The following is a 56,159-nucleotide window of genomic DNA, read 5'->3' on the forward strand; positions in this document are numbered from 1 at the left end:
ATCATATCACGATTCTTTCTCGCTGAAGCAGACCGACTGGAAGTCGGTGGGTTTGCTCCAGAGCGTGGATACTAAAGTCAGGGGCTGGCCGTCACCGCAAGGCCCACGCGGTTCCGGCGATACCCGAAAGGATACCGGAGCGCTCCTCAAGAGGGCGCGACTGTCCTTCGGCGCCAATGAACGCGCCCGCCCCATGCGGTAGCCCTTCTTCGAGAAACGAACCGCCGGTGACCCGGGGGCCCATGACCGGGCCCCGGTCCGTCTGACCATCGGCCAGCAATCGAAGAAAGCGAAGACCGGAATGGAAAACCTCCTTCAGGACGTCGATGAAAAGCTCACGTTCGAGCAATATGCCGTGTCGGACAATTGGGTCGGCGAGGTGGACGAGAACGGCGATCCCGTTCTGGCGACGTCGGTCGAGACTGTCCTGGACGTGCCCTACGAGCTGGAATTCAACCTGGCCGCCAACCTGTCGGCCGATGTCCAAAGCGTCACCATCGAGGTCTACTTCGACGGCGCGCTTGTCGGCACGCTGTCCCATGACGGGGCCGTTTTCGAAACCTACACATTGGGGCTGACTGGCACCGGCGATCTGGCCGAGCTGGAATTTCGCATCACCGACGTCACCCTGACGTCGGACAGCACGATCGACACCACGGGCGTCATCCCGTCCTATTCCACGACCATGACGTTTCTCGGCAACGAGGTCACCGTCGACGCCTTCGCGCCCGGGCAGAACTTCATCTATCAGGTGCTGAACGGCCAGCTCGTCAAGTTCGACCTGGAGACCAACAGCTATACCGAGACCGAGACTTCGGCGGCGGTGAACGTCAACGCCATCGGCTATTCGGCCGAGGATGATCTGATCTACGGCATCGCACGGTCTGACGGTGTGGATGCCGTCGGGCAGACGATCGCCCGGAACGACGTTATCGCCATCGACGCCACCGGCGCCACCTATGCCGTTTCACCCGGCGTGATGGGGTCGTACATCGGCGATATCGACGATCAGGGAAATCTCTGGACCTTCAATGGCGCTCTGACCACCGCCGTCGTCTATGACCTGTCCGAAACCAACCCCGACGGGACGCTGGTGTCGCAGACGGTGTCGATGCCATCGCTCGGCATCCCCACAAGCGGGCTGGCCGATCTGGCCTATCACGCCGAAACGCAGACCTTCTTTGGCGTGGCGCATGGCGGGGCGACGGGGCTGCCCGGTACTCTGGTAGCGATCGACGTGTCCGAGGTCGCGCTAGGCGGGGAGCCTATCGTCACTACCCAGACCATCGCAGGCGTCATCGTCGACGGCGTGACAAAGGACGGCATCCCGGCGGGCGCCTTCGGGGCCACCATCGTGGACGGCGACGGCAAAGTCTATATCGGCGCGAACAACACCGACCACGATCTGGACCCCGACACGGCGAAATCCGGCGGGTTCTACAGGATCACGACGGGAACGGATGGCGCGCTTTACATGGAGCTGCTGGCGGATGCGCCGCGGGTGTCCAGCAACGACGGCGCGATGGACACGCGCGGCGTGGATCCGTTCCTGGGGATCGACGGCTCTTCGGCGGTGCTCTTGCGGATGCCCGAACTGTCCGTCGCCATCGCCGAAGACGACGCCGTGCAACTGGCCGCGCGGGGCAGCGCGGTTACGGTCGATCTGCTGGCCAATGACAGCGTGAACAACGGCGAGACGCTGACGCTGACGCATCTCAACGGCATCGAGGTCGCACCGGGCGCAGAGATCACCCTGTCGAACGGAGAGCGGGTCAGCTATCTGGGCAACGGTCTGCTGTCGCTCACGCCCGGAAGCCTGACAAGCGATGTGACCGAGACCCTCACCTACACGATCCGCAACACCAGCGGTGTGACCGATACGGCAACGTTGACCATCGGCTCCTCGCCCGTTCAGGGCGGCGCGGGCAACGATCACATGGTCGGCTTCACCGACGCGGACGGCACGCAGATCGACGGGGCGGACGGAGCGAACGACGTCATCCTCGGCTACGGCGGCAACGACAAGATCTACGCAGGGCTCGGCAATGACGAGATCTTCGGCGGCGCAGGCGCGGATTTCATGCGCGGGCAAGCCGGCGACGATGTGATCCACGGCGGCGCGGACAACGACGTGCTCGACGGCGGAAGCGGGGCCGATGCGATGTTCGGAGGCACGGGGAACGACATCTATTTCGTCGACGATGCGGGCGATGTCGTGTCCGAAGCCGATGGCGGCGGCACCGACACCGTCAAGTCGCGGATCGGGCTTACGCTTGGCGAGGGTTTGGAAAACCTCTGGCTCGCCAAGGGGTCGGAGGCCGTCGAAGGCACGGGCAACGCCCTGAACAACATGATCGTGGGCAACGAGGGCGACAACCGGCTCGACGGCGCGGCAGGCAACGACAAGCTGATCGCCGCCGACGGGGACGACAGCGTTACGGGCGGCGACGGTCACGACACGCTGCACGGCGACGGCGGCGCGGACACCCTCTTTGGCGACACGGGCAACGACAAGCTGCACGGCGGCGCGGGCGGGGATATCGTCCATGGCGGCGACGGCAACGATACTCTTTGTCCCGGCGACGACGATGACGTCATGTACGGCGGCGCGGGCAGCGATCTTCTGTCAGGAAACGCAGGTGCCGACACGGCCTATGGCGGCCTCGGCGACGACATCTACAAGCTTTCCGACGCGCTCGACACGATTGTCGAATATGCTGGAGAGGGCCACGACGCGGTGCACGCCTGGGTCGATGTCGCCCTTTCGGAGCATGTCGAGGACCTCGTGTTTTTTGGGACCGCCAATCTCTCGGGGGTGGGTAACGCTGGGGCAAACCGTCTGACCGGAAACGCCGGCGGCAACCAGATTTTCGGCGCAGGGGGTGACGACACCATCACCGGCGCCGGGGGCGACGACGCCCTGTCCGGCGAAACCGGCGCGGACAAGCTGCTCGGCGGGATGGGCAACGACACGCTGCAAGGTGGCGCAGGCGCCGATACCCTGGGCGGCAGCGATGGCGCCGACGTGCTGATCGGCGGTACAGGGGACGATTTTCTCAGCGGGGATGCGGGTACCGATGTCTTTGTTTTCCAAGCCGGCGATGGAGCGGACCTGATCAAGGGGTTCGACGTGGCGGAGGACACGCTGCAGCTCGTAGGCCTTAGCGTGAGCGAGGTGCGCTGGGCCGAAGACAGTCGGGGCCTGCGCTTGGACATGGGGTCCGGTGATACGATCCTGTTGAGCGGGGTTTCGGCCGATCTGATCCAGAACGTGGACCTGTGGTTTGTATGACGGTCAGTTCAGGTTCGATTCAAACAAGGGTCCGCGCGCCTCTGGGCTTGCGCCAAGGCTGTGTACTCGACCGGCCGCCGGTGCCGGCGCTGCACGGCGAGCCGTGCGCCAGGGGCACCGGGCTCGGCCTGGCGAGTCTGACGGGAGTAATCCAGTGAGCGCCCCGGGTTTACCGGAAAATCGAACACTCAAAGGATGAGCCCTATGACGTCGAGACGATCAAGTTCAAGACCCGCCGTGAGTGTCAGCGTAGCAGACACCGTTTCTGAGGAAGCTACCTCGATCCAAAAGCTATCTTGCGGGCCGAGGCTCTCCACCAAGCTCCATAGCGCCGAAGACGAAGGCAGAGCCGAGCAGGCTGAGCGGCGCAACGGACGGAGAGCAAATGCGCTGGAGGCGGTGTCTGCACGGCCCTGCTTACCACGCGTCGTCGCTTTGTCTGTTTGGTTTTCTTGGGTGAAATTTTTCAAATTGGCCTCCTTCGCCGAGCGACACCACAGACGACGCTCAGCCTGACGACCTCGCAGTAACGACGAGGCAGGGCAGTGCTGGCACCGTTCAAGGTGCGTCACTCGGAACGAAAACAGGATAGGCGCTGACGTCAGACAGGCTCGCCTTTGACAGGTTGGTTGAGTAGTAATTGCAGAAAACGTGGCTCGCTGGCTACGCGCAGCAGCCAAGCCAAATCGCTAGCTACCGGAGTACCACCGTCTTCAGCGAAGCCGACTTTACTATTTCTAGCTGTCGGGGGCGTCCGTCCGTACAGCGGCGCTAGGGCTTGCCGAGTGGCTACCCCATCAGAGACACCAAAGGCCGAAAAAACGCACTACGGCCCCAAGCGCTGGGGCTATTGCGAGCCGGACCAGAGTACCACTCCCGCCAGCTTGATGATGGATGATCAAATCATCATAGCACATCTGCGTCCTTGAATGCTCCGGCGACGGCTTCGATGAAGCCTCGCCTGTCCTTGACGTGCTTCAATCGCCGCCTCAAGGAATAGAGCAGAAGGCCGTAAAAATCTTCATGACTGTCCAATAGTCTATTTGCTATCGGCTTTTCCCAAGATTCACTCATGTCAGCGTCCTGTGATTTTGTTGATGGTAGATTGGCGCGATCAGCGGCGATGCGCACTCAGGTGCACCACGCTTCTTTCGGTCTGGCCTTCATCGGCATGTGCCTTGGCCAATTTCTCTGGATCAGACGCAATTTTGTCAGCCCATGCTTGTATTTCGGCAGATCGGTCATCGTCCTTGCGCGCGTAAAGCGAGTCATAGCGACTGCTTTCATTCTCAGCAAATCTCTGAGGTTCCACTTTCGGTTCATTAAGGATAGGGAGGCTCTCATTACCGTGGGGGGTGGCTCTCAATACCCCGGGGGGTTGGTTCTCAGTACCCGGTGCCTTCCCGTCTGACTCAGCCTTGATCTTGTCGATCAGGTCAGTGCGATTCCGACCAGCGCGGGCTGGTGGTAGCGCGAATATGGCTTCAAGGTTGACGGTCCAGACCAACACATTGCTGCCGTTTATAACCCGCTCGCCGACGGGTTGGATGAGGCCAGCTGCCTCCAGCTTGGCCAGATGACGGCTCACAACCTTTTTGTCAGTGCCCATGCGTGCAGCTAATTCCATTTTTGATCGCCAGCAAACGTATTCCGGCGCCCGCGCAGGATCGGCCATTTCCTTGAAAAGCGCCTTTGTCATGGCATCACATGACCCCGGTAGCTTGGACTGTGCGATGAGTTCTCGAAGACGATGGCTCATGCTTTACTGCTTCCAGGGTGCGGCTTGTACTTCCGGAAGCGTGCGGACTGAGTTGGCGTCTCTTCAACCGTTAGGTTCGCCCACTTGCTGACGGCCATTGGCTCGAAGCATAGGGTAGAACCCCGGAAAACCTCCAGCGGGCGTCCAGCCTCAGCGGCCCCTAGCGTCGCGACTATTTTCCGGGCCAGCTTTGTCAGTGCGTTGCGCCGGTCGATCACCTCGAGTTCCAACTCAGGGCAATAGGCCCGATCCAAGACGCCATTGGTTGATCCGTCTGACCGGAGGGGCCTGACTTCCGACAACTCGACACGCAAAGGTTTTTCTTCGGAGGGCCTGCGAGGGGCCCTACGGTGCTCGACAGGGGCAACCAATCCCTCCGCAACAGAATCCTTTGTCGCAGTGGCCTTTTTCTGTGCCCGTGGCACAGCCTCACCCGTTTCTTTGGTCATGACTCAGGCCTCGCCTTTCTGGGCACGCGTTGTTTCCCAGTGGATCAACTCGGAGAGTTTCCAGCGTGTGCACCGCTCCGAAAGCCTATAGGCGCGCGGAAACGTCTCGTCCTCGCGATGCCAGCGCCAGACCGTCAGTCGATGAACGCCAAAGCGTTCAGCTATTTGCGTATCGGTGAGAAAGGTATCGACCATGTTGCACTCCGTAGTTTGGAGCGAATATGGCGATCACATGAGCCAGCGTCGAAGTGCGTTAATGTTCGGGTTCGATATCAAGATTTTGCAAAATCTCGGTTTGCACGAATGAGCGTGCTCGCCTTCTGGCACTTCCCTTGATCCCCAACGCTGCAAAGACGCGTTCAACGAATTCAGGCCATTCTCCCGAAATTTTACTGCTTTGTGGATCAGTCGTAAATGTAGGTGTGCGCCCGGTAACGACTCGAAATGCCTCATCTGCAGCAGCGACCACAACTATGGCTCGAAGGTCTCGCAACCGCCCACTGCTGCGATACTCACCAAGAAGTACTTCCTCGAGCTCCTTCGCTTTCGCCGAGAGCAGATTGAGAGTGTTCTTCAGGTCATCGAGATCCGGAGCGCTGCAAACCCATAGATCTTCACGTGTTGCATCGTGGAGCGCGTCGAGCACTTTGGAGAGGCTCTCACATGCGCCTCTCAATCTATCTAGCTCGGCCTTCACTTGACCTTGGGAGGGTCGTTTCAGGACTTGGTCATGCAAATGCTGACCTCCCCACGCCATGTTCCCAAGCAGTTCTGCATAGAAGTCGATGTCTTCTAGCGAAGCTGTCGGCTGACGTCTGAGCGCCATGAGCGCATCCACCAGCAGTGATTTCTTGTCGGCAGGCGCATTTCCCGTCAGCGGCTCATTGTCGTCCGGTGGCAGACTCATTTCACCACCTCTAGCGAAATGACCTTCCCGCGACCCTCGCCCTTCAAAAAGCGGCCCCACGATGCAAGCACAATGCGACGGCGCTCAATCATGTCCGTTCTACGGTATGCGCGCTCTACATCAGAACCAACAACATGAGCCAAAGTCAGTTCAGCAAGGTCGCGATCGACTCCTTGCTCAGCAGCCCAGTCTCTGAACGTCGATCTAAGACCGTGCGGGACTGCAGGTCGACCAGTACGAGCGTCAAGATACCCACGCTCTTTTGCTGCATTGATACGCCTCATTGCATCGGACATTGCCGCGTCGGTCAACATTCCTCCGCGCGCCGCCGGGAATATGTAGGGGGATCCCTCATAGCGAGGTTGGGCATCTAGGAGGACGAGCATGTCGTCAGTGAGCGGAACTCGATGCTCATGGCGCAAACCCCTCTCACCGGGTTTCATGCGTTCCGCCGGAATGATCCAAAGCTTCGCAACTTGATCAATCTCATCCCACGTGGCGCCACGGACTTCACCCGATCGAACTGCAGACAAGGCGAGAAACTCTAGAGCCCTTGTTGCGACACCACCGCGTTTTTTGAGGTCAGCAAACCATTGTGGGGCATCAGATAGCGACAGCGCTGGACGATGCTCCTGTTTCGCCCGGATCAGCTTGCTCGCACTCGCCAGGTCATGTTCGAGGTTTCCCTTCCAAGCTGCCGGATTAAGCCCTTCTCGAAACCCATTCACCTTAGCCCAGTCGAGGACACCCTCGATCTTGCCCCTGAGCTTCTTCGCCGTAGCCGTCTTTTCTTGCCAGATGGGCCCTAGGACCCTGAGCACGTCCCTTCGGTCGATTTCATCCACTGGGGTGTCGCCTATCTCTGGCACCGCGTATCGCTCCAATTCTGAACGGTACAGTTTCGCATATTTCTCTGACGAAAATTCTGGCTCTTTCTTTTCGATGAAGCGTCCCATGGCCTCCGAGAAACTCGGGACTGCCCTCTTTGATTGCTTGGCTCTAAGGGGGTTTTCACCTCTCCAAACGGCATCCGCAGCGTCGCGCGCCCGTTCACGAGCCAAGCTTAGCGATACGGTTGGATAGCTGCCCAGCCCCATCGCATGCCGCTTGCCATTCATAGTGTAGCGAAACAGCCAGCTTTTGGCTTCGGTTGGTGTTATCTGTAGAATGAGACCAGTGACACCGCCGACAGCAACGAAGCGTGTATTCTTGCCACCATGATGCTTGAGCCGCTTCACCTCGACAGCGCTCATTTCTTCTACTCGTCGCGGCAAAGTTTGGCTCTCCCCGCTGACTGATGGGAAGCCTGAGTCGGATTCCCTTTTATTGTCAGCGCCGTCTAAAGACGTTCTACTAGCCTACCACGAGGATAAATGTACGCAACACAACGAAACGCCTCACATACCGAAGTTCGGTTAAAGTATTGGTTAAGTTCAACAAAAGTATCTATTGGCAACATAACGCAACATGCGCTCGGCATTCCATCGGGCTGCCCCTCACCGTTTCCATGCCCCGCCCCGCGCCGCCGCACCGGCCGCTGGCGGGCCGCCACGTCGCTCTGCACCCTTTGCGCGCCGGTCACGGCCCCGGTCTTTTCGCCGCCTTCACCGCCGACACAGAGGGCCGCAACTGGACCTACCTGCCGATCGAGCCTTTCGCGGATGTTCATGAGGCCACCGACTGGGCCGCGCAGGCCGCCGCCAGCCGCGATCCTCTGTTCTACACGATCCTCACCCCGGGCGACGTCCCTGCCGGCTTCTGCTCGCCCCTGCGCATCGCGCCCGAACAGGGCAGCATCGAGGTCGGCTACATCAACTTCGCCCCCGCCCTGCAAGGCACCACCGCCGCGACCGAGGCGATGGCGCTCTTGATGGCGCATGTCTTCGACGACCTGGGATACCGCCGCTACGAGTGGAAATGCGACGCGCTCAACGCGCCGTCGCGCCGCGCCGCCGAGCGGCTGGGCTTTACCTACGAAGGCACCTTCCGCCAGGCCACCCATTACAAGGGGCGCAATCGCGACACCGCGTGGTTCTCGATCCTCGACAGCGAATGGCCAGCGCTCAAGACCCGGTTCGACACCTGGCTCGATCCATCGAACTTCGACGCGGACGGGCTGCAACGCCGCCCCCTCACCAACATCTGAGGCCTGCGGGATGGCGGGTGGGGCGATGCTCTTCAGAGCGAGCGTCACCCGTCAGCCCGCAAAGAAAAAGGGCCGCCGAAGCGACCCTTCCGTAAACTCAGGCGTCGAAAGCCTCAGCCGTTGACGCTGTCCTTGAGCGCCTTGGCGATGGTCATCTTGACCACCTTGTCGGCCTCTTTCTTGAACTGCTCGCCGGTGGCGGGGTTGCGCACCATGCGCTCGGGCCGCTCGCGGCAATAGATCTTGCCCACACCCGGCAGGGTCACGGCGCCGCCGCCGGACACTTCCTTGGTGATGATCCCGGTGATCGCATCGAGCGCGCCGCCGGCGGTTTTCTTGTCGGTGCCCATTTCCTCGGCCAGAGCGGCCACCAGCTGGGTCTTGGTCATCGGTTTCGCCATTTCATGGTCTCCTTCACTGCCCCTTTGTCTAGGGCCCCATCGACGTCAGTAAACTGTATATAGAGATCAAACACAACGATTAGTGGCCCATTGCAAGGGGAAATCATGCATTTTGGGTCATTTTCGTGGGATCAGAGAAAGGCTGTCTCTTCGAAAGAGCGCAGCTTTCGGCTGTGGATGCGCTCCAGCGGCATGTTTCGGATATGCTCCATCGCCCTGATTCCAATCATCAGATGCCGCGCGACCTGGGTCTTGTAGAAATCAGACGCCATGCCCGGCAGCTTCAATTCGCCGTGCAGCGGCTTGTCCGACACGCACAGCAGCGTGCCGTAAGGCACCCGGAAGCGAAAGCCGTTGGCGGCGATGGTGGCGCTTTCCATGTCCAGCGCGACGGCGCGCGATTGCGACAGCCGCTGCACCGGGCCGCGCTGGTCGCGCAGTTCCCAGTTGCGGTTGTCGACGCTGGCCACGGTGCCGGTGCGCATCACCCGTTTCAGGTCGAAGCCTTCCAGCTGGGTTTCATGCGCCACCGCCTGTTCCAGCGCGATCTGGATTTCGGCCAGCGCCGGGATCGGCACCCAGACCGGCAGGTCGTCGTCCAGCACCCGGTCCTCGCGCAGATAGGCGTGCGCCAGCACGAAATCGCCCAGGCTTTGCGAATTGCGCAGGCCCGCGCAATGGCCAACCATGATCCAGGCGTGCGGACGCAGCACCGCGATGTGGTCGGTCGCCGTCTTGGCGTTCGACGGTCCCACCCCGATATTGACCAGCGTGATCCCGCCCCCGCCCGGCCGCTTCAGGTGATAGGTCGGCATCTGCGGCATCTTGGGGCTGTCGGGGATCGGCGCGTCGGGCTCTGTGATCTCGACATTCCCGGTGCTGACGAAACTGGTGTAGCCGCTGGCCGGATCGGCCAGCTGCGCGCGGGCATAGGCCTCGAATTCGCTGACGTAGAACTGGTAGTTGGTGAAGAGAACGTGGTTCTGGAAATGCTCGGGATCGGTCGCGGTGTAATGCGCCAGCCGGGCCAGCGAATAATCCACCCGCTGCGCGGTGAAGGGGCCCAGCGCCTCGGCCCCGTCGGGCGCGGGCTTGGCCAGGCCGTTGACGATGTCGTCGTTGGTGGTCGACAGATCCGGCACGTCGAAGACGTCGCGCAGGATGAATTCCGACGCGCCCTCTTGCGGGACCGAGATGTCGGGGAAATTGGCCACCGCGAAATGCACCGGCATCGGCGTGTCCGACGGCCCGATGCGCACCGGCACGTCGTGATTGGCCAGCAAGAGCCCGATCTGCTGCTGCAGGTAATGCCGGAAGAGATCGGGCCGCGTCACGGTGATCGCATGGGTGCCGGGCTGCGACACATGGCCGAAACTGAGCCGGCTGTCGATCTTGGCGAAGGTCTGCGTGGTGATCCGGATCTCGGGGTAGAACGCGCGATACCGCACGCCCGGATGGCCCGAGGCGATCGCCTGGGCAAAGCGATCGCGCAGGAACCGCGCCGACAGATCGTAAAGCTGGCAAAGCCGGTCCACCGCCGCGGCGGCATCGGTGAAATATTCCGCCGGCGTGCCCTCGGGCATCACGATTTCTGCTGGCTGCATCTGCCCCTCTTCGGTCGTTGCCGCGCAGGTTGACAGCTTGTCCTGACAGGTGCAACCTGCCAAAAAGGTCAGAGGTGCTGACATGGATTACGAAACCGTCCCGCCCGAGGATTTCGGCGCCTCGTTGCGCGGGATCGGGCTTAACCTGCTGGTCCGTGACGTGCGCGCGCAGGCGCGGATGCTGGCGGCTGTCTTCGACATGACCGCGCATCGGGTCTCGGCCGATTTCGCAATATTGCGCTATGGCGATGCGGTGTTCCAGCTGCATTCCGACGGCACTTACGGCGCCAACCCCTACCTTGCCCTGCTGCCCGAGAACCCGCCGCGCGGCGCGGGGGCCGAGCTGCGGCTTTACGACACCGATCCCGACATCGCCGCGGCACGCGGCGAGGCGGCGGGCATGACCCTCTTGCAGCCGCCTACAGACAAGCCGCACGGGCTGCGCGAATGCTACCTGCTCTGCCCCGACGGCTATGCCTGGGTGCCCTCGCGACCGCTCTGACGGCGCTGGACGCGCGGGCGCGGGCTTTCTACACTCGCGCGCAACAAGCCACGAAGGAGACGCGCCATGAACGCACCGCACAGCATCGCCAATATCGACCACTGGCAGGAACGCGTCGATCTGGCCGCCGCCTTTCGCTGGACCGTGCGGCTGAACATGCACGAGGCCGTGGCCAACCATTTCAGCCTGTCGGTCAACGACGACGGCACGCAGTTCCTGATGAACCCCAACCAGATGCATTTTGCCCGCATCCGCGCGTCGGACCTTATCCTGGTGGACGCCAACGACCCCGACACGCTGAAGAAGCCTGGCGCGCCCGATCCGACCGCCTGGGGCCTGCACGGCGGGCTGCACCGGCACTGCCCGCATGCACGTTGCGCGATGCATGTGCATTCGATCTACGCCACCGTTCTGGCCACTCTCAAGGACAAGCGCCTGCCGCCCATCGACCAGAACTGCGCGATGTTCTTCAACCGCGTGGTCATTGACGACCAATACGGCGGGCTGGCCTTCGAGGACGAGGGCGAACGCTGCGCGCAGCTTTTCGACGACCCGAAGAAGAAGGTCATGGTGATGGGCAACCACGGCGTCATGGTGATCGGCGACACCGTGGCCGAGACCTTTAACCGGATGTTCTATTTCGAACGTGCGGCGCAGACCTATATCAACGCGCTGCAAACCGGGATGGAGCTGGACGTGCTGTCCGACGAGATCGCGGAAAAGACCGCGTCCGAGATCGAGCAATATCCCGAACAGGACATCCGCCACCTGGCCGAGGTCAAGGCGCTGCTGGATGCCGAGGGCGCGGATTACGCCAGCTGAGGCTCAGCCCGGGCGCAAACCGGTTTCCTGCAAGAGCCCCTTGCGCTTGGCCTCGTAGTAATAGCCGCGGGCGTACCACTTGATCGCGCCGTCGGGGTTGCCCCCGGCCACCAGATAGGCCCCGCGCAGGTACTTGCCGGCGTATTTCAGATTAGTTTCGGGATCGAGCAGATCGGACGGTTTGCCGCGAAAGCCCATGGACCGCGCGGTCGCGGGCAGGATCTGCAGCAACCCCCAATAGGGGCCGTTGCGCGCCCAGGACCGGTGGGTGCTTTCGCGGATCGCCAGCCGGTGGATCAGCGACGGCGGAAGATCGTAGATCGCGGCATATTTGTTGATCAGCGCCCGCAGTTCGGGCGTCTCATTGGGATAAAGCGGCGGCTCGGCGAAACCCTCGCCCGGCTGGGCGAAGTTGAGGCGCGGCGCGTCGGGGTCGACGCGGCCGCCGCCGCAGCCTGCAAGGGTGGCGGCAAAGCCCAAAAGCAGGGCACGGCGGGACAGATGTGTCATGGGTGGACCGAAAATTGTCAGCGACTGAGCCCAGATTGTCGATCCGCGCGCCACAATCCAGAGCGCGAATGTCGCATCGGCGGAAGCCTGCCGCTCACGCCCGCCGGAAAAGCGCGATCAGGGCACGGTCCTGCGCGTGATCGCCTTCGGCACCCGCGCCATAGATCGCCACGTCCTTGAGCCGCAGATCGGTGATGGCCTGCACCGAAAGCGCGTCGAATTTCGCGGCGAAGCCCGCGCTGTCGTAATGCCCGGCATTGATCGACAGCGCCGCCAGCCCGCCGGGGGCCAGGATGCGCACCACCTCGTCCATCGCCTCGGGGCCGACATGGCCGTGGGTGAAGGTCCCCGAACTGACCGCCCCGGCGTAATGGCCGTATGCCACGTCCAGCCGTCTCAGCAGATCGCCCTCGAAGAGCCTTTGATAAATTCCCTTGGCCTCGGCCACCCGCAGCATGTCCGGCGACAGGTCCGTCGCATCCACCGGCCCCGCCCCCAGCCGTACCAGCGCCTCGCCGCAAAGCCCCGTCCCCGCCCCGAGGTCGAGCACGTGGCCGCGCCCTCCGGCATCGGCAAAGGCCTCGGCCACGCGCAGCGGCAACACATAGGCCATGTCGCTGGCAAAGCCGCTGTCGTAGGTGCCGGCCCAGGCGGCATAGAGCCTGCGATTGTCTTCGGGCGTTTCCAGCCCGTAGGCGGCGTCGAGATCGGGGCGCGGGTCGGTCATGGAGTCAGGCTAGTCCTTGGGCATGGGCCCGAGAAGCCCCCGAAGCGAAAAACCGCCGCAGAGTTCGCCATAACACGCTTGTAAAAATCAGGGGCAGCGTCCAACTCTTGCGGCATGACCACGTTGCTTTCCCTCGGCCATGGATATTCGGCCCGCGCGCTGGCGCGGCGGCTTTTGCCGCTGGGCTGGACCGTTCTGGGCACCACGCGCGATCCGGCCAAGGCGCAAGCCTTGCGCGACGAGGGCGTCGTGCCTGTGCCCTGGTCGCGGGACGAGGTCGGCGCGGCGCTGGCGCGCGCCAACCATGTGTTGACCAGCGTCAGCCCGCAGAACGGCACCGATCCGGCGCTGGACTTGGTGGGCGACCTGATCGCAGAGCGCGCCACGACGCTCGACTGGGTCGGCTATCTGTCGACCACCGGGGTCTACGGCGACCACGACGGCGGCTGGGTGGACGAGGACACGGCCCTGACCCCCTCGACCGCGCGCGGCAAGGCGCGCGTCGCCGCCGAGTCGCAATGGGCCGCGATCCCCGGCCTGCCGCTGCACATCTTCCGGCTGGCGGGCATCTACGGCCCCGGGCGCGGCCCGTTCCAGAAGGTGATGGAGGGGCGCGCGCAGCGGATCTTCAAGCCCGGCCAGGTCTTCAGCCGCACCCATGTGGACGATATCGCGCAGGTGCTGCACGCATCGATCGACCGGCCCGACCCGGGCGCAATCTACAACGTCTGCGACGACGACCCGGCCCCGCCGCAGGACGTGATCGCCGAGGCCGCGCGCCTGCTGGGCCTGCCGGTGCCACCCGAAGTGCCCTTCGACGAGGCCGATCTGTCGCCCATGGCCCGCAGTTTCTATGCCGAGAGCAAGCGCGTGCGGAACGACCGGATCAAGCGCGATCTGGGCGTGACGCTGCTTTATCCCGATTACCGCAGCGGCCTGCGGGCCGTGCTCGCCGAGGAGCGCGCATGACGGCCGCCGCCAAAGCCGAAACTCTCTCGGCCGGGCCTCCGAACGGGCTCGCGGCCGTTCTGGCGCAGGTGCGCGCCGCTGCGACGGGAGAGAGCGTCAGCCTGGCCACGCTGCTGGAAAGCATCGGGCGGCAGTCGTTTTCGGCCACGCTGATGCTGATCGGCCTGCTGATGGTGTCGCCGCTTTCGGGCATTCCGGGCCTGCCGGCGATCTTTGCGATCATCGTGCTGATCATCGGCGTGCAGGCTCTGATGAGCCGCGACACGCTCTGGCTGCCGCGCCGCCTGACCAACCGGAAGGTGCGCACCGAGCGGCTGCTGCGCGCGCTCGATACGCTGGAGAGGCCCGCGCGCTGGCTCGACCGGCGGGCGAGTGGGCGCTTTTCGCTGCTGGCGCGGCGTCCGCTGTCGGGCTTTGCCTATCTCGCGATCGTCGTGGTCGCGCTAAGCTGGCCGCCGCTGTCGCTTATCCCGTTCTCGGCCACGACCACGGCGCTCGGCATGACGCTGATCGCCGCCGGGCTGATGCTGCGCGACGGGGTCTTCGTGATCGGCGGCTATATCTACCTGGGGCTGCTTTATGGCGGCGGCGCGATGGTGATTGCGGGGGTGATCTGACCGGCCGCGCCTCAGGCGCGTTTTTCCAGCACGTCGACGCCCAGCACCTTGAGCACCCTGGCCTCGATATCCGAGGCGTTCAGCCCGGCCACCGCGTACATGTCGCGCGGGCTGGCCTGATCGATGAAGATATCGGGCAGCACCATAGAGCGGAACTTCAGCCCGTCGTCGAAGACACCTTCGTCCGACAACAGCTGCGACACATGGCTGCCGAAGCCGCCGACCGCGCCCTCTTCGATGGTGATCAGCGCCTCGTGGTCGCGGGCCAGCGACAGGATCAGATCGCGGTCGAGCGGCTTGGCGAAGCGCGCGTCGGCCACCGTCGGGCGGATGCCCCGCGCCTCGAGCGCCTCGCTCGCGCGCATGACCTCGCCCAAACGGGTGCCGAACGAAAGGATCGCCACACGGCTGCCCTGCTGGATCATCCGGCCTTTTCCGATCGTCAGAACCTTGCCGCGCTCGGGCATCTCGACGCCCTCGCCCTCGCCGCGCGGATAGCGGAAGGCGATGGGCCCCTCGTCATGCGCGGCGGCGGTGGCAACCATGTGTTTCAGCTCGGCCTCGTCGGCGGCGGCCATGACCACCATGCCCGGCAGGTTGGCCAGATAGGCGATGTCGTAGCTGCCCGCATGGGTGGCCCCGTCGGCCCCCACCAGCCCCGCGCGGTCGATGGCAAAGCGCACCGGCAGGCGCTGGATGGCCACGTCGTGCACCACCTGGTCATAGCCGCGCTGCAGGAAGGTCGAATACATAGCGCAGAACGGCTTCATCCCGCCGGCGGCCAGACCGGCGCTGAACGTCACGCCGTGCTGTTCGGCGATGCCCACGTCGAAGCAGCGGCTGGGATAGCGTTCGGCAAAAAGATCAAGCCCGGTGCCGTCGGGCATCGCCGCCGTCACGGCGCAGATCTGCGGATCGTCGGCGGCCAGCTGGATCAGCGACTGCGCAAAGACCTTGGTGTAGCTCGGCGCGTTCGACGGGGCCTTTTTCTGCTCGCCGGTCAGAACGTCGAACCGCGCGCGCGCATGGCCCCGGTCGGCGGCGCCCTCGGCGGGGCCGTACCCCTTGCCCTTGCGGGTCAGCGCATGGATCAGGATCGGCCCGGTCGCGCGGTCGCGCACGGTGCGCAGCACCGGCAGAAGCTGCCCCAGATCGTGCCCGTCGATGGGGCCGACGTAGCTGAAACCCAGCTCTTCGAAGAGCGTACCGCCCACGGTCATGCCCTTGAGCATTTCCTTGGCCCGCTTGGCCCCTTCGCGGAAGGGTTCAGGCAGCAGCGACACCGCCCCCTTGGCCGCGGCCTTGAGATCCTGGAACGGCGCTTCGGCGTAAAGGCGGCTGAGGTAGGACGACATCGCGCCGGTGGGCGGGGCGATGGACATCTCGTTGTCGTTCAGGATGACGATCAGACGCTTTTTCAGATGGCCCGCGTTGTTGAGCGCCTCATAGGCCATGCCCGCGCTCATCGCGCCGTCGCCGATCACCGCGATGGCGTCGCCGTGGCCGGTGTCACAGGACCCGCCCAGATCGCGCGCCACGGCAAAGCCCAACGCAGCGCTGATCGAGGTCGAGCTGTGCGCCGCGCCGAAGGGGTCGTAGAGTGACTCGCTGCGCTTGGTGAAACCGCTGAGCCCGTCCTTTTGCCGCAAGGTGCGGATGCGGTCGCGGCGGCCCGTCAGGATCTTGTGCGGATAACACTGGTGGCTGACGTCCCAGACGATCTTGTCGCGCGGCGCGTCGAAGACCGCGTGCAGCGCCAGCGTCAGCTCGACCACGCCCAGCCCCGCGCCCAGATGGCCGCCGGTTTCCGACACCGCCGAAATCGTCTCTTCGCGCAGCTCGCGGGCCAGGCGCACCAGCTCGGCATCGCTGAACGATTTCAGATCGGCCGGGCTGTGGACCCGGTCAAGAAGCGGAGTTGCGGGCCTGTCGGGCATGGCGGCATCTTTCGTCAGTTCCGGCGCGAGATAACGAAGCGGGCGGCCTGCCGCAAGGTCTCGGCACTGTCACCGTAACAAGATAAGGCGTCGCAGGCCTCGGTCACGAGCGTCTCGGCGCGGCGTTTCGCCCCGTCGAGCCCCAGATGCGACACGAAGGTCGCCTTGCCCCGGCCCGCGTCCTTGCCCACTGCCTTGCCCATCGCCTCGGCGTCGCCTTCGACATCCAGCACGTCGTCGGCGATCTGGAAGGCCAGCCCCAGCCGCGTGGCGTAATCCGTCAGCGGGGCGGTGTCGGCCTGCGCCAGAGCCGCGCCCGCCTGTGCCGACCAGACGATCAGCGCGCCGGTCTTGCCGGCCTGCAGATCGGTGATCTGATCGAGGCTTAGCGGCGTCTCGGCGGCCTCCGCCGCCATGTCGAGCGCCTGGCCCATCACCATGCCCTGCGCGCCGCTGGCCCGCGCCAGACCCAGCGCCAGGTCGGCGCGCACGGCGGGGTCGGGGTGGCATTCGGGGCGGCTGACCAGCTCGAACCCCAAGGTTTGCAGCGCATCGCCCGCCAGAACCGCCGTCGCGTCGTCCCATTTGCGGTGCACCGTGGGCTGACCACGGCGCAGGTCGTCGTCGTCCATGCAGGGCAGATCGTCATGCACGAGGCTGTAGGCATGCACCGCCTCGATGGCGCAGGCGGGCCAGATCGCCCGCTCTTGCGCCACGTCATGCAGCCGCGCGCCTTCGAGCACCAGAAAGCCGCGCAGCCGCTTGCCGCCATGTGCTGCATAGGCCATGGCCAGCGTCACCGGCAGATCGGGCAGATCGGCGAACACCCGGTCGAACCGGGCCTGAATCGCGACGCCTGCCGCTTTCAGATCGTCCTGGAACAAAGGGTCAGAGCCCCTCGACCGGCTGGGTGCCCTTGGGGTTGCCCTCGGCGTCCAGCGTGATCGCCGCGACCTTTTCCTCGGCTTCCTTCAGCTTGGCGTCGCAGCGCTTGCGCAGAGCCGCGCCGCGTTCGTAAAGCGCGATGGATTCCTCCAGCGCGACGTCGCCCCGCTCCAGCTGGGTCACGACCTTTTCAAGCTCGGCCATCGCGGCCTCGAACGTCATTTCGTCGACGGGCGTGTCGCTCATGCCCCTGCCTCCATCAATGCCTCTACATGGGCCTTCGTCGCCTCGGCCAATGCGCCCAGATCATAGCCCCCTTCCAGGGTCGAGACCACCCGGCCCTCGCAGACCTCCGCCGCGATGGCGCACAATTCACGGGTCAGCCAGGCGAAATCGCCGGTCGCCCAGTTGAGGTTCGCCAGAGGGTCGTCCTGATGCGCGTCGAACCCGGCCGACAGGATGATCAGCTCGGGCCGGAACGCGCGCAGGCGCGGGAAGACCTGGGCCTCGTAGGCCGCGCGCATCTTGGCACCGCCGCTGCCGGGCGGCAGGGGCACGTTCAGGATGTTGTCATGCGCTCCGCGCTCGGACGGGTCGCCCGAACCGGGCCAGAGCGGCATCTGCTGGCTGGTCACCACCAGCGCGCGCGCCTCGTCCCAAAGAAGGTCCTGCGTGCCGTTGCCGTGATGCACGTCGAAATCCACCACCGCCACGCGGGCCAGCCCATGCGCGTCCAGCGCGTGTTTCGCCGCCAGCGCCGCGTTGCCGAAAAGGCAGAACCCCATCGGCGTCTGCCGCTCGGCGTGGTGCCCCGGGGGACGGATGGCGCAAAAGGCGTTCTGCGCCTCGCCGGCCAGCACCGCATCCACCGCCCTGAGCACCGCCCCCGCCCCGCGCAGCGCCGCCGAGAGCGAGCCCGGCGACAGCCAGGTATCGCCGTCGATCTGGTGTAACCCCTTGGCGGGCAGCGCGGCCCTGATCGCATCGATATGCGCCTGCGGATGCACGCGCCGCAGATCGTCGTCCGTCGCCTCGGGCGCGGTCAGGCGCATCAGGTCGAGCGGCGCCAGCGCGTGCAGCACATGTTCCAGCCGCGCCACGCGTTCGGGGTGACCGTCCGGTGTGACATGCTCCAGACACTCGGCATGCGTGATCAAAGCAGTGGTCATCTTGGCCCTTCTTCTGTTCGAAATCCCGTTTCGCGACACCTGCCAGCCCGCGCCGCGGGCTTCAAGCCGCTAGTCCGGCGCCAGCATATAGCCCGCGCCGCGCACGGTCTGAAGATAGCGCGGCTGCTTGGGGTCGGCCTCCAGCTTGCGCCGAAGCCGGGTGATCTGCACATCCACCGCGCGTTCCTGCGCCTGGCCCTTGTCGCGGCCCAGATCCTCGACCAGTTTGGCGCGGCTGATCGGCTCGCCCGGTTTCGCAGAAAAGATCTTCATCAGCTGGCTTTCCGTGGCGGTCAGCCGCACCGGATCGTCGCCCTTCCACATCTCGCCGCGCTCGATGTCATAGCGGATCGGGCCCAGCGTGATCAGCTTGGGCGCGCTGTCCTCGGCGCTGGTGTCGGGCATGCGCCGCAGGATCGCGTTGATCCGCAGCAGCAGCTCTTTTGGTTCGAACGGCTTGGCCAGGTAATCGTCCGCCCCCGCCTCGAGCCCCTTGATCCGGTCGCTGGTTTCCGCCCGTGCGGTCAGCAGCAGGATCGGCGTGGTCGAGTTTTCGCGGATGCCGCGGGTCAGGCTGACCCCGTCCTCGCCGGGCATCATCACGTCAAGCACGATCATGTCGAAGTCGAGCCCGCTGAGGATCCGCCGCGCATGGGCGGCATCTCGCGCGGCGCTGACCAGAAAGCCGTGCCGGATCAGGAATTTCTGCAACAGGCCGCGAATGCGCTCGTCGTCGTCGACGATCAGCAGATGCGCATCGGGATCGGCCATCAGCGCGGCTCCCGCAGCTTTTGGTAATGGCGCTGCAGATCGGTATCCATCATCGCCTCAAGCACGCGTTTGAACCCGGCCACGGCCTCGGGCCCGGCCTGTCGGTAGGCCGCGCGCATCCGTTCGCGCTGCGCGTCGGACAATTTCCGTTCCAGCGCCTCTCCGGCCTCGGTCAGAAACAGGTGACGCTCGCGCTTGTCGACCCTGCCCACCCGGCTTTCCACCAGCCCGTCGGCCATCAGCGTGCGCAGCACGCGGTTCAGCGATTGCTTGGTCACGCCGAGGATCGACAGCAGGTTGTTGACCGTCGTGCCGGGCGCGCCGTTGATGAAATGGATCGCCCGGTGATGCGCGCGGCCATAGCCCATGTCCTGCAGGATGCGGTCGGGATCGGCGGTAAAGCCGCGATAGGCAAAGAACATCGCCTCGATGCCCTGTCTCAGCTGATCGTCTGTCAGGAAGAGAAGCGATTCGCCGCTTCGGGGCTGCGTGGATTGAACCTCGGCCATCGTCGCCTCCGGCGTTTTATTGTTGCCGGCCAGTTTATGTCAGCCTTGTTGACATTCCAACCCTTAACTGGTAGCGAATCGCAGTTTTTGCGCAAGATTATGTCCGCTGCGGACGTATCCTGCGCAACAAATGCAAATCGCTTGAAAGGGAGAACGGCGATGTCAGCAGCATATGACGACCGCGACGGAAAGATCTGGATGGATGGCCAGCTGGTGGACTGGCGGGCGGCGAATGTGCATGTGCTGACACATGCCATGCATTACGCCAGCTCGGTTTTCGAGGGCGAGCGCGCCTACGGCGGCACTATCTTCCTGTCGCGCAAACATTCCGAGCGGCTGCATTTTTCGGCCCGCCAGCTGGATTTCGAGATCCCCTACACCGTGGACGAAATCGAGGCCGCCAAGGTCGCGGTTCTGGCCGCGAATGGCTTTACCGACGCCTATGTTCGCGCGGTCGCCTGGCGCGGGGCCGGTGAGGACATGGGCGTCGCGTCCAAGCGCAACCCGGTGCGGCTGGCCATCGCCGCCTGGGAATGGGGCAATTACTATGGCGATGCCAAGATGAAGGGCGCCAAGCTCGACATCGCCAAATGGAAGCGCCCCTCGCCAGAAACCGCGCCCAGCCATGCCAAGGCGGCCGGGCTTTACATGATCTGCACCATGTCCAAGCACGAGGCCGAGGCCAAGGGCTGTTCGGATGCGATGATGTTCGACTACCGCGGCTATGTGGCCGAGGCGACGGGGGCCAACATCTTTTTCGTCAAGGATGGCGAGGTGCACACGCCCAAGCCCGATTGCTTCCTCAACGGTCTGACGCGGCAGACGGTGATCGGGATGCTGAAGGACCGTCAGATCAAGGTGATCGAGCGGCACATCATGCCCGAAGAGCTGGAAGGCTTCGAGCAATGCTGGCTGACCGGCACCGCGGCCGAGGTGACCCCGGTGGGTCAGATCGGTGATTACAATTTCGAAGTGGGCGCCGTGACGCGCGAGATTTCGGAAAGCTACGAAAAGCTGGTCCGCGCCTGATCGCCGCCAAGCGGGTTTTCGGCCGGGCCTCTGCCCGGCCGTTTGCGTTCAGGTCAGCGCGCGCAGCATCGAAGTATTGCTCTGGATGACGGTGTTGCGCTCGACGATCTTGGACAGCCTGCTCTCGATCTCGTCCTGACAAGCATCCAGCTGTTCCACGATCCCGGCCAGCGAGTCGCCGGATCCGGACAGCGACGCGCTTTCGATCTTGCACATCATCCGGGTAGAGCTGAGCCCGGTGACATAGCGCTTCATGTCCAGCACGCTGCGCGACAGGCGCCCCGCCCCCGTCTCGACCACCTTGAGCGCCTGGGCGGCGTTGGCTTTGTATTTCTCGGCCTCCTGGGTCAGGATCCGCTGTTCTGTATCCACGTCGACCCCGCCCATGTCCTGATGACGGCTTTGGGCAAAGGACGTGGCCATCATCGACTGCACCGACGCAAGGCAGGTCAGAAAGGCGCCATTGACGATCGAGCCGCGGATGCGCACGAAGGCGCTGTCGTCACCATCGACGAAATCGCGCACCCAGTTCGCCATCTCGTCCAGCATCGAGCCGTAGTTCACCGAAATCGCGCTGATCGGGCCGCCGGCGTTTTCCAGCCGCGATGCGAGGATACGCATGTTCATGGGCACCGTGCGGATCGCCTTGAACGATTCGGTCATCTGCTCGGTCTCGGTCCGGATGTCGTCGATCGCGGCTTGCATCAGGCCAAAGCGGCGTTGCGCGGCATCCTGCGGTTCGCCCAGCCGCGCGGCCCGCGCCGCGCATTCCTGCGTCAGCGCGTCGGCCTGAAACGCGTCGTAATCGCTGTATCCCAGCGCGCGGATATGGGCGACGATGCTGGCGTGCCCGTCCTCGGGCGACAGGCCATCGGCCTCTTCGGCCAACACCTCGGCGTAGATGTCGCGCACCTTTTCGAAAAGCGGGGTGGAGGGTTTGATCCGGATCGACAGATAGCCGTCATCGACCGGCCAGACCGCCGCCAGTACCCAGTAATAACGCCCGTCCTTGGCCCGGTTCTTGACATAGACGGCGGTCGGATGCCCCGCCTTGAGCCGTTCCCATTTCAGATGAAACGCCCCGCGCGGCATGTCGGGGTGGCGCACCAGTTTGTGCGGGGCTTTCAGCAATTCGGACCATTCGAAGCCGGAAATCCTGCGGAACACATCGTTGCCCGACAGGATCACACCGCGCTGGTCAGTGCGCGAATAAAAACATTCCCGGAAATCGAACGGCACCTCGCCGCGGGTGTTCTGGCGGGCCTGGCTGGCAAGCTGCGTATCGTGCTGGGTCATATGAGGCATCCTGACGGGGCGTTCCGTCAAGACATCTCAGACCGACCTTGCCAAAGAATGAACGGCGGCCCGGGAAAGGTCGCCGTTCGGAAAGATCAGCCCGGGCTCATCCCGCGCAGGCGCTCGGAGCGCCGCCTCAGCATTTCGACCGTGGTCAGCAGGCAAATCGAAATCGCCACCAGGATCGTCGCCACCGCAAGGATGGTGGGCGAGATCTGCTCGCGCAGGCCGGTGAACATCTGCCAGGGCAGGGTCTGCTGGTTGGCCGAGCCGACGAACAGCACCACGACCACCTCGTCGAACGAGGTGATGAAGGCAAAGAGCCCGCCCGAAATCACGCCCGGCAGAATCAGCGGCATCTGCACCCGGAAGAAGGTGGTGACCGGATCCGCGCCCATGTTGGACGCGGCCCGCGTCAGCGAGCGGTCAAAGCCCACGAGCGTGGCCGTCACGGTGATGATGACGAAGGGAATGCCCAGTGCGGCATGCGCCAGCACGACGCCCAGATAGGTGCCCTGCAGGCCGATCCGGCTGTAGAAGAAGTACATCCCCGCCGCCGAGATGATCAGCGGCACGATCATCGGCGAAATGAGGATCGCCATGATCGTCTGGCGGAACGGCACGTGCGGCTGGCTCAGACCGATGGCCGCCAGCGTCCCGAAGCCCACCGACAGCAGCGTCGCCACCGGCGCGATCAGCAGCGAATTGCGCAGCGCCTGCTGCCATTCGCTCGAGGTGAAGAAATCGCGGTAATGCTTGAGGCTGTAGCCCTCGGGGTCAAAGCGCAGCATCTCCGGCGTGAAGGTAAAGAAATCCTCGGCGTTAAAGCTGAGCGGCATCACCACGAGGATCGGCGTTATCAGGAACACGAAGATCGCACCGCAGATCACCCGGAACGTATAATGCCAGAGCACCTGACCGCCCGTCAGGTACGGCACCAGATGGGCGCGATAGCGGCCCTCGCCGATCCAGTAGATGAACCAGCTGAAGAACCACCCGAAGAGCGCGCCGATGACCAGCCCCGGCAGCCCGCCAAAGAGATACCCCGCCACGGCGAAGACGGCGATGACGGCCCAGCGGACCATGCGCTCTTGTTCGTGGCCCAGAACCTCCATGGCCAGAAAGCCCAGCCCGGCGATCAGCGCCGCGCCGATGATCACGCCCAATAGGGTCGATCCCTGCGCGGTGCCGATGAAGACCCCGGCAAAGGCCCCCGCTGCCGCCAGAACCGGCAGGGTGAAGGACAGCGGCTTCTTTTCGATCGGTGTGAGAACGGCAACCATGGCTCAGCCCCCCAGCTTGACGTTGTCGATGCCGACGATCCGATCGTAGCACCAGTAAAGGAGCAGGACGACCGCCAGCAGGATCGTGCCCAGCGCCGCGGCGAGCCCCCAGTTCAGTGAGCTGGAGATGTGATAGGCGATCCGGTTCGAGATGAACGTACCGGTCGTGCCGCCGACGATCTCGGGCGTGATGTAGTACCCGATGGACAGGATGAAGACGAGGATCGACCCCGCGCCGATCCCCGGCACCGATTGCGGGAAATAGACCCGCCAGAACGCGGTCCAGTTGGTCGCGCCCAGCGACTTCGCGGCGCGCACGTACGACGGCTGGATCGTCGACATGACCGAATACATCGGCAGGATCATGAACGGCAGTAGGATATGCGTCATCGCGACGATTGTGCCGAACTGGTTGTTGATCATCACCAGCCGGGCGTCATCGGCCACCAGCCCCAGCCAGACCAGCACGTCGTTTATCACGCCTTGCTGTTGCAGCATCACCTTCCAGGCCGAGGTCCGTACCAGAAGCGAGGTCCAGAACGGCAGCAGCACCAGGATCATCAGCAGGTTCGCGGTGCGCGCCCGCAGGTTCGACAGCAGGTAGGCCACCGGATAGGCGAGCATGATACAGCTAATGGTGATCACCATCGACATGAACAACGTCCGCTTGAAGAGCAGCCCGTAGATGCGCTCGTCCTCGTCGCGGAATTCAGGGCCATCGGCGCCTTTCTGCATGTCGACAGCGTTCAGGAAATACCCCGATGTGTAATTGGGGCTGTAAACCTTGATCGTCTTCCAGACGTCGATGTCGCCCCAATCTTCGTCGATATCGACAAAGGCCTCCTGAAAGGACACCGTTTCGAAATCGGGGCTGGCGACCAGCGCGTCGGCAGCCTTGAGCATATCCGCGCGCGGGCCGTCGTAGGACGAAACGTCGCCCGCGGCGAGGTCCTGGTAAAGCGCCGTGTGGATCAGCGTCCAGGGCTCTTCCTCCAGCGGGCTTTCTTCTTCGTCGGTCTGCATGAAGCGGGCGAAGACGCTATAGGTCTCGGCGGTGCGCGGCAGGACGTCGGAAATGCCGTCGCGCAGCTCGAACGGCGGCATGGCGCCCGCGCCTTCGGACCAGCCTTCCTGTGCCGCGATCCAGCCAGGATCGCCCATCAGTTCGGCCCAGGGGCGCGCCTCGTCCCAGTTTTCGTCCAGATCCTCGAACTGATCCTGATAGACCTCGCCGATGTCGTCCAGCCCGCGCCCGGATTTCCGGAAGAGCGACGACACGCCGGTCTGCTCATAGTTCAGACGGGTGCCCAGCCGGGTATGCAGCTTGCGCTCGGCGGCGATGAAAATGTCGTAATAGGCGGCTTCCCAGATCTCGGCGGGCGGCAGCTCGCCGCCTTTCTCGTCCCAGTCCTGCAACGCCGTGGTGGTGCGCGGAAGCGTTTCGGAAACGATCTGGTTCTCGACCGACCGGAACAGCATGTCGGCGATCGGCGCGATGAAGGTCACCAGAACGAAGATCAAGAGCGGCGCGATCAGCGCCAGCGCGCGCATCTTCTGATTTCTCAGCGCCCGGTTCAGCGATTTCTTCAGCGGTGTGCCGTCAGCGGCCAGAACAGGCCCGGAATCTGCGGTCTTGTCGGGTGCGGATGCGGCGTCGCTCATGATATCAAGTGCCTTCGACAAGGATAATTGTGCTGGTCGCGGTCCGGCGGCGGATTTCGGCGACCTGCTGGTACTCGGGATCGTGATATGCGGCCTTGGCGGTCTCGTAATCGGGGAATTCGATCACCACGTGGCGGTTCTGAGTCTCGCCTTCCATGGTTTCGGACGCGCCGCCGCGCACGATGAATTTCGCGCCGAACTTTTCGAGGATCGGCGTGTCCTTCTCGACGTACTCCTTGTACGCCTCGGGGTCGTTCACTGTGATGTGTCCGATGATGTAGCCCTTGGGCATGTCGCTCCCCCGGTTGGGGCGTAAGGCGGGCGAACCCGCCCTACGCCGTATCGTTGCCTGTATGGCGGGGGTTACCCCGCCATCACGCGATTAGTTCTGTGCGAGCCACGCCTGGAACTTGGCGTCGATGTCGTCACGGTAGTCGGCCCAGAACTCGTAGTTGTAGAGGAACGTGTTCTTGGCGTTCTCTGGATCGGTCGGCATGTGCGGCGCCATTTCGATGCCCAGATCGGCATGCTGACCCACCAGCGGAGCGGACGACGCGCGCGCCGGGCCGTAGCTGATGTACTTGGCCTGATCGGCCAGACGCTGGGTGTCGGTCGCGAACTTCAGGAAGTCCTTGACGCGGGCCAGACGCTCTTCCGGCAGACCTTCGGGGATGATCCAGCCGTCCAGGTCGAACACCTGCGCGTCCCACATCATCGCGACCGGCTGGTCCTGCTCTTCGATCACGCTGAAGAGACGGCCGTTGTAGGTCGAGCCGATGAAGATCTCGCCGTCGGCCAGCAGCTGCGGCGTGTCGGCGCCGGCGGACCACCAGATCACCTCGTCCTTGATGGTGCCGAGCTTGGCAAGCGCCTGATCCTGGCCTTCTTCGGTTTCCAGAACGTCATAGACGTCTGCCTTGGCCACGCCGTCGCAGAGCAGCGCCCATTCCATGTTGTTGATGGGGCGCTTTTCCAGCGCGCGCTTGCCCGGGTAGGTTTCCAGGTCGAACACGTCGCAGATGTCGTTCGGCGCTTCGACACCGGCGGGCACCATGTCGGTGCGGTAGCCGAAAGTGGTCGAATAGACGATCTGCGGGATGAAGCAGTCCGAGACCAGCAGGTCGCCGAAATCGTCCTCGGCGCTGGTGCCGTCCGGTGCGGCGGCCAGGTCTTCATCGGGGTCGATTTCCATCGCCAGACCTTCGTCGCACAGACGGATGGCGTCGGCGGCCACCACGTCGACCAGATCCCAGGTCACGTTGCCGGCTTCGTTCATCGCGCGCAGCTTGGCCACGGCCTCGGCCGAGGATTCGTCCCAGGTCGCCGAAACGCCTTCGTTCATGGCGATGTAGGGCTCAACATAGGCGCGCTGCTGGCTTTCCTGATAGGCACCGCCCCAGCTGACCAGAGTCATGCTGTCGGACATGCCGTGACCGGCTGCGAAGGCACCGGCGGCCGCAACGGTCAGCGCCGTCGATGCCATGAGTGTCTTAGTGAGTTTCATACTTATCTCCCTAGTGGCCCGGTAACTTAAGGGGGACGGGTTATGGGCCATTTTCGCCCCAACCCCCCTGTGTGCATCGCGCCCATCCGTCCGTTCGCCGAACACTGCACGCGATATCTTGCAGACCGTAATGCAACGCAGACGCGTGGCAACGGTTCCTGACGTTATGTCGCGTCCAACGCGCGGCAATCCTCGGGCAGCCAGCCGATCTTGACCTTCTGGCCGGGATCGAGACGCTCCTGATCGGCGCGGTTTCGGGTCTTGACGATGAAATCGTCCTTGCCCGCCACCTTGAGCCGCGTGCGGAACACGTCGCCCATGTAGATGAATTCCTGAACCTCGGCCTCGAGCGTGTGAGCGTCGGGACCCATGTCGGGGTTGAACTCGACCCGTTCGGGGCGAATCGACACGCGGGTGCGCTCGCCCTTCTGCGCCACGTTCACCGGGATCGCGTCGATCACTTCGCCATGGTCGAGCTTCACCGTGCAGCGGTCGCCCGCGATGCTTTCGACCGTGCCTTCCAGCGTGTTGTTCTCGCCGATGAACTGCGCCACGAAGGAATTCTGCGGCTTTTCATAAAGCTCGTCCGGCGGCGCCAGCTGCTGGATGCGGCCATCGTCGAAGACCGCCACGCGGTCCGACATTGTCAGCGCCTCGGTCTGGTCGTGCGTCACGTAGACCACGGTGATGCCCAGATTGTCGGCGATGCGCTTGATCTCGAACTGCATGTGTTCGCGCAGCTGCTTGTCGAGCGCGCCCAGCGGTTCGTCCATAAGCACCAGCTCGGCCTCGAAGACCAGCGCCCGCGCCAGCGCGATCCGCTGCTGCTGACCGCCCGAAAGCTGCGCCGGGCGGCGGCCGCCGAAGGCATCCATCTGCACCATCTCCAGCGCGCGCTTGACCTTGGCCTCGCGATCGGACTTGCCCATCTTGCGCACTTCAAGCGGAAACGAGAGATTCTCGGCCACCGTCATGTGCGGAAAGAGCGCGTAGTTTTGGAACACCATCCCGATGCCGCGCTTGTGCGGCGGGATGTGGTTGATCGACACGCCATCGAGACGAATATCGCCATGCGTTGCGGTTTCGAACCCGGCCAGCATCATAAGGCAGGTCGTCTTGCCCGAGCCCGAGGGCCCCAGCATGGTCAGAAACTCGCCCTTGGGCATGGTCAGGTTCAGATCCTTGACGACGAGCGTTTCACCGTCATAGCTCTTTTGCACGCGTTCAAATGAAACGAACGCATCGCTGTTTCCCTGTTCGGCCAAATCAGGCTCCCTGTTGTCCTGTTGTCCTGCGGATTGCTTCCGCTTTCGGTACTGGACTAAACCGCGTCCGGCCTGATGTTGCAACTGGATTGGGGACAATCTCAGACTCAGCCGCGGACTCCGGTGTTTTGTTTTGTTTTTACAGCATCGCCGGTAAATTCGCTCAGTTTTTAAGCAGAATAAAGGACGTTTTCCTTTTGCAAAAGGTGGATATGACCTCAGCACTCTACCATAGCGGGAAAATACGCGCGTGCCGAAACGGAATCGCCAGGCGAAGGCGCGCGAAATTGCAGCACGCTTCCGCGTTTTGCGGCGCGGTTCGTCGTTTTTGTGACGCGGCGGGCGGCGTGCCCGCGCATAATGTCCGCCAATAGAATAGGACCCGACATGCTATATCACCGTTTCGAAAAAGATCTGCCCTTCAGCGATGCCGAGTATCAGCGCCGTCTCGGCCTGACCCGCGCGGCCATGGACAAGGCCGGCATCGACGTTCTTCTGGTCACCGACCCGTCGAACATGGCCTGGCTGACAGGTTACGACGGCTGGTCCTTCTACGTGCATCAGGGCGTGCTGGTCTTTCACGACGCCGATCCGGTCTGGTGGGGCCGCAACCAGGACACCAACGGCGCGGTACGCACCGTCTGGATGGGCGACGACCGGGTGATCGGCTATGCCGACAATTACGTGCAATCGACCGAACGCCACCCGATGCAGGATCTGTCCCAGCGGCTGATCGGCATGGGGTTCGACGCGTCGCGCCTGGGCGTCGAGCTCGAGAATTACTATTTCTCGGCCAAAGCCTATCTCGCACTGCAAGAGGCGCTGCCGCAGGCGACGCTGGTCGACGCGACGGCGCTGGTGAACTGGGAACGCGGGGTGAAATCCGCCGAAGAGATCACCTTCATGCGCCGCGCCGCCAAGATCTCGGAAAAGATCGTCGACATGCTGGAGGAACGGGTCGAGCCGGGCATCCCCAAGAACGAGATCGTCGCCCAGATCCAGCATGACGCGATCATGGGGGCCGATGGGCATTGGGGCGATTACGCCGCCATTGTGCCGCTTTTGCCCTCGGGGTCCGACGCCGCGGCCCCGCATCTGACCTGGGACGGCCGGCCCTTCCAGAAGGGCGAGGCGACGTTCTTCGAGATCTCGGGCTGCTACCGCCGCTATCACACGCCTTTCTGCCGCACGATCTTTCTGGGCGAGCCGCCCGACATCTTCCGCGCCGCCGAGGCCGCCCTGGTCGAGGGGCTGGAGGCCGGGCTGGAAGCGGCCCGCGCCGGCAACCGCGCCAGCGACATCGCCAATGCCCTCGCCGCCCCGCTGGAACGCGCCGGGATCGAGCGCGGCGCGCGCTGCGGCTATCCCATCGGGCTCAGCTATCCGCCCGACTGGGGCGAGCGCACGGTCAGCCTGCGCGCCGAGGACGACACCATCCTGCAACCCGGCATGACCTTCCATTTCATGCCCGGCCTGTGGATGAGCGACTGGGGGATGGAGATCACCGAATCCATCCTGATCACGGAAAACGGCCCCGCCGAATGCTTCTGCGACCGGCCCCGCAAGATGATCGTCAAGCCATGACCCTGCTGCCCCGGACCGAGGAAATCCTGGGCGATCTGATCGCCTTTCCCACCGTGTCGCGCGATCCGAACCTGGCCATGATCTCGCACATGGCCGGGCTGCTAGAAAGCCACGGCGCGCGGGTCGAGGTGTTTCACGACGACACCGGGCACAAGGCCAATCTCTTTGCCACAATGGGGCCCGAGACGCGCGGCGGGATCGTGCTTTCGGGCCATTCCGACGTGGTGCCGGTCGAGGATCAGGACTGGTCGAGCGATCCTTTCGCGCTGGCCGAACGCGACAACGCGCTTTTCGGGCGCGGGACCTGCGACATGAAGGGCTTCATCGCAGCCTCGCTCGCGCTGGCCGAAACCGTGGACCCTAAGAGCCTGCGCAAGCCGCTGCACTTCTGTTTCACCCATGACGAGGAAACCGGCTGCCTGGGCGCGCAGGCGCTGGTGCCCGAGCTGCAGAAACGCGGCTACGCCCCGGCGATGGCCATCGTCGGCGAGCCGACCGAGATGCGGGTGATCGAAGGCCACAAGGGCTGCTGCGAATACACCGCGCGCTTTACCGGGCTGGAAGGGCACGGGTCGAACCCCGACGCGGGCGTCAACGCGGTGACCTATGCGGTGCGCTACGTCACCCGGCTGATGGAGCTGGCCGAGGCGCTGCGCCACCGCGCCCCGCCCGACAGCCGCTTCGATCCGCCCTGGACCAGCATCAACATCGGTCGCCTCGCGGGCGGTGTGGCGCATAACGTCATCCCAGGCCGCGCCGAGGTCGATTGGGAAATGCGGCCCGTCCAGAACGCCGACGCCGATTTCGTCAAGGCCGAACTGGCCCGCTATATCGACACCGAACTCCTGCCCGCCATGCGCCACGTCTATCCCGCCGCCGACATCAGCACAGAGGTCATCGGCGAGGTCGTGGGGCTGGAGCCGATGCCCAAGAACCGTGCCAAAGAGCTGATCGCCGGGCTGACGGGCCGCAATTCCGCCGACGTTGTGCCCTTTGGAACCGAGGCGGGGCTCTTTCAGCAGATCGGCATGTCGGTCGTCGTCTGCGGGCCGGGCTCTATCGCGCAGGCGCACAAGCCCGACGAATTCGTCACCCGCGACCAGCTGGCGCAATGCCTCGGGCTGTTGCAGGGGATCGCCCGCAGCGTGGCGGCCTAAGCCTCAGTCCAGCGGCGGCACGATCAGGCGCGAGGCATAGGTGATGCGCGCGGCGATCCGGCGCAGATGGTCGGGCCGAAAGGCGATGCAGCCTTCGGTCGGGTACCCCGCCCGCCGCCAGCGGTGCAGAAAGATCGCCGATCCCCGGCCACGCATCGCATAAGGCCAGTTCCAGTCCGTCAGGATGACGAGGTCGTAAAGCGGATCGGCGCGGCGCAGCTTTTCGTGGCTGTGCGGATAAGGCGCGCGGACCATCAGGTTGTAATCCTCGTGCGCCGGGTCATCGGACCACAGATCGCCGGGCCAGATCGGCAACGCCCAATCGGCGGGCCGGGCGATGCGGTCGGGGCGGTAAAGCATGCCAACGATGCGGTGCACACCCGCGGGCGTCGCGCCGTCGCCCTCGCGCTTGTCGGCTTCGACCCTGCCGCGCCCGATGGTGCAAGGCCAGTACCGCCCGGCAAAGCGCAGGCCCCGCCGGGTCAGCACCAGATCGTCGACGCTCACAGCAGATGCCCCGACTTGGCCGCCTTGGTGGCCAGATAGGCCTCGTTCTGCGGCGTCTCGCCCACGCGCAGCGGCACCCGTTCGGTCACCTGAACGCCCGAGGCCTCCATCATCGCGATCTTGGCGGGGTTGTTCGTCAAGAGCCTGACCGACCGGAACCCCATCTGCCGCAGGATCTGCGCGCCCAGCCGGAAATCGCGCTCGTCATCCTCGAACCCCAGCCGGTGGTTGGCCTCGACCGTGTCAAAGCCCTGATCCTGCAAGGAATAGGCGCGCATTTTGTTGGCCAAACCGATCCCCCGCCCCTCCTGGTTGAGGTAGAGCAGCACGCCCGCCCCCTCCTGCCCCATCTGCGCCAGCGCGGCATTGAGCTGCGGGCCGCAGTCGCATTTCAGCGACCCCAGCAGGTCGCCCGTGAAACAGGCCGAATGCAACCGCGCCAGAACCGGCTTGTCGCGGTCGGGGCGACCGATCTCGATGGCGTAATGCTCGTCCGACCCGTCCTCGGGACGGAAGATATGCAGCCGCGCGCTTTCGGCGGCGCGCAGCGGCACCCGCGCGGCGACCACGTGGTCGAGCTTGGCCAGGGTCAGCAGATGCGGCCCTGCCGCCGCCGCGTCGATGCAGGTCAGGTGATGCGCCTCGGCAAAGCCCGGGCCGTCGTCCAAGGACAGAACCAGCGCCGCGGGCAGCAAACGCGCGGATTTCACCAGCGTGATCGCCAGGCGGTGCAGCGCGGCGTCACCGCCGCGCCGGGTCTCGAACGGGCCTTTCATCGGCGAGGAAAGATCGCCCGCCGGATCGGCCATGGACCGCAGCCAGCCCAGATCGGCCCCTGACGGCACCGCCACCCGCGCCACATCGCCATCATAGGCGCGCGCCTTCAGCGTCTCGGCGCGCCGCCCCGTGATCGCCAGATCCAGCGCCGCGCCCAGCTCTCGCAGCTCGGCCAGCCGCGCGGCGCTCAGGGTTTCTGCGGGCGCCACCAGAACCGCCTCGGACCCGCACAGTACCACCGGCACGCCCATCCGCAGATCGGCGCGGGCGCGCGCGAGCGTTTCAGACAGGTCGGGCGACAGGGTCATTCGGGCCTCGGGCGTACGGGGGGTGAAACAAACCGCCGGATTTCTGTAACAAAGCCCCGCCGGAAACACGAGGGCGTGAGAGCTTTGCAGCAAATCTTGCCGCCACGCAACGCCACGCACATCTTCACGTCAAAGAAATAGGAGGCCCCGATGGCGCAGCTCAAGAACATTCTGCTGGTCGATGACGACGACGATCTGCGCGAGGCGCTCGCCGAGCAGCTGATCATGACCGAGGATTTCGAGGTCTTCGAGGCCGAAAACGGCGCCGGGGCGATGTCGCGGATCAAGGAACAGATTTATGACCTGGTCATTCTCGACGTCGGCCTGCCAGACACCGACGGACGCGAGCTTTGCCGGCTGATGCGCAAGCAGGGCGTCAAATCCCCGATCATCATGCTGACCGGGCATGACAGCGACGCCGACACGATCCTGGGGCTGGATGCCGGGGCCAACGATTACGTGACCAAGCCGTTCAAGTTCTCGGTCCTGCTGGCCCGCATCCGCGCCCAGCTGCGTCAGCACGAACAATCCGAGGACGCGGTCTTTGCGCTTGGGCCCTACACGTTCAAACCGGCGATGAAGACACTCGTCACCGAAGACGACCGCAAGATCCGACTGACCGAGAAAGAGACCAACATCCTCAAGTTCCTCTACCGTTCAACCGAGGGTGTGGTGCCGCGCGACACGCTGCTGCACGAGGTCTGGGGCTACAACGCGGGCGTCACCACTCACACGCTAGAGACGCATATCTACCGCCTGCGCCAAAAGATCGAGCCCGATCCGTCGAACGCCCGCCTGCTGGTGACGGAATCCGGAGGCTATCGGCTGGTGTCCTAAGGTCGCGCTTCCCTTTTGACGCAGATCAAAGTCAAAAGGGGCTATCGCCTTAGAAATGAAGGTAAGAGTTCCCGTTGCATGTGCGGGTAATCGCATGCACCTCCCTGTTGGACCTGGCCCGGGCTTTGCCCGGGTCTTTTTTCATCCGGGGGCCGGATCCGCTTGCCTGAGCGCGTCTATATAAAGGCGCACTGCCTCCTGCACATGGCGAAAGCGGTCGCCGCCCAGATGCTTGCCGCCGTACCAACGGGTGACCACGACGATGTGATCGCTCAGGCCTTCACGCTCGAGCATCCGCAGGATCACCATGCCCGCGCCCGACTCGCCGTCGTCGTTTTTCAGCGGCGTGTCGCCCAGCAGGCAGGCCCAGGTGTTATGCGTCGCCTTGGCAAATTTCTTACGCCGCTTGAGCTCTTTGAGAAAGGCCTTGGCGTCGTCCTCGGACCGGCATGGCCCGCCGGACACCGCATAGCGCGATCCCCGGTCGCTGATGATGTTTTCAAGGATGCGCATGGGCCCGACCTTATGTCGGCCCCGGTCCGAACCCAAGAGCCGATGCGCGCCCGTTTCCCGGCCCCGACACGAAAAAGGCCCGCGCCAGGCGCGGGCCTTTCCCTAATCCAGAAGGCAGAGCTTAGTCTGCGCTCTCTTTCTTCTTCTCCGGCGCGATTTCCTCGCCGGTTTCCTGATCGACGACCTTCATCGACAGGCGCACCTTGCCGCGATCGTCAAAGCCAAGCAGCTTGACCTTCACGTCCTGGCCTTCCTTCAGAACGTCCGAAGGATGGTTCAGGCGGCGGTTCTCGATCTGGGACACGTGCACCAGACCGTCGCGCTTGCCGAAGAAGTTCACGAAGGCGCCGAAGTCGACGATCTTGACGACCGTGCCGTCGTAGATCTTGCCTTCCTCGGGCTCGGCCACGATCGAATAGATCATGTCATGTGCCTTCTTGATCGAGTCGGCGTTCGGCGAGGCGATCTTGATGATGCCCTCGTCGTTGATGTCGACCTTGGCGCCCGACACTTCGACGATCTCGCGGATGACTTTGCCGCCCGACCCGATCACTTCGCGGATCTTGTCGGTGGGCACCTGCATCGTTTCGATGCGCGGCGCGTGGACCGAGAAATCGCCAGCGCCGTCGAGCGCCTTGTTCATCTCGCCCAGGATGTGCATCCGGCCTTCCTTGGCCTGTGCCAGCGCCTTGGACATGATATCGGGCGTGATGCCGGCGACCTTGATGTCCATCTGCAGCGAGGTGATGCCATTTTCCGTGCCCGCGACCTTGAAGTCCATGTCGCCGAGGTGATCCTCGTCGCCCAGGATGTCGGTCAGGATGGCGTAGGATCCGTCATCCTCGAGGATCAGACCCATGGCCACACCGGCCACGGCCGATTTCAGCGGAACGCCCGCATCCATCATCGACAGCGACCCGCCGCAGACCGACGCCATCGAGCTCGAGCCGTTGGATTCGGTGATCTCGGACACGACGCGGATGGTGTAGGGGAAATCCGTCGCCGCCGGCAGAACCGCCTGCAACGCGCGCCACGCCAGCTTGCCGTGACCGATCTCGCGGCGGCCCGGAGGGCCCACGCGACCCGCTTCACCGACCGAATAGGGCGGGAAGTTGTAGTGCAGCAGGAAGTTCGAACGGAAGTTCCCGTGCAGCGCATCGATGATCTGCTCGTCGTCGCCGGTGCCCAGCGTGGTCACCACCAGACCCTGGGTTTCACCCCGGGTAAAGAGCGCCGAGCCATGCGTCCGCGGCAGGAAGCCGGTTTCGCAGACGATCGGGCGCACGGTGTCCAGCGCGCGGCCGTCGATCCGCTTGCCGGTCTTCACTACGTCGCCGCGCAGAACCGCCGCTTCGAGCTTTTTCATCGCCGAACCGAGGTTCGGATCCTCGAGCTGCTCTTCGCTCAGCGCGCCCTTGATGGCGGCCTTGGCTTCGGCCACGGCGGTGGTGCGCTGCTGCTTGTCGGTGATGGCATAGGCTGCGCGGATCTTGTCCTCGCCCGCGGCCTTCACCGCCTCGTAAAGCTCGGAATAATCCGGCGGCTGGAAGTCGAACGGCTCTTTCGCCGCCTCTTCGGCCAGGCTGATGATCAGGTCGACAACCGGCTGTATCTGCTCGTGCGCGAAGGTCACGGCGCCCAGCATCTCTTCCTCGGTCAGTTCATAGGCCTCGGATTCGACCATCATCACGGCGTCCTTGGTGCCGGCAACCACCAGATCGAGGCGCTGATCGGGGTTGTTCTTGAGGTTCTGCATATCCTCGACCTCGGGGTTGAGGATGTATTCGCCATCCTCAAAGCCCACGCGGCAGCCCGCGATCGGCCCCATGAAGGGCGCGCCCGAGATGGTCAGCGCCGCCGACGCGGCGATCATCGCCACGATGTCGGGATCGTTGACCAGATCGTGGCTGAGCACGGTGCACATGACCAGCACTTCGTGCTTGAAGCCCGGCACGAACAGCGGACGAATCGGACGGTCGATCAGGCGCGCGGTCAGCGTTTCCTTTTCGGTCGGCCGCGCCTCGCGCTTGAAGAAGCCGCCAGGCACCTTGCCCGCGGCATAGTATTTTTCCTGGTAATGCACGGTCAGCGGAAAGAAATCCTGACCGGGCTTGGGTTCCTTGGCGAAGGTCACGTTGGCCATGACCGAGGTTTCGCCGAGGGTGGCGATGACAGAGCCATCCGCCTGGCGGGCAACCTTGCCCGTTTCCAGTGTGAGCGTTTCCTCGCCCCACTGCATGCTTTTCGTCGTAATGTTGAACATCATCGTATCCTGTAGACGGGCACTCCCAGCCCCTGCCGGGTCCCGCGATTGATTGGCGGCCCCATTGCCGCCGACCCCTTCATCGTTCCATGCGCCGGGGTCAAAGCGTCACGTCTCAGATGACGTGGCCTTACAGCAAATCGCAGGCATTTGAAACCGCAAAGCGCGCGTCCGTGTCAGGGCCGAAAGGCGCGGCCGGACGGGCGGCTCAGCGGTCCAGCAAACAAGCCCGCACCTGGTCGGGATCGGCCCCCGCCAGCAGGATATTGAGGTAATCCACCTGTTGCTGCGTCAGCTTGCCGCCGCCCAGATCGGACCGGCCCAGATCGAAGAACGCCGTCTTCTCCGACGCTGACAGATCGCGCGGTGCATCGCCGGCGGCGATGCGCGCCAGACGGCGCGGATCGGAGGTGTTGACCAGCACCCGCACCATCGCGACGCCGCTGTCGTCCAGAGAGCCGAAGAGCGCACGCGCCAGATCGTAGATTTTCTTCAGCGTGTCGGCATCGGGGGCCGAAACCTCCGGGAATGCCTCGGTCACGGTGCAGGCCGGGCCGGCGGCGGGCGTGGGGGCCGCCGCGTTGGTCACCGTGTCGCTGTCGGCATTGGCGACGTTGGCATCGACCGCGCCCGTGATGCCCGGCACCGTCGCGCGGTCGGTGAACTGCCAATACCGCCAGGTGAACCCGTCCATCAAATTGGGCGTGCCGGTGGCATAGCCGCCATAGCGCGACATCCAGATCGGATGTCCCTGCAACTGCGCCCCGGCGCTGCCCAGCCTTTCGGTCCACCAGTCCAGGTTTGTGTAGATGATCGGCACCTGCCCGGTCTCTTTCGCGACCCGGTCCAGCCAGACCTTGGCCGCGTCGGCGACGGTGGCCGCGCTCTTGTCCGCCCAGCGGTCGGTGCCGTTCAGGTAATCCCATTCCAGGTCCAGACAGGGGGCCAGCGCCTGCGCAACCCCGGCATCGTCGCGGGCCTTCAGATAGGCCTCGGCCTGGGCGTCGGCCGGCACGTTGGCATTGAGGAAATGATACGACCCCACCGCCAGACCCTGCGCGGCGGCGGCCTTGATGTTGGCCACGAAACGCGGATCGCGATAGCTCTGCCCCTCGGTCGCCTTGACATAACAAAAACGCGGCCCGCTGCGCGCCAGCGCGGGCCAGTCGATCGTGCCCTGGTGGTGCGAGACGTCCACACCGAACCGGTGCGTCGGCGCAAGATCGTCGGGAAAGGTGAAATCGCGGGTCAACCCGGTCACCGGGCTGGCGGCGCCCGTGGCGGTACGGCGCTGGCCGCGCGACAACGTGTTTGGCCGGGTCTTGGCATCCTGCCCGGACTGCCCGGACTGCCCGGACGCGGCCTTGAAATTCTGCGGCATGAACACCTCCTGGAAACACCGGAAAGTGTAGCACGTCCCCCGCGCTCTCCCTATAGGTCAAGCGCGGTCGATATGCCGCGCGCGCCACGCAAAACGCCCGCTCGGAAACCGGCGGGCGTCAGCGTCGTTGGAATATGTTGGCAGCCTGGCGCTTAGCGGCGGATGCCCAGACGCTTGATCAGGTCCTGATAGCGCGCTTCGTCCTTGGACTTGGTGTAGTCCAGCAGCTTGCGGCGCTGTGCGACCAGTTTCAGAAGGCCACGGCGCGAGTGGTTGTCCTTCTTGTGGGTCTTGAAATGCTCGGTCAGGGTGCTGATGCGGCTGGTGAGGATGGCGACCTGAACCTCGGGCGAACCGGTGTCGCCGTCCTTGGTCGCGAATTCTTTCATCAGGCGCGTTTTTTCTTCGGCAGTGATCGACATCGGGGTCTCCTTTGCTAAGGTTTGAGGGATGGCGCAAGCCGGGATGTCGTCCAGCAAGGCCCATGGAGAGCTCCGCCCGTCACGAGCGGATGCGCGCGTTTAGGGCATCGCGATGAGGATGTAAAGGGGCGGTCCCGGGGTTCGGAACGCCCTAGCCGACCGGCAGCACCCCGGCCGCGCTTTCGCCAACCAGAACAATCTGATCCGCGGCGGGCGCACCGGCGGTAGGCAAGAGTGCCAGCACGTCACCGTTCACCAGAACTTCGGTGATCTCGGGGTCGGTCTCCGAGAGGCGCATCTCAAGTTCCAGTTCGGTGTCCGCGTCGGCGCCGCTGTCGTCGAAGACGACCAGCAGGCGATCCTCGGCATGGTCGAAATCGCGCAGGTCGGCGGCGGTGTCGATCTGGCCTTCGGTCAACTGAAAGATGTCTGCATCGTCCCCACCCGAGACAGTGTCGCCGTTCCCCGCTACCAGATGATCGGCGCCGTTTCCGCCGTTCAAGAAATCGCCCGGCCCGCCGGTGCCGAACGTGCCCAGCAGCAGATCGTCCCCATCGCCGCCAAAGAGCGCGTCCTGCCCGGCCCCGCCCATCAGCGTGTCGTTGCCTTCGCGGCCGTTCAGACCGTCGTCGCCATCGCCGCCGCGCAGGATGTCGTCGCCCAGCCCGCCCTCAAGGCTGTCGGCGCCCGACCCGCCCTGCATGTCATCGTCGCCGCCATGACCGAACAGCGCGTCGTCACCGTCGCCGCCCAGCATCAGATCGGCGCCGCCCTCGCCGTGCAGGGTGTCGTTATCCGCGCCGCCCGACAGGGTATCGGCGCCGTCCCCGCCCAGCATCTCATCGTCGCCGCCAAGACCCGAGAGCAGATCGTCGCCCTCCTCTCCGGACATCAGATCGGTCTGCGCGCCGCCGGTCAGTTCGTCGCCGTCACCGGACCCCTGTGCGATCTGGTTGGCGCTGGCCGCCGCGCCCTGATCGACAGCCGCAAGGTCCAGAATGGTCTGGTCCGAGCCCGCATCCACGGTCGCATCCAGCGACTCGTCGGGGGTTTCATCCGGATCGTCTTCGTCATCCGAAGAGCCCGTGCCGACGAACGCGACCGACCCCACCAGCATCATACCCATCAAACCTGCAAGCCACAGCATCGCCGTGTCCTTCACACCATCACCAGCGCGTACTATCCGTCATGCCAGGACCCCGATCAACGCGTTTCGAAGCTTTGGGTTAACGATACTTTGACCCGCGCCTCAGCGCTCGCCCGGCGTGGCATAGCGCGCGGCCAGCGGCCTCGGCGCGGGCTGACGGGCATAGCTGACGTACAAAGGATGGCGCGGATGCCCGGCCTTGGTCAGCCCCAGATGCAGGGTCTGCGGCGGCAACAGAGGCGCGACCTCGGCCGCGCGGCCCAAGAGTGCGCCATGCACGCCCCATGCGGCGATCACGTCGCGCGCGCCCCCGCACCATTCCACCAGGATCGCATCGTTTTCGGCCCCGACCGGATCGGCGGCGCGGCGCAGATCGGCGGGCTGCGTCGCGCGGAACGCGAAGAGGTTGACGATCCGCAAGCCGCCATAGCCCATCGCCCGCGCCCGCCGTTCGCAGCGTTCGATGGTCGGGTCGTTGCGCAATTCCGTCGCGGTCGAGGGGTTGAGCATGACAAAGGCGAGCGCCCCGTGGCCGCTGTCCCAGACGCGCTCCAGCCCATAGCGATAAGCCTCGCACTCGGAATAGAGCGCCAGCGACGCGCTGTCGTCGGACCGGTGCCGCCGCTCGATCACCGCCCAGTCTCAGCCATGGTTGAAGACGCGGGTGGGATGCAGCGCGCCAGCCTTGAACACGCCGACTGCGACGGCATGGCCGTCGAGCGCGGCCCAGGCCTCTTCGCCGTATTCGACGTCGGACCCGATCACCAGCCCCGGATTGCCGTGGCGCAGCCTGGCCGCGGCCTCGGGCGTGCAGGAAAGCTGCGGCAGATCCGCCAGCCCCTCCTCGACCGGGCGCAGATAGGTGTCCAGATCGGGCGTCCTGGCCATCGCTTCGATCTGGTCGAGCGTCAGGCCGTCCTCGGCGTCGAAGGGCCCCGACCAGACCCGGCGCAGGCGCACGACATGGCCGTAACAGCCCAAAGCCTTGCCCAAGTCGCGCGCGATGGACCGGACATAGCCGCCCTTGCCGCAGGTCATTTCCAGCTCGACGTGGTCGGGATCGGGGCGGCCGGTCATGACCAGTTCCTCGACCCACAGCGGACGCGCCGCCAGCTCCATCTCTTCGCCGTCGCGAGCGCGCTTGTAGGCGCGCTCGCCGTCGATCTTGACGGCGGAAAACTGCGGCGGGACCTGTTCGATGTCGCCGACGAACTGGTGCAGCGCCTCCTTGATCTCGTCATCGGTCGGGCGGGCGTCGCTTTCGGCGATCACCTCGCCCTCGGCGTCATCGGTGTTGGTCGCCTGCCCCAGCCGCACCAGAAAGCGATAAGCCTTCAGCGCATCGGTCACGTAAGGCACCGTCTTGGTCGCCTCGCCCAGCGCGATGGCCAGCACGCCGGTCGCCTCGGGGTCGAGCGTGCCCGCGTGCCCGGCCTTCTTGGCCGAGAACGCCCAGCGCACCTTGTTGACCACAGCGGTCGAGGTCATGCCGGCGGGCTTGTCCACCACCAGCCAGCCCGAAATGTCCCGTCCCTTGCGCGCGCGTCCCATATTCCACCCTTACGTCAGAGGGCGGCGGGGTAGCAACGCGGGCGGGTGGTGTCAATTGACCGTAAGCCGCGCGACCGGCGGCGCGCTTGTCGACAGCAACCCGACCGCGCGCGCTGCGATCAGCGCGCCCCAGGCCGCCAGCAGGTTCGCCAGCAGCGCCGCCGCCAGGATGCCCGCAAAGCCGAAGGCCCAGACCCCGGCCCATGCCAGCGGCACATAGACCAGCGCGATCCGTGCCGCCGAGAGGCCCATCGACCAAAGCGCCCGGTCCCGCGCGTTCATCGCTGCGTTGGCGGTCACCAGAATGCCGTAGCCAAAGAACCCCAGGCTGACGATCCGCAGATATTGCGCGGCAAAGCCCGACGCATCCGAGCCGTCGGTCATGAGCCGCGCCAGCGGGTCGGCAAAAATCCAAAGAACTGCGCTCAGAGCGGCGCCGTATCCGACGCATATCCCGAAGGTCAAAGCCGTTGCCGCCTGGGCGCGCGCCCGGTTCTCCGCGCCCCAGGCCTGCCCCACCACCGGGCCGATGCCGGCCGAAAGCGCCAACATCGGGACGAAGAGCAGCGATTGCACCCGCGTCGCCGCGCCGAACCCCGCCACCGCGGCGTCGCCCAGCGTGGCCACCGCCCCGGTCACCAGCGCCATGCCCGCCGGGTTGATCGCGTTGGACAGCGCGGCGGGGCCGCCGATGCGCGTTACACGCCGGAAGGTGTCGCCGATCCCGTCGAGCGCGCGCATGTTCAGGCAGAGCCTCCCGGACCGCACCGCAAAGACCGCCAGCCCCGCAAAGGCCAGAACCCGCGCCGCGAATGTGGCCACGCCCGCGCCTTCGATCCCCAGCCCAGGAACCGGGCCGAACCCAAAGATGAAGAGCGGGTTAAGCGCGATATTCATCAGCGATTGCGATAGCATCACCGCCGCCGCGATCCGGCTTTCGCCGCCCGCCCGGTAAACGGCGTTGAGCGCCATGCCCCCGGCCATGAACGGAAAGCTGAGGCACCACCACGGCATGTAGGCCAGAACGCCCTCCAGCACCGCGCTGCGCGCACCCATCGCGGCGAAGAGTACCGGGGCGAGCAGAAAGACCAGCGCCGCGGCCAGCGACGCCAGAACGGACGCATAGAGCAAGGAATGCAGCGCAAGCCGGGCCGACCGGCCGTCATCGCCGCCCGAGCGGCCAAGCGCCTGGCTGACCACGGCTGACGTCCCCGCCCCCAGCCCGATCGACAGCGAGGTGACGGCGACGATCACCGGATAGATGAAACCGATGGCGCTCAGCGCGGTCTCGCCCGCGCGCGCCAGGAAATAGGCATCGGCAAGCCCCACGCTCAGCACCCCGAGGATACCGATTGTCATGGGGGCCGAGACGCGCCACAGGGCGCGCCCGACGGGGCCTTCGTTCAGATCTCTGGTGGCGCTCATGCGTTGCCTGCCTCGTTGCATTGGACGCTTTCCAACGCATCGGGCCGTCAAACGTTCCGGTAGGGCTTAGCCCGGGTCCTTGGCCAGCGCCAGCGTGGTGTCGCGCAGCCAGCCGACGAATTCGCGCTGGGTGCCGTGCCACTTGCGCACCTCGTCGGGCAGGATCGGCCGACCGACCACCGGCGCCTGCGGCTTGCGGCAGGCGTGCACCACCTCGTGGATCAAGAGCCCCTGGCGCAGCGTCGGCGACACCTGGTTGGCCATCTGGTACCAACGCGAGTTCTGGCCGGGGAAGTAGATCGGCACCACGGTCGCGCCAGAGCGCTGGATCATCTTGGCGGTGAACGGGTTCCAGCCCGCCTCGATCGCCGGGCCGAACATCGTCTCGGACGAGGCCACGACACCGGACGGAAAGAGCACGATCACGCCCTCGGCCTTGAGATGCTCCATCGCTCGGGCGCGCATCTGAAGGCTTTGTTCACGCGCGTCTTCCTCATGCGGGAAGGGCACCGGGATCATGAATTCCTCGATCTCGTCGACCCCGGTCAGCAGCGAGCGGGTGAGGATCCTGTAATCTGTACGCACACGGCCGATCAGTTCGGCCAGGATCATGCCGTCGACCAGCCCGTGCGGGTGATTGGCCACCACGATCACCGGCCCGGTCTTGGGGATGCGCGCGATCTGCTCGGGCGGGGTGCGCAGCTCGATCCCCATGATATCAAGGGCCTGACGCCAGAACGCCTGACCGGTCGCCGGGCCCATCCGCTCAAACCGGCGCACCATGCGAAGAAGCGGGATTTTGCCCGTCAACCACTCCATCGTGCGGATGGTGTTGGCCTTCCACGGGTTCGTGAAGGTGTTGGCGTAGCTCAGCTTGCGCTTGTCATAGGGGACAGCGTCGGTCTTGGGCCCAGTCTTCACGGCAGAGGCTTGATAGATATCTATCATAATGCCTATGGGTCCAACTCCTTCACACGAGGGGCGGCATCCCTCAGGTCTCTTCGCCAAAGCGATCGGCAACCAACGCCTCGATCGCATCCGCCAGGGCCAGCGCGTCCGGCCCCGAGGTCTGAACCTCAATAGTGGTTCCTTTCGAGGCTGCCAACATCAAAAGGCCCATGATGCTGTCGCCGCTGGCCGTCAGCCCGTCCTTCAAGACCTCGGCCTGCGCGTCGAAGCCTTCGACGACCTCGACCAGCTTGGCCGAGGCCCGCGCGTGCAGGCCTTTCTCGTTCACGATCTTGAGGCTGCGGTGGACTGTGTCACTCATGAGAGGGGGGCGCTTTCATCATTCAGTCTGCGGAACCGGCGCCGTCCTTGGCGCGCACGTTCTGAGAATCGATATATTTCCGTCCGGCCTCTAGCGCATCGCGCACCGCGACCGCCACCGATTTGTCGCGGCTCTTGGCCAGTTTGATCAGCATCGGCAGGTTGGCGCCATAAAGGATGCGGCGGTCCTCGGGCTGGCAGGCCCGCAGGCTAAGGTTGGAGGGCGAGCCGCCGAACATGTCGGTCACCAGAACCACGCCGTCGCCGGTGTCGACCTGATCCGCCGCTGCGCAAATCTCGGCCTGCTTGGCGGCGCGGTCGTGGTCGGCCTCGATCGAGATCGCCTGGATGCCTTTCTGGTGACCGACCACATGCTCGACCGCCGCGAGGTATTCGCGCGCCAGCCCGCCATGTGCCACGATCACGATGCCGATCAACCCGGTGCCTTTCCGTCTGTTGGTGTCCTTGCGCCGGGCGTGAGGGGCAATCGCCTGCGCTCCAGCTCGCGATGCTTAATTGACACCTGCCAGCCTTCCGCCGCAAGGCCGCTTGCCACCTTTTCCGTCACGAATACCGACCTGTGTTGCCCGCCGGTACACCCGAAGCCCAGAGAAAAATGCGCCTTGCCCTCGGCCACATATGCCGGAAGAAGAAAAAGCGTCAATTCAATCGCCTTTTGGATGAATCCCGAAAATCGGTCGTCGTCCGAGACATACTCGGCGACGGCCGCGTCCAGCCCGGTCATGCCGCGCAGCTCTGGCACCCAATGCGGGTTGCGCAGGAAGCGGCAGTCGAGCGCCATGTCGAGCCCCTGCGGCAGGCCGCGCTTGTAGGAGAACGAGTGCAGCGAGATCGCCATGCGCTGGCCGGTCTCCATGCCAAACCAGCCCTGCATTTCGCTGCGCAGGTCGTGCGGTGTCAGTTCGGTGGTGTCGATCAGAATGTCGGCGCCGATGCGGACGCCTTCGAGCAGGGCAATCTCGCGCGCAATGCCTTCCGTGGGCGTTTCGTCGGGGGCGAGCGGGTGGCGGCGGCGGGTTTCGGAATAGCGCCGGGCCAGCACCTCGGGGGCGCAGTCGAGATAAAGCAGCGAGGACGAGCGGTCTATGTTCGCATTCATCTGGGCGTGCAGATCAAGCAGGCCGCCTGCGGAAAACTCGCGGTTGCGCACGTCGATGCCCAGCGCCACGGGCCGCGCCAGTGCCGGACCCTCCATCAGGCGGGGGATCAGGCTGAGCGGCATGTTGTCGATCGCCTCATAGCCCAGATCCTCGAGCGCGTTGATCGCCGTGGCCCGCCCGGCCCCGGACGGGCCGGTGACCAGCACGACCCTGTGCGATCCCGGCGGTGACGGCGTCATTGTTCAGCATCCTTTCTTCCCACCCTGAGATATTGCACCAGGGCGGCGGGAAAACCGGGACTGTCGACCTTGTGAAGAAGCGGCAGCGATTGGCCCAGTATCGCCATGCTGCGCTGCGGCGGCAACCTCTGAATTTCGGTCTGGTCCAGATCGACAACGGCGGTCAGGATCGCGCCGTCCACCGCTTCGGCATGCAAAAGCCCGATGCCGCGCGCCTCGACGAGGCCCCGGATCGGCTCCGGGGCTGCGGCGGCGATGCCGTCGGGCGTTCGGCGCAGCACCACCCGGTCGTCGGCCACCAACGCGGCCCCGCGCGCCATCAGTTCCAGCGCGAGGGTCGATTTGCCGGATCCGGCCTTGCCGAGGATCAGGAGCGCCCGCCCGCTCAGCGCCACGCAGCTGGCGTGCAGGACCGTCGTGTCCCGGCCGCGCATCCGCTCAGATCGGCAGGCCGACCACGAAGCGCGCGCCGAGCGGTTCGGAGGTCACGTCGGCCTCGGTCGGGCGGATGTTCTCGGCCCAGATCACGCCGCCATGCGCCTCGACGATCTGTTTCGAGATCGCCAGCCCCAGACCGGAATTGTTGCCGAAATCGTTTTCGGGGCGCTGCGAGTAGAACCGCTTGAAGATCTTCTGCAACGCCTCGTCGGGGATGCCGGGGCCGGTGTCCTCGACCACCACAAGCACGCGGTTGTCGCGCCGGCGCGCCCAGATGCGGATGGCGTCGCCATCCTCGCAAAAGCTAATGGCGTTGGTGATGAGGTTGACAAAGACCTGCGCCAGCCGCGGTTCCAGCCCGTGGATGGGGATCGGGCGGTTGGGCAGGTCGACGATGAACTCGATCCCCTTCTTGCGGGCATCTTCACCCAGGTATTGCGAGAGGTTGTTCAGCATGTCCAGCAGGTCGAACTGCTGTTCCTCTTCCTTGACCAGCTCGGAATCGAGCCGCGAGGCGTTCGAGATGTCGCTGACCAGACGGTCGAGCCGGCGCACGTCATGTTCGATGACATTGAGCAGCTTTTCGCGGTGATCCTCTTTCTTGACGATCCGCAGCGACCCGATGGCCGAGCGCAGCGACGCCAGCGGGTTCTTGATCTCATGCGCCACGTCGGCGGCGAATTGTTCGTTCGATTCGATCCGGTCGTAGAGCGCGCCGACCATGCCGCGCAACGCCCCCGACAGGCGGCCGATCTCGTCCGGGCGCGCGGTCAGGTCGGGAATGCGGATGCGCCCCGGGGCGACCGACCGGCTGTTGCGGTCGCGTCCCAGTTCGGCGGCATCCGCCAGGTCCGAGATCGGGTTCGAGATGGTCGAGGCCAGCACCAGGCTGAGCCCGATCGACACCAGTGTGGCGATCACGAACATCTGCAGCACGCGTTCCCGTTCGGCCCGCACAGCCGCGTCGATCTCGGCCGCGGTGGCGACGATGGCGACGGTGCCAAGGATGGTGCCGCCCTGCCGGATCGGCGTCAGCGCCGTAAACACGGTTTCCCCGCCCGGCCCGCGCCCCGCGACGATGCGCGTGCGGGACGGATCGCCGGCCTCTATCATCCGGCGCACGCGGTCCTCGAGCACGATCTCGGTCAATGGGGCCGAAAGGCCGAAGAGCCGCGAGGCCCCCTGCCAGAGGCTGTTGAGGAAATCGGAAATCACGGTGCGCTTCGGCTCTGCGGCACCGGGCGGCGTAAGGCCGCGCAAGACGCCCTCGCGCTCGCCGACGAGGAAGTTGCCCGCGTCGAAGATCAGCAGGTCGATGCCGCTGCGCAGGTCGACACCGGCCAGCGTTCCGGTCACGTCGATGCCGTCCGACGCAACGAGGCTGACCGGCGCGCCGGGCGGCAGCTGCGCCTCGAAGATGTCGGCGATCAGCTCGACCTCGGTATAAAGCGCGGCCTGGGTCTGAACCGCCAGCGTATCGCGGGAGGAATTCAGCCAAAGGATCCCCGCCACGAGGATGTTGAGCGCGATCAGGTTGAAGGTGATGATCTTGCGGGTCAGCGGCGAGCGGTTCAGCGAGAACACGCCGCGCCGGGCGCGGTTGGCCTGCAATTCCTGCGAAACCGTTCCGTCGGGCGCGACCCAGTCGTCGCCCAGAACGACATCTGAATCGCGCCGCTCGGCGGCGCGATCGTCGCTGTCTGGAATCCGCTCCGCAAGCGCCATGGCTTACTCTTCGTTGTAGCGGTATCCGATACCGTAGAGCGTCTCGATGGCCGAGAAATCGTCATCGACGCTGCGCATCTTCTTGCGCAGGCGCTTGATGTGGCTGTCGATCGTGCGGTCGTCGACATAGACCTGGTCGTCATAGGCCACGTCCATCAGCTGATCGCGCGACTTCACGAATCCGGGGCGCTGAGCGAGCGCCTGCAACAGCAGGAATTCGGTCACGGTCAGCGAAACATCCTTGCCCTTCCAGGTCACCGAATGGCGCAGCGGGTCCATGGTCAGCGACCCGCGGGTCATCAGCTTGGTTTCCTCGGTGTCGCCGACGATGTCGCCCGCGACCGCCTCTTGCCGGCGCAGCAGCGCGCGGATGCGTTCGACCAGCAGGCGCTGGCTGAAAGGCTTCTTCACATAATCGTCCGCGCCCATCCGCAGGCCCAGAACCTCGTCGATCTCGTCGTCCTTGGAGGTCAGGAAAATCACCGGCATCTTGGATTTCTGGCGCACCCGCTGCAGCAAATCCATGCCGTCCATGCGCGGCATCTTGATGTCAAAGACGGCCATGTCGGGCATTTTCTTGTTGAACGCGTCCAGCGCGGCCTGCCCGTCATTGTAAGTTTCAACTTCGAAGCCTTCGGCCTCAAGAGTCATGGACACCGATGTCAGGATGTTCCTGTCATCGTCCACAAGGGCGATTTTCGACATGGATTTGGTTTCCTTCGACTGCTCATTTGCCTGTTTTTTTCACCGTTATGCTGGATTTTTGCCTTTACAACAATCCCTAACTGCGATTCAGCAGGCGTTTCCCCCGTGATTGCACGTCAATTTCCGTAAGGAATGGCTAAATTGCCTCACCTTTAACCCTGAGCATTTGAATGGTTGCGCTAAACCGTCGTTGGTTGCGCTAACTGTGCGTTTGCGTCCTGTTCACGCCCCAAACCGACATGTTATGATCGTATATCCGCGGCATGATGCGGCGGAACGGCGCGGCAGCGCGCCTCAAATCGGACCGCCGCAGCTGGCGCGGCTACAGGAGCTTGGCAGATGACATTTGGACGGGTGAACCCGCAATTCCGGCTTGAAGATCAGGGGATCGAAGGGCTGGGCAATGTCTATTACAATCTTATGGAGCCCGCGCTGATCGAAGCCGCGCTCAAACGCGAGGAAGGCCGGCTCGGCAAGGGCGGGTGCTTTATGGTGTCCACGGGCAAGTTCACGGGCCGGTCGCCCAAGGACAAGCACGTCGTCAAGACCGACAGCGTCGCCGACAGCATCTGGTGGGACAACAACGCCGAAATGTCGCCCGAGGGCTTCGATGCACTCTATGACGACATGATCGCCCATATGAAGGGGCGCGACTACTTTGTGCAGGACCTCGTGGGCGGCGCCGATCCGGCGCATTCCATCGACGTGCGCGTGGTGACCGAACTGGCCTGGCACGGTCTGTTCATCCGCCACATGCTGCGCCGCCCCGACCGCGACGAACTGGATGGGTTCACCGCCGATTTCACGGTCATCAACTGCCCCAGCTTCCAGGCGGACCCCGAGCGCCACAACTGCCGGTCGGAAACCGTGATCGCGATGAACTTCGACCGCAAGCTGATCCTGATCGGCGGCACCGAATACGCGGGCGAGAACAAGAAATCGGTGTTCACGCTGCTGAACTATCTGCTGCCCGAAAAGGGCATCATGCCGATGCATTGCTCGGCCAACCATGCCAAGGGCAACCCGGTGGACACCGCGGTCTTCTTCGGTCTGTCGGGCACCGGCAAGACAACCCTGTCGGCCGATCCCGACCGCGTCCTGATCGGCGACGACGAACATGGCTGGTCCGACCGCGGCACCTTCAACTTCGAAGGCGGCTGCTATGCCAAGACCATCAACCTCAGCCGCGAGGCTGAGCCCGAGATCTACGACACCACGACCAAGTTCGGCACGGTGATCGAGAACATGGTCTATGACGAGGACACGTTCGAGCTCGATTTCGACGACGACAGCCTGACCGCCAACATGCGCTGCGCCTATCCGCTCGAATATATCTCGAACGCCTCGGCCACGGCGCTTGGCGGGCATCCCAAGAACATCATCATGCTGACCTGCGACGCCTTCGGCGTGCTGCCGCCCATCGCGCGGTTGACCCCGGCGCAGGCGATGTACCACTTCCTGTCGGGTTTCACCGCCAAGGTCGCCGGAACCGAACGCGGCGTGACCGAACCGCAGCCCACCTTCTCGACCTGCTTCGGCGCGCCCTTCATGCCGCGCCGCCCCGAGGTCTATGGCAACCTGCTGCGCGAAAAGATCGCCAAGCACGGCGCGACCTGCTGGCTGGTCAACACCGGCTGGACCGGCGGCGCCTTCGGCGAGGGTCAGCGGATGCCGATCAAGGCGACGCGAGCGCTGCTGACAGCGGCGCTCAGCGGCTCGCTGGCCGGAGCAGAGTTCCGCAAGGACCCGAATTTCGGCTTCGAGGTGCCGGTCGACGTGGCCGGCGTGCCGAACCTGCTGCTCGACCCGCGCAAGACCTGGGAAGACAAGGCGGCATACGATGCGCAGGCGGAAAAGCTGGTGCAGATGTTCGCCGACAATTTCGCGCAATACGTGCCCTATATCGACGACGACGTGAAGGCCGCCGCCATCGGCTGACCCTCGGCCTCTCGCAGGGACCTGCGATTACGCCCCGGCCACCCGGCCGGGGCGTTTTTTTTGCGTGACGGCGTGTAACCGCCGGGTGGGACGTGCCGGGGCGATTTCGCAAATACCAGCTCCATATCGTGGCGCGTGATGCGCCACCCCAAGAGGACGGATGCGAAGGCGAACGATTCGCGCTATGCTTCGCCATGCGTTTCGTTTTTGCCTTCCTGCTGCTTTTGCCCGCCGCCGCCCTCGCCGCCCCGGCAGAGTTCGACCCCGCCCGTGTAGACGTCACCCAAGGCGCCTTTTGCGAGGTGCCCTCGGTCGAGTCCCGCGACGCGCCCGACACGGCGGCGGGCAAGATCGACCTTTACGCCTCGACGCCCGAATTCATGTGGCTGACGGCGCGGGTTCCGGCGGTGCACGGGATCACCTTCGGCGTGCGGACCCGGATTCTGGATGGCCGTATCCTCAACGGTGCGGTCGTGACCCTGACCCATCCGCCGTTCAAGGGCACCGGCGTGACCCGGCAAAGCTATCTGACCAGCATCGGCGGCGGCGGTGTGTCGATCAACGCCTACACGTTCGACCTGCCCGAGGAACTGGTCACCGGGACCTGGCGCTTTGAGGTTTCCCATCAGGGCCGCACGGTCTATACCGCCGCGTTCGAGGTCGTCCCCGCCCGTGCGATGCCCGAGATCGCCGGGGCTTGCGGCGGCCTGCCGCTCAGCTGAGCGCCGTTCAGCCGCCTAGCCCAGAAACGCGCGCCGCACCAGATTGAGCCCACCCACCAGCAGAACCGCCAGCGTCGCCTTACGGAAGGTCGCGTGGTCGATCCGGTCCTGGATTTTCCCGCCGATCCACATGCCCAGAACCGCCGGCGGGATCATGGACAGCGAAAACAACATGGTCACCGGGTAGAGCACGCCCGACACCATATGCGCCAGTGTCAGCGCCACCGCGCCGAGGCCATAGATCACCCCCTGCACCCGCATCTGTTCGCGCTTTTCGGTGTTGAGCGCGGTCAGATAGGCCACCGTCGGCGGGCCCCAGATGCCCGCAAGCCCGCCCACCAGCCCGGTGAACGCGCCGAACGTCACCTCGAACCGCCGGGTGGGCGTCCGGTTCATGCGCGCCTGCCATCCCAGCAGCTGCGCCAGCGCGAAGGCGGCGACGGGTATCCCGATCAGCGCCATCATGACCTGCCCCGGCAGAAACGTCACCAGCTGCGCCGCCGACACCATCGCCAGCAGACCGGCCCCCAGAAACCAGCGGAACCGATGCACCGTTGCGATCGCCGCCGCGGGCCCCTGCCGCAGGGCCTGCATGCCGTTGGTGACCAGCGTGGGCAGGATCAACCCTGCAAGCGCCAGCCCCGGCGCCATGACGCTGCTCAGCCCCGAGATGATGATCATCGGCATCGCAAAGCCGACCACGCCCTTGACGACGCCCGCAAGGAACGCAACTCCTGTGGCTAGGACCAGGACAATCGGCGGGAAGACATCGAAAAAGCTTTCCATGCCGCCTGCTTACCACGCAGCATCCACGCTGCACCGCAAAAATAGTTTGCGCAATAATAGAACAACATGCCGCATCAAATGGTATTTTTGTTGCGCTGCACCTGCGAAATAGCTATCCCGGGCGGAACAGGACAAAGGAGCTGATTCATGGCGCATGACGGACAAGACCTCGACCTCGCGCAGGACACGATCCTGCCCGGGCTTCTCGATCTGACCGGGGCCGCGCTGGAACCGGCGCGGGGCATTCTGGACAAGGCGAAAGCCCGCGTGCGCGCCATGGTCGACGACGGCGGCAGGGTGTCGGGCGCGCTGATCGAGGCGCACCAGACCGCCGCCCACGGCCTTGCCTGGCTCGCCACCTATGTCGAGGCGCTGCAGCAGATGCAGGTCTGGGCCGACAAGCTGCAGGCCGAGGGCAGCTTTGGCGAGGTCGAGCAGCTGATCCACCAGATCGCCTTTGGCGAATACCTCTGGCAGATTTACGGCGGCCTCCAGATGAACCAGGGCGAAGTGGTCCGCCTGCAGGACATGGGGCTGTCGCAAGAGGACATGCGCGGCCTGATGTGGCCTGCCGTGATGACCCTGACCCAGTCCGGCAACAGCCAGGCCGCGCGGGTGCGGCTGGTCGAACTGATGCAGGAACGCCGGGCAGAGATCACCGTGGGCCGCACCGGGCTCGACGACGAGCTCGAGATGATCCGCGAACAATTCCGCCGCTATGCGCTGGAAAAGGTCGAACCCTTCGCGCACGAATGGCACCTCAAGGATCAGTTGATACCGATGGAGCTGATCGAGGAGCTGGCCGAAATGGGCGTCTTCGGTCTGACCATTCCCGAGGAATACGGCGGGCTGGGGCTTTCCAAGGCGTCGATGTGCGTGGTGTCCGAGGAATTGTCGCGCGGCTATATCGGCGTCGGCTCGCTTGGCACCAGGTCCGAGATCGCGGCCGAGCTGATCCTGGCCGGCGGCACCGACGCGCAAAAGGAAAAGTGGTTGCCGGCGCTGGCCTCGGCGGAAAAGCTGCCCACGGCGGTCTTTACCGAACCCAACACCGGGTCGGACCTGGGCAGCCTGCGGACCCGCGCGGTCAAGGACGAAAATGGCGACTACAGGATCACCGGCAACAAGACCTGGATCACGCATGCCGCCAGAACCCATGTGATGACCCTGCTGGCGCGCACCGATCCCGACACGAGCGACTATAAGGGCCTGTCGATGTTCCTGGCCGAAAAGACACCCGGCGACGATGACGATCCCTTCCCGACCGAGGGTATGACAGGCGGCGAGATCGAGGTGCTGGGCTACCGCGGCATGAAGGAGTACGAGCTGGGCTTCGACGATTTCCGCGTCGCGAGCGACAACCTGCTTGGCGGGGAAGAGGGCAAGGGCTTCAAACAGCTGATGGAAACGTTCGAATCCGCCCGCATCCAGACCGCCGCCCGCGCCATCGGCGTGGCGCAATCGGCGCTGGACGTGTCGATGCGGTATGCCGAGGACCGCAAGCAATTCGGCAAATCGCTGATCGCCTTCCCGCGCGTCGCCTCGAAACTGGCGATGATGGCGGTCGAGATCATGATCGCACGGCAGCTGACGTATTATTCGGCCGCCGAAAAGGACGAGGGCCGCCGCTGCGACCTGGAGGCGGGCATGGCCAAGCTGCTGGGTGCGCGGGTCGCCTGGGCGGCCGCGGACAACGGGCTGCAGATCCACGGCGGAAACGGGTTCGCGCTGGAATACACCATCAGCCGCATCCTGTGCGACGCGCGGATCCTCAACATCTTCGAAGGCGCGGCCGAAATTCAGGCGCAGGTCATCGCCCGCCGCCTGCTCGGCTGATCAACGCCGGGGACCGGAATTTTCCAAAAATTCCGGTCCGATTTCTTTGCAAGAAATCGGTTCAGCCCCGCAGCGTGCCGCCTGTGGCCTTGCCGACCTTCTCGACGATCTTGGCGGCAACCGCCTCGATATCGGCTTCCTTCAGCGTCTTGTCCCTGGGCTGCATCCGCACCGTGATCGCCAGAGATTTACGCCCCTCGCCAAGCGATCCGCCCACGAATTCGTCGAACACGCGCACATCGGCGATCAGCGTCTTGTCGGCGCCGGCTGCCGCGTTGACCAGGTCGAGCGCCTGCACATCCGCATCCACCACAAAGGCGAAATCCCGTTCAACCGCCTGCAGATCGCTCATCTCCAGCGCCGGGCGGGTCGCGCCGGATTTGCGCGGCAGCGGAATTTCCGCAGGCCAGAGGGTGAAGGCCACCGCGGGCCCCTTCACATCCATCTCGCGCAGCACCTTGGGATGCAGCTCGCCGAAGACGCCCAGCGTCTTCTTGGGGCCGAGGCAAATGCGCCCGTGCCGCCCCGGATGCCACCATTCTTCGCCGCCGCGCAAAATCTGCACCTTGGCGGGTGCGCCCATCGCCGCCAGCACCGCCTCGGCATCAGCCTTGGCGTCGAACACGTCGACCGCCCGCGACGCGCCATGCACGTCCTTCGGGCCGGTCCGCCCCACAAGCAGGCCGGTCACCAGAAGATGCTGCTCTTCGGGTTCGCCGCCGTGGAAGGCATGGCCGACCTCGAAGAGCGCCAGATCCGCAAAGCCGCGCGCCTGGTTGCGCGCCGCGGCCTGAAGCAGGCCGGGCAGCAGCGCCGGGCGCATATGGCTCATCTCGGTGCTGATCGGGTTGGCCAGCATGGTCGCATCGTCACCGCCGCCGAAAAGCGCGGCCGACTTTGCATCGACAAAACTGTAGGTCACGCATTCGTTGTACCCCAGCGCCGCACAGGTGCGCCGCGCCGCCTGTTCGCGTTTTTGCTGCGGCGACAGGATCGGACTCGGCACGCCCGGGGCCAGCCGCGGCATTGGCTTGCCCTGCAGCCTGGTCAGCGAGGCGACCCGCGCGACCTCTTCCACCAGATCGGAACCGCCCTGGATATCGGGCCGCCAGGAGGGCACATGCGCCATGTCGCCTTCCAGCCGGAACCCTAGCGCCGTCAGGGTCTGGCGCTGTTCGGCCTCGGGGATCTCCATCCCCACCAGCGAAATCACGCGCTTGGCATCCAGCCGATAGGCGCGCGCCGTGTCCGGCACCGCACCGGCCACCACGACCTCGGACGGCTCGCCCCCCGCGTGATCGAGGATCATGCGCGTCGCAAGTTCCAGCCCCTCCGGCGTGAAGGCCGGATCGACGCCGCGTTCGAACCGATAGCGGGCATCGGAATTGATCTTGAGCGCGCGGCCGGTATAGGCGATCTGGATCGGGTCCCAATAGGCGCTTTCCAGAAAGACATTCGTGGTGTCGGCGGTGCAGCCGCTTGCCTCGCCGCCCATGATCCCGGCGATGCTTTCGGGCTCCTTGTCGTCGGAAATCACCATCTGGCCGGGCTCGAACCTGTAGGTCCTGCCATCGAGCGCCAGCAGCTCTTCGCCGCCCTTGGCACGATGCACCCGCAGATTGCCGCGCACCTTGTCGGCGTCGAAGACGTGCAGCGGGCGGTTGCGGTCGTAGGTGAAGAAGTTGGTCACATCGACCAGAAAATTGATCGGCCGCAGCCCGATGGCGCGCAGCGCATCCTGGAGCCATTGCGGCGAGGGACCATTCTTCACGCCCCGGATGACACGGCCGAAAAACGCCGGGCAGCCGTCCAGTGTGTCGTCGTCGATGGTCACGCCGATGGGCGACGGAAAGACACCCGGCACCGGCTCGGACGCGCGCGCCTTCATGGTCCCCAGCCCGCGCGCCGCCAGATCGCGGGCGATCCCACGCACGCCCAGCGCATCGGGGCGGTTCGGGGTGATGGCGATCTCGATCACCGGATCGACCTTTGCGGGATCGTGCTCGGCCAGCCAGTCGACGAAGGATTGCCCCACCTCGCCCGAGGGCAGCTCGATGATGCCGTCATGTTCGTCGCTGAGTTCCATCTCACGCTCGGAACACATCATGCCGTGGCTTTCGATGCCGCGGATCTTGCCGACCTGGATCGTCGTGTCGATGCCCGGAACATAGGTGCCCGGCTTGGCGATGACTACGGTGATGCCCGCGCGGGCATTCGGCGCGCCGCAGATTATCTGGCTTTCGCCCTCGTCGGTTTGCACATTGCAGACGCGCAGCTTGTCCGCGTCGGGATGTTTTTCCGCCGTCAGCACCTTGCCGATAGTGAAGGCCCGCAACCGCTCGGCGGGATTTGTGACGCCTTCCACCTCGAGCCCGAGGTCGGTCAGCGCCTCGGCGATCTCGTCGACCGTCGCGGTGGTTTCCAGGTGATCCTTCAGCCAGGACAAGGTGAATTTCATGGGCCTACCATCGGTTCTGTTCCGGTTTGCCGCTCTCTAGCGGAATGCGGAGGGGGACGGAAGGGGCGCGTGGCGCCGGGCGGGCGGCGGCCATTGGCGCTACGCAGTCCTGGGCCCGCCCCGGGACCTCGCGACAGGCCGCGCTGCGGGACAGGAGGCCCCGGCGCGGGGGCCGGGGCGCGCGCGGGCCCGGCCCCTTCTGAAACCGCTCAATAGCCGATTGCGCAGCCGTCCTTTCTGGGGTCCGACGCTCCCTCGAGCACGCCGTTGTCGTGGATCAGGATGGCCTGCGCGCCACCCAGCGGCACCTCGGGCGTGACCACATCGTGGCCCATATCCGACAGTTCCTGCCGCACCGCGTCGGAATAGCCCCGCTCCAGCTGCATCTTGCCGCCCTCGGCAAAGCTGCGCGGCGCGTCCAGCGCCGCCTGCGGATCCATGCCGAAATCGGTCATGTTGGTCAGCATCCGCGCGTGGCCGTTGGGCTGGTACTGCCCTCCCATCACGCCGAAGGGCATGGTGACCCGTCCCCCGTCACGCACGATCGCCGGAATGATGGTGTGCATCGGTCGCTTGCCGCCGCCGTATTCGTTCGGATGCCCCGCTTGCAGGGTAAAGCCCGCGCCGCGGTTCTGGAACAGGATGCCGAACTTCTCCGACGCTATCCCCGATCCGAAATCGTTGAAGATCGAATAGATCAGCGACACCGACATGCGGTCGCGGTCGACCACGGTGATATAGATCGTCTCCTTGTGCACCGCCTCGGATACCGCAGCCGCGCTGGCCATCGCCTTTTTCGGGTCGATCAGCGCGGCCAGTTCCTTCGCCGTGTCCATGCTCAGCAGATGATCCAGCCGGGTCATGTGATCGGCATCGGCGATGAACCGGTTGCGCGCGTCATAGGCCAGCTTGGCCGCCTCCGCCTCGAGATGCGCGCGCTGCGCGCCGAAGGGATCGAGGCTGGCGATATCGAACTGCGACAGGATGTTGAGGATCAGGATCGCCGTAGCGCCCTGCCCGTTGGGCGGATGCTCG

At 64.7% G+C, this 56,159-nt stretch carries 55 protein-coding genes (1 of these 55 running past the window's edge); 13 read left to right on the plus strand and 42 right to left on the minus strand.

Annotated features, from left to right (window positions below):
- The first annotated feature begins 301 nt into the window (after positions 1–301).
- Positions 302–3,292, plus strand: coding sequence for a calcium-binding protein (locus RXV88_RS10375; RefSeq protein WP_316292582.1), 2,991 nt, complete (start codon positions 302–304; stop codon positions 3,290–3,292).
- Between the two features lie 188 nt (positions 3,293–3,480).
- Here the strand turns inward: RXV88_RS10375 and RXV88_RS10380 are convergent, their stop codons facing one another.
- The 6 genes from RXV88_RS10380 to RXV88_RS10405 form a co-directional block, all read right to left on the minus strand.
- Positions 3,481–3,762, minus strand: coding sequence for a hypothetical protein (locus RXV88_RS10380; protein ID WP_316292584.1), 282 nt, complete (start codon positions 3,760–3,762; stop codon positions 3,481–3,483).
- A 436-nt stretch (positions 3,763–4,198) separates the two neighbouring features.
- Positions 4,199–4,366, minus strand: a complete 168-nt coding sequence (locus RXV88_RS10385) for a hypothetical protein (RefSeq protein WP_316292586.1) — start codon at positions 4,364–4,366, stop codon at positions 4,199–4,201.
- Positions 4,367–4,406: 40 nt separating this feature from the next.
- A complete protein-coding gene (locus tag RXV88_RS10390) occupies positions 4,407–4,991 on the minus strand; it encodes a winged helix-turn-helix domain-containing protein (protein WP_316292588.1) in 585 nt (194 codons plus the stop codon).
- 512 nt (positions 4,992–5,503) lie between these two features.
- Complete coding sequence (locus tag RXV88_RS10395; protein ID WP_316292590.1) at positions 5,504–5,695, minus strand: helix-turn-helix transcriptional regulator; 192 nt, start codon at positions 5,693–5,695, stop codon at positions 5,504–5,506.
- Positions 5,696–5,753: 58 nt separating this feature from the next.
- Positions 5,754–6,407 carry a hypothetical protein gene (locus RXV88_RS10400; protein WP_316292591.1) on the minus strand — a complete coding sequence of 218 codons (654 nt, stop codon included), beginning with the start codon at positions 6,405–6,407 and terminating at the stop codon, positions 5,754–5,756.
- A complete protein-coding gene (locus tag RXV88_RS10405) occupies positions 6,404–7,660 on the minus strand; it encodes a tyrosine-type recombinase/integrase (RefSeq protein ID WP_316292593.1) in 1,257 nt (418 codons plus the stop codon). Before RXV88_RS10405 ends, RXV88_RS10400 begins: the two co-directional genes overlap by 4 nt.
- Before the next feature lie 254 nt (positions 7,661–7,914).
- On the opposite strand from RXV88_RS10405, the gene RXV88_RS10410 reads away from it, so the two are divergent.
- Entirely contained in the window at positions 7,915–8,553 is a 639-nt protein-coding gene (locus tag RXV88_RS10410; RefSeq protein ID WP_316292595.1) for a GNAT family protein, read from the plus strand.
- Between the two features lie 113 nt (positions 8,554–8,666).
- On the opposite strand, the gene RXV88_RS10415 is transcribed toward RXV88_RS10410, so the two are convergent.
- On the minus strand, positions 8,667–8,954 hold the full coding sequence (locus RXV88_RS10415; protein WP_316292596.1) for an HU family DNA-binding protein: 288 nt from the start codon (positions 8,952–8,954) through the stop codon (positions 8,667–8,669).
- A 131-nt stretch (positions 8,955–9,085) separates the two neighbouring features.
- Positions 9,086–10,558, minus strand: coding sequence for an AMP nucleosidase (locus RXV88_RS10420; RefSeq protein ID WP_316292598.1), 1,473 nt, complete (start codon positions 10,556–10,558; stop codon positions 9,086–9,088).
- Positions 10,559–10,640: 82 nt separating this feature from the next.
- Here RXV88_RS10420 and RXV88_RS10425 point away from each other — a divergent pair, with 82 nt between their 5' ends.
- The gene (locus RXV88_RS10425; RefSeq protein ID WP_316292599.1) at positions 10,641–11,060 is read left to right on the plus strand and encodes a glyoxalase; all 420 of its coding nucleotides are present in this window, start codon (positions 10,641–10,643) and stop codon (positions 11,058–11,060) included.
- A 66-nt stretch (positions 11,061–11,126) separates the two neighbouring features.
- Complete coding sequence (locus tag RXV88_RS10430; protein WP_316292601.1) at positions 11,127–11,882, plus strand: class II aldolase and adducin N-terminal domain-containing protein; 756 nt, start codon at positions 11,127–11,129, stop codon at positions 11,880–11,882.
- 3 nt (positions 11,883–11,885) lie between these two features.
- On the opposite strand, the gene RXV88_RS10435 is transcribed toward RXV88_RS10430, so the two are convergent.
- Together RXV88_RS10435 and RXV88_RS10440 are read right to left on the minus strand one after the other, a co-directional pair.
- Positions 11,886–12,392, minus strand: a complete 507-nt coding sequence (locus tag RXV88_RS10435; protein ID WP_316292603.1) for a transglycosylase SLT domain-containing protein — start codon at positions 12,390–12,392, stop codon at positions 11,886–11,888.
- Positions 12,393–12,486: 94 nt separating this feature from the next.
- A complete protein-coding gene (locus RXV88_RS10440) occupies positions 12,487–13,119 on the minus strand; it encodes a class I SAM-dependent methyltransferase (protein WP_316292605.1) in 633 nt (210 codons plus the stop codon).
- Between the two features lie 114 nt (positions 13,120–13,233).
- Between RXV88_RS10440 and RXV88_RS10445 the strand changes: the two genes are divergently transcribed.
- Both RXV88_RS10445 and RXV88_RS10450 read left to right on the plus strand, forming a co-directional pair.
- Positions 13,234–14,088 carry an SDR family oxidoreductase gene (locus RXV88_RS10445; protein WP_316292607.1) on the plus strand — a complete coding sequence of 285 codons (855 nt, stop codon included), beginning with the start codon at positions 13,234–13,236 and terminating at the stop codon, positions 14,086–14,088.
- On the plus strand, positions 14,085–14,705 hold the full coding sequence (locus tag RXV88_RS10450) for an exopolysaccharide biosynthesis protein (protein ID WP_316292609.1): 621 nt from the start codon (positions 14,085–14,087) through the stop codon (positions 14,703–14,705). The genes RXV88_RS10445 and RXV88_RS10450 overlap by 4 nt, the downstream gene beginning before the upstream one ends.
- An 11-nt stretch (positions 14,706–14,716) precedes the next feature.
- On the opposite strand, the gene dxs is transcribed toward RXV88_RS10450, so the two are convergent.
- The 6 genes from dxs to RXV88_RS10480 form a co-directional block, all read right to left on the minus strand.
- Positions 14,717–16,642 carry a 1-deoxy-D-xylulose-5-phosphate synthase gene (dxs, locus tag RXV88_RS10455; protein WP_316292611.1) on the minus strand — a complete coding sequence of 642 codons (1,926 nt, stop codon included), beginning with the start codon at positions 16,640–16,642 and terminating at the stop codon, positions 14,717–14,719.
- A 14-nt stretch (positions 16,643–16,656) separates the two neighbouring features.
- On the minus strand, positions 16,657–17,526 hold the full coding sequence (locus RXV88_RS10460) for a polyprenyl synthetase family protein (protein ID WP_410468818.1): 870 nt from the start codon (positions 17,524–17,526) through the stop codon (positions 16,657–16,659).
- A 4-nt stretch (positions 17,527–17,530) separates the two neighbouring features.
- Positions 17,531–17,773 (minus strand): exodeoxyribonuclease VII small subunit, encoded by a 243-nt coding sequence (locus RXV88_RS10465; RefSeq protein ID WP_316292613.1) that lies wholly within the window; start codon positions 17,771–17,773, stop codon positions 17,531–17,533.
- The gene (locus RXV88_RS10470) at positions 17,770–18,696 is read right to left on the minus strand and encodes a histone deacetylase family protein (protein ID WP_316292614.1); all 927 of its coding nucleotides are present in this window, start codon (positions 18,694–18,696) and stop codon (positions 17,770–17,772) included. The genes RXV88_RS10465 and RXV88_RS10470 overlap by 4 nt, the downstream gene beginning before the upstream one ends.
- Before the next feature lie 69 nt (positions 18,697–18,765).
- Positions 18,766–19,467 carry a response regulator gene (locus RXV88_RS10475; protein WP_316292616.1) on the minus strand — a complete coding sequence of 234 codons (702 nt, stop codon included), beginning with the start codon at positions 19,465–19,467 and terminating at the stop codon, positions 18,766–18,768.
- Complete coding sequence (locus tag RXV88_RS10480) at positions 19,467–19,976, minus strand: MarR family winged helix-turn-helix transcriptional regulator (RefSeq protein WP_316292618.1); 510 nt, start codon at positions 19,974–19,976, stop codon at positions 19,467–19,469. The genes RXV88_RS10475 and RXV88_RS10480 overlap by 1 nt, the downstream gene beginning before the upstream one ends.
- A gap of 159 nt (positions 19,977–20,135) precedes the next feature.
- Between RXV88_RS10480 and RXV88_RS10485 the strand changes: the two genes are divergently transcribed.
- Complete coding sequence (locus tag RXV88_RS10485; RefSeq protein ID WP_316292619.1) at positions 20,136–21,005, plus strand: branched-chain amino acid aminotransferase; 870 nt, start codon at positions 20,136–20,138, stop codon at positions 21,003–21,005.
- Positions 21,006–21,053: 48 nt separating this feature from the next.
- Here RXV88_RS10485 and RXV88_RS10490 read toward each other — a convergent pair whose 3' ends face one another.
- The 6 genes from RXV88_RS10490 to RXV88_RS10515 all read right to left on the minus strand — a co-directional run bounded on the left by RXV88_RS10490 (position 21,054) and on the right by RXV88_RS10515 (position 28,015).
- Positions 21,054–22,301, minus strand: coding sequence for a PAS domain-containing protein (locus RXV88_RS10490; RefSeq protein ID WP_316292620.1), 1,248 nt, complete (start codon positions 22,299–22,301; stop codon positions 21,054–21,056).
- A gap of 95 nt (positions 22,302–22,396) precedes the next feature.
- The gene (locus tag RXV88_RS10495; RefSeq protein ID WP_316292622.1) at positions 22,397–23,584 is read right to left on the minus strand and encodes an ABC transporter permease; all 1,188 of its coding nucleotides are present in this window, start codon (positions 23,582–23,584) and stop codon (positions 22,397–22,399) included.
- Positions 23,585–23,587: 3 nt separating this feature from the next.
- Positions 23,588–25,246, minus strand: coding sequence for an ABC transporter permease (locus RXV88_RS10500; RefSeq protein WP_316292625.1), 1,659 nt, complete (start codon positions 25,244–25,246; stop codon positions 23,588–23,590).
- Positions 25,247–25,250: 4 nt separating this feature from the next.
- The gene (locus RXV88_RS10505) at positions 25,251–25,538 is read right to left on the minus strand and encodes a DUF1330 domain-containing protein (protein WP_316292626.1); all 288 of its coding nucleotides are present in this window, start codon (positions 25,536–25,538) and stop codon (positions 25,251–25,253) included.
- A 90-nt stretch (positions 25,539–25,628) separates the two neighbouring features.
- Entirely contained in the window at positions 25,629–26,750 is a 1,122-nt protein-coding gene (locus tag RXV88_RS10510; protein ID WP_316292627.1) for an extracellular solute-binding protein, read from the minus strand.
- Between the two features lie 164 nt (positions 26,751–26,914).
- Positions 26,915–28,015, minus strand: a complete 1,101-nt coding sequence (locus RXV88_RS10515) for an ABC transporter ATP-binding protein (protein WP_316292628.1) — start codon at positions 28,013–28,015, stop codon at positions 26,915–26,917.
- A 387-nt stretch (positions 28,016–28,402) separates the two neighbouring features.
- Between RXV88_RS10515 and RXV88_RS10520 the strand changes: the two genes are divergently transcribed.
- Positions 28,403–29,599 (plus strand): M24 family metallopeptidase, encoded by a 1,197-nt coding sequence (locus RXV88_RS10520; protein WP_316292629.1) that lies wholly within the window; start codon positions 28,403–28,405, stop codon positions 29,597–29,599.
- Entirely contained in the window at positions 29,596–30,756 is a 1,161-nt protein-coding gene (gene argE / locus RXV88_RS10525; RefSeq protein ID WP_316292631.1) for an acetylornithine deacetylase, read from the plus strand. The genes RXV88_RS10520 and argE overlap by 4 nt, the downstream gene beginning before the upstream one ends.
- A gap of 3 nt (positions 30,757–30,759) precedes the next feature.
- On the opposite strand, the gene RXV88_RS10530 is transcribed toward argE, so the two are convergent.
- Complete coding sequence (locus tag RXV88_RS10530; RefSeq protein ID WP_316292633.1) at positions 30,760–31,263, minus strand: L,D-transpeptidase; 504 nt, start codon at positions 31,261–31,263, stop codon at positions 30,760–30,762.
- A complete protein-coding gene (gene ribA, locus RXV88_RS10535; protein ID WP_316292635.1) occupies positions 31,260–32,348 on the minus strand; it encodes a GTP cyclohydrolase II in 1,089 nt (362 codons plus the stop codon). The genes RXV88_RS10530 and ribA overlap by 4 nt, the downstream gene beginning before the upstream one ends.
- 150 nt (positions 32,349–32,498) lie before the next feature.
- Here ribA and RXV88_RS10540 point away from each other — a divergent pair, with 150 nt between their 5' ends.
- On the plus strand, positions 32,499–33,185 hold the full coding sequence (locus RXV88_RS10540) for a response regulator transcription factor (protein WP_316292636.1): 687 nt from the start codon (positions 32,499–32,501) through the stop codon (positions 33,183–33,185).
- 141 nt (positions 33,186–33,326) lie between these two features.
- Here the strand turns inward: RXV88_RS10540 and RXV88_RS10545 are convergent, their stop codons facing one another.
- The 15 genes from RXV88_RS10545 to RXV88_RS10615 all read right to left on the minus strand — a co-directional run bounded on the left by RXV88_RS10545 (position 33,327) and on the right by RXV88_RS10615 (position 47,384).
- Complete coding sequence (locus RXV88_RS10545; RefSeq protein WP_316292637.1) at positions 33,327–33,698, minus strand: YigZ family protein; 372 nt, start codon at positions 33,696–33,698, stop codon at positions 33,327–33,329.
- Between the two features lie 121 nt (positions 33,699–33,819).
- Positions 33,820–35,961, minus strand: a complete 2,142-nt coding sequence (gene pnp / locus RXV88_RS10550) for a polyribonucleotide nucleotidyltransferase (protein WP_316292639.1) — start codon at positions 35,959–35,961, stop codon at positions 33,820–33,822.
- 208 nt (positions 35,962–36,169) lie between these two features.
- Positions 36,170–37,342: a glycoside hydrolase family 25 protein gene (locus RXV88_RS10555; protein ID WP_316292640.1), complete on the minus strand. Its 1,173-nt coding sequence runs from the start codon at positions 37,340–37,342 to the stop codon at positions 36,170–36,172.
- A gap of 152 nt (positions 37,343–37,494) precedes the next feature.
- Entirely contained in the window at positions 37,495–37,764 is a 270-nt protein-coding gene (gene rpsO, locus RXV88_RS10560) for a 30S ribosomal protein S15 (protein ID WP_316292642.1), read from the minus strand.
- 151 nt (positions 37,765–37,915) lie between these two features.
- Positions 37,916–38,911, minus strand: a complete 996-nt coding sequence (locus RXV88_RS10565; RefSeq protein ID WP_316292644.1) for a calcium-binding protein — start codon at positions 38,909–38,911, stop codon at positions 37,916–37,918.
- Positions 38,912–39,013: 102 nt separating this feature from the next.
- A complete protein-coding gene (locus RXV88_RS10570; protein ID WP_316292645.1) occupies positions 39,014–39,544 on the minus strand; it encodes a DUF1643 domain-containing protein in 531 nt (176 codons plus the stop codon).
- A 9-nt stretch (positions 39,545–39,553) separates the two neighbouring features.
- Positions 39,554–40,462, minus strand: coding sequence for a tRNA pseudouridine(55) synthase TruB (gene truB / locus RXV88_RS10575; protein WP_316292647.1), 909 nt, complete (start codon positions 40,460–40,462; stop codon positions 39,554–39,556).
- 51 nt (positions 40,463–40,513) lie between these two features.
- Positions 40,514–41,887, minus strand: coding sequence for an MATE family efflux transporter (locus RXV88_RS10580; protein WP_316292649.1), 1,374 nt, complete (start codon positions 41,885–41,887; stop codon positions 40,514–40,516).
- 66 nt (positions 41,888–41,953) lie between these two features.
- Entirely contained in the window at positions 41,954–42,835 is an 882-nt protein-coding gene (locus RXV88_RS10585) for a lysophospholipid acyltransferase family protein (RefSeq protein WP_316292650.1), read from the minus strand.
- 43 nt (positions 42,836–42,878) lie between these two features.
- The gene (locus RXV88_RS10590; protein ID WP_316292651.1) at positions 42,879–43,157 is read right to left on the minus strand and encodes an HPr family phosphocarrier protein; all 279 of its coding nucleotides are present in this window, start codon (positions 43,155–43,157) and stop codon (positions 42,879–42,881) included.
- A 22-nt stretch (positions 43,158–43,179) separates the two neighbouring features.
- Positions 43,180–43,593 carry a PTS fructose transporter subunit IIA gene (locus RXV88_RS10595; RefSeq protein WP_316292652.1) on the minus strand — a complete coding sequence of 138 codons (414 nt, stop codon included), beginning with the start codon at positions 43,591–43,593 and terminating at the stop codon, positions 43,180–43,182.
- Positions 43,590–44,516 carry an RNase adapter RapZ gene (gene rapZ / locus RXV88_RS10600; RefSeq protein WP_316292654.1) on the minus strand — a complete coding sequence of 309 codons (927 nt, stop codon included), beginning with the start codon at positions 44,514–44,516 and terminating at the stop codon, positions 43,590–43,592. The genes RXV88_RS10595 and rapZ overlap by 4 nt, the downstream gene beginning before the upstream one ends.
- Positions 44,513–44,950, minus strand: a complete 438-nt coding sequence (locus RXV88_RS10605; RefSeq protein ID WP_316292656.1) for an HPr kinase/phosphatase C-terminal domain-containing protein — start codon at positions 44,948–44,950, stop codon at positions 44,513–44,515. The genes rapZ and RXV88_RS10605 overlap by 4 nt, the downstream gene beginning before the upstream one ends.
- A gap of 4 nt (positions 44,951–44,954) precedes the next feature.
- Positions 44,955–46,679: a sensor histidine kinase gene (locus tag RXV88_RS10610; RefSeq protein WP_316292658.1), complete on the minus strand. Its 1,725-nt coding sequence runs from the start codon at positions 46,677–46,679 to the stop codon at positions 44,955–44,957.
- Positions 46,680–46,682: 3 nt separating this feature from the next.
- Complete coding sequence (locus RXV88_RS10615) at positions 46,683–47,384, minus strand: response regulator transcription factor (protein WP_316292660.1); 702 nt, start codon at positions 47,382–47,384, stop codon at positions 46,683–46,685.
- Positions 47,385–47,723: 339 nt separating this feature from the next.
- Between RXV88_RS10615 and RXV88_RS10620 the strand changes: the two genes are divergently transcribed.
- Both RXV88_RS10620 and RXV88_RS10625 read left to right on the plus strand, forming a co-directional pair.
- Positions 47,724–49,322, plus strand: a complete 1,599-nt coding sequence (locus tag RXV88_RS10620) for a phosphoenolpyruvate carboxykinase (RefSeq protein ID WP_316292662.1) — start codon at positions 47,724–47,726, stop codon at positions 49,320–49,322.
- A 194-nt stretch (positions 49,323–49,516) separates the two neighbouring features.
- Positions 49,517–50,044 carry a DUF3859 domain-containing protein gene (locus RXV88_RS10625; RefSeq protein ID WP_316292663.1) on the plus strand — a complete coding sequence of 176 codons (528 nt, stop codon included), beginning with the start codon at positions 49,517–49,519 and terminating at the stop codon, positions 50,042–50,044.
- Positions 50,045–50,059: 15 nt separating this feature from the next.
- Here RXV88_RS10625 and RXV88_RS10630 read toward each other — a convergent pair whose 3' ends face one another.
- Positions 50,060–50,830, minus strand: coding sequence for a sulfite exporter TauE/SafE family protein (locus RXV88_RS10630; protein WP_316292665.1), 771 nt, complete (start codon positions 50,828–50,830; stop codon positions 50,060–50,062).
- Between the two features lie 147 nt (positions 50,831–50,977).
- On the opposite strand from RXV88_RS10630, the gene RXV88_RS10635 reads away from it, so the two are divergent.
- Positions 50,978–52,666 carry an acyl-CoA dehydrogenase family protein gene (locus tag RXV88_RS10635; protein WP_316292667.1) on the plus strand — a complete coding sequence of 563 codons (1,689 nt, stop codon included), beginning with the start codon at positions 50,978–50,980 and terminating at the stop codon, positions 52,664–52,666.
- A 61-nt stretch (positions 52,667–52,727) separates the two neighbouring features.
- Here RXV88_RS10635 and pheT read toward each other — a convergent pair whose 3' ends face one another.
- Together pheT and RXV88_RS10645 are read right to left on the minus strand one after the other, a co-directional pair.
- On the minus strand, positions 52,728–55,124 hold the full coding sequence (gene pheT / locus RXV88_RS10640; RefSeq protein ID WP_316292669.1) for a phenylalanine--tRNA ligase subunit beta: 2,397 nt from the start codon (positions 55,122–55,124) through the stop codon (positions 52,728–52,730).
- Positions 55,125–55,333: 209 nt separating this feature from the next.
- Positions 55,334–56,159 carry the 3' portion of a gamma-glutamyltransferase family protein gene (locus RXV88_RS10645; protein ID WP_316292670.1) on the minus strand. The gene runs 755 nt beyond the window's last position, so 826 of the gene's 1,581 nt are visible here — the last part of the coding sequence; the start codon falls outside the window, past its right edge; it ends in the stop codon at positions 55,334–55,336.

The organism is Aestuariicoccus sp. MJ-SS9 (genome assembly GCF_032586235.1).
Classification (GTDB): Bacteria; Pseudomonadota; Alphaproteobacteria; order Rhodobacterales; family Rhodobacteraceae; genus Aestuariicoccus.

Excerpts from the sequence above, each read along its gene's own strand:
- RXV88_RS10385 (WP_316292586.1), bottom strand. The coding sequence starts at position 4,366 with ATGAGTGAATCTTGGGAAAAGCCGATAGCAAATAGACTATTGGACAGT.
- RXV88_RS10500 (WP_316292625.1), bottom strand. The coding sequence starts at position 25,246 with ATGAGCGACGCCGCATCCGCACCCGACAAGACCGCAGATTCCGGGCCT.
- ribA (WP_316292635.1), bottom strand. The coding sequence starts at position 32,348 with ATGACCCTGTCGCCCGACCTGTCTGAAACGCTCGCGCGCGCCCGCGCC.
- RXV88_RS10410 (WP_316292595.1), top strand. The coding sequence starts at position 7,915 with ATGCCCCGCCCCGCGCCGCCGCACCGGCCGCTGGCGGGCCGCCACGTC.
- RXV88_RS10390 (WP_316292588.1), bottom strand. The coding sequence starts at position 4,991 with ATGACAAAGGCGCTTTTCAAGGAAATGGCCGATCCTGCGCGGGCGCCG.
- RXV88_RS10545 (WP_316292637.1), bottom strand. The coding sequence starts at position 33,698 with ATGCGCATCCTTGAAAACATCATCAGCGACCGGGGATCGCGCTATGCG.
- RXV88_RS10605 (WP_316292656.1), bottom strand. The coding sequence starts at position 44,950 with ATGCGCGGCCGGGACACGACGGTCCTGCACGCCAGCTGCGTGGCGCTG.
- dxs (WP_316292611.1), bottom strand. The coding sequence starts at position 16,642 with ATGCCCGACAGGCCCGCAACTCCGCTTCTTGACCGGGTCCACAGCCCG.
- RXV88_RS10470 (WP_316292614.1), bottom strand. The coding sequence starts at position 18,696 with ATGACCACTGCTTTGATCACGCATGCCGAGTGTCTGGAGCATGTCACA.
- RXV88_RS10635 (WP_316292667.1), top strand. The coding sequence starts at position 50,978 with ATGGCGCATGACGGACAAGACCTCGACCTCGCGCAGGACACGATCCTG.
- RXV88_RS10510 (WP_316292627.1), bottom strand. The coding sequence starts at position 26,750 with ATGAAACTCACTAAGACACTCATGGCATCGACGGCGCTGACCGTTGCG.
- RXV88_RS10620 (WP_316292662.1), top strand. The coding sequence starts at position 47,724 with ATGACATTTGGACGGGTGAACCCGCAATTCCGGCTTGAAGATCAGGGG.
- RXV88_RS10435 (WP_316292603.1), bottom strand. The coding sequence starts at position 12,392 with ATGACACATCTGTCCCGCCGTGCCCTGCTTTTGGGCTTTGCCGCCACC.
- RXV88_RS10625 (WP_316292663.1), top strand. The coding sequence starts at position 49,517 with ATGCGTTTCGTTTTTGCCTTCCTGCTGCTTTTGCCCGCCGCCGCCCTC.
- rpsO (WP_316292642.1), bottom strand. The coding sequence starts at position 37,764 with ATGTCGATCACTGCCGAAGAAAAAACGCGCCTGATGAAAGAATTCGCG.
- RXV88_RS10585 (WP_316292650.1), bottom strand. The coding sequence starts at position 42,835 with ATGATAGATATCTATCAAGCCTCTGCCGTGAAGACTGGGCCCAAGACC.
- RXV88_RS10425 (WP_316292599.1), top strand. The coding sequence starts at position 10,641 with ATGGATTACGAAACCGTCCCGCCCGAGGATTTCGGCGCCTCGTTGCGC.
- RXV88_RS10450 (WP_316292609.1), top strand. The coding sequence starts at position 14,085 with ATGACGGCCGCCGCCAAAGCCGAAACTCTCTCGGCCGGGCCTCCGAAC.
- RXV88_RS10440 (WP_316292605.1), bottom strand. The coding sequence starts at position 13,119 with ATGACCGACCCGCGCCCCGATCTCGACGCCGCCTACGGGCTGGAAACG.
- RXV88_RS10400 (WP_316292591.1), bottom strand. The coding sequence starts at position 6,407 with ATGAGTCTGCCACCGGACGACAATGAGCCGCTGACGGGAAATGCGCCT.
- RXV88_RS10490 (WP_316292620.1), bottom strand. The coding sequence starts at position 22,301 with ATGACCCAGCACGATACGCAGCTTGCCAGCCAGGCCCGCCAGAACACC.
- rapZ (WP_316292654.1), bottom strand. The coding sequence starts at position 44,516 with ATGACGCCGTCACCGCCGGGATCGCACAGGGTCGTGCTGGTCACCGGC.
- RXV88_RS10540 (WP_316292636.1), top strand. The coding sequence starts at position 32,499 with ATGGCGCAGCTCAAGAACATTCTGCTGGTCGATGACGACGACGATCTG.
- RXV88_RS10475 (WP_316292616.1), bottom strand. The coding sequence starts at position 19,467 with ATGGCCGATCCCGATGCGCATCTGCTGATCGTCGACGACGACGAGCGC.
- pnp (WP_316292639.1), bottom strand. The coding sequence starts at position 35,961 with ATGTTCAACATTACGACGAAAAGCATGCAGTGGGGCGAGGAAACGCTC.
- RXV88_RS10430 (WP_316292601.1), top strand. The coding sequence starts at position 11,127 with ATGAACGCACCGCACAGCATCGCCAATATCGACCACTGGCAGGAACGC.
- RXV88_RS10495 (WP_316292622.1), bottom strand. The coding sequence starts at position 23,584 with ATGGTTGCCGTTCTCACACCGATCGAAAAGAAGCCGCTGTCCTTCACC.
- RXV88_RS10565 (WP_316292644.1), bottom strand. The coding sequence starts at position 38,911 with ATGCTGTGGCTTGCAGGTTTGATGGGTATGATGCTGGTGGGGTCGGTC.
- argE (WP_316292631.1), top strand. The coding sequence starts at position 29,596 with ATGACCCTGCTGCCCCGGACCGAGGAAATCCTGGGCGATCTGATCGCC.
- RXV88_RS10615 (WP_316292660.1), bottom strand. The coding sequence starts at position 47,384 with ATGTCGAAAATCGCCCTTGTGGACGATGACAGGAACATCCTGACATCG.
- RXV88_RS10420 (WP_316292598.1), bottom strand. The coding sequence starts at position 10,558 with ATGCAGCCAGCAGAAATCGTGATGCCCGAGGGCACGCCGGCGGAATAT.
- pheT (WP_316292669.1), bottom strand. The coding sequence starts at position 55,124 with ATGAAATTCACCTTGTCCTGGCTGAAGGATCACCTGGAAACCACCGCG.
- RXV88_RS10630 (WP_316292665.1), bottom strand. The coding sequence starts at position 50,830 with ATGGAAAGCTTTTTCGATGTCTTCCCGCCGATTGTCCTGGTCCTAGCC.
- truB (WP_316292647.1), bottom strand. The coding sequence starts at position 40,462 with ATGGGACGCGCGCGCAAGGGACGGGACATTTCGGGCTGGCTGGTGGTG.
- RXV88_RS10415 (WP_316292596.1), bottom strand. The coding sequence starts at position 8,954 with ATGGCGAAACCGATGACCAAGACCCAGCTGGTGGCCGCTCTGGCCGAG.
- RXV88_RS10555 (WP_316292640.1), bottom strand. The coding sequence starts at position 37,342 with ATGCCGCAGAATTTCAAGGCCGCGTCCGGGCAGTCCGGGCAGTCCGGG.
- RXV88_RS10465 (WP_316292613.1), bottom strand. The coding sequence starts at position 17,773 with ATGAGCGACACGCCCGTCGACGAAATGACGTTCGAGGCCGCGATGGCC.
- RXV88_RS10590 (WP_316292651.1), bottom strand. The coding sequence starts at position 43,157 with ATGAGTGACACAGTCCACCGCAGCCTCAAGATCGTGAACGAGAAAGGC.
- RXV88_RS10505 (WP_316292626.1), bottom strand. The coding sequence starts at position 25,538 with ATGCCCAAGGGCTACATCATCGGACACATCACAGTGAACGACCCCGAG.
- RXV88_RS10405 (WP_316292593.1), bottom strand. The coding sequence starts at position 7,660 with ATGAGCGCTGTCGAGGTGAAGCGGCTCAAGCATCATGGTGGCAAGAAT.
- RXV88_RS10580 (WP_316292649.1), bottom strand. The coding sequence starts at position 41,887 with ATGAGCGCCACCAGAGATCTGAACGAAGGCCCCGTCGGGCGCGCCCTG.
- RXV88_RS10480 (WP_316292618.1), bottom strand. The coding sequence starts at position 19,976 with ATGGCCGAGGTTCAATCCACGCAGCCCCGAAGCGGCGAATCGCTTCTC.
- RXV88_RS10375 (WP_316292582.1), top strand. The coding sequence starts at position 302 with ATGGAAAACCTCCTTCAGGACGTCGATGAAAAGCTCACGTTCGAGCAA.
- RXV88_RS10445 (WP_316292607.1), top strand. The coding sequence starts at position 13,234 with ATGACCACGTTGCTTTCCCTCGGCCATGGATATTCGGCCCGCGCGCTG.
- RXV88_RS10395 (WP_316292590.1), bottom strand. The coding sequence starts at position 5,695 with ATGGTCGATACCTTTCTCACCGATACGCAAATAGCTGAACGCTTTGGC.
- RXV88_RS10520 (WP_316292629.1), top strand. The coding sequence starts at position 28,403 with ATGCTATATCACCGTTTCGAAAAAGATCTGCCCTTCAGCGATGCCGAG.
- RXV88_RS10485 (WP_316292619.1), top strand. The coding sequence starts at position 20,136 with ATGTCAGCAGCATATGACGACCGCGACGGAAAGATCTGGATGGATGGC.
- RXV88_RS10610 (WP_316292658.1), bottom strand. The coding sequence starts at position 46,679 with ATGGCGCTTGCGGAGCGGATTCCAGACAGCGACGATCGCGCCGCCGAG.